53 protein-coding genes and 3 pseudogenes (1 of these 56 only partly in view) are annotated in these 55,224 nt (G+C 72.1%); 19 read left to right on the top strand and 37 right to left on the bottom strand.

Annotation, left to right across the window (positions count from 1 at the left end):
* Positions 1-1,181, top strand: the 3' portion of a protein-coding gene (locus IF54_RS0130455) for a SpoIIE family protein phosphatase (protein ID WP_051735593.1). Its footprint begins 901 nt before the window's first position; the window shows 1,181 of its 2,082 coding nt (coding positions 902-2,082); the start codon falls outside the window, past its left edge; the stop codon is at positions 1,179-1,181.
* Between the two features lie 93 nt (positions 1,182-1,274).
* Here the strand turns inward: IF54_RS0130455 and IF54_RS0130450 are convergent, their stop codons facing one another.
* Positions 1,275-2,525, bottom strand: a complete 1,251-nt coding sequence (locus IF54_RS0130450; RefSeq protein ID WP_030324574.1) for an MFS transporter — start codon at positions 2,523-2,525, stop codon at positions 1,275-1,277.
* A 132-nt stretch (positions 2,526-2,657) separates the two neighbouring features.
* On the opposite strand from IF54_RS0130450, the gene IF54_RS0130445 reads away from it, so the two are divergent.
* Complete coding sequence (locus IF54_RS0130445; RefSeq protein ID WP_030324573.1) at positions 2,658-3,584, top strand: LysR family transcriptional regulator; 927 nt, start codon at positions 2,658-2,660, stop codon at positions 3,582-3,584.
* A gap of 10 nt (positions 3,585-3,594) precedes the next feature.
* On the opposite strand, the gene IF54_RS0130440 is transcribed toward IF54_RS0130445, so the two are convergent.
* Positions 3,595-4,386 carry a putative protein N(5)-glutamine methyltransferase gene (locus tag IF54_RS0130440; RefSeq protein WP_030324570.1) on the bottom strand — a complete coding sequence of 264 codons (792 nt, stop codon included), beginning with the start codon at positions 4,384-4,386 and terminating at the stop codon, positions 3,595-3,597.
* Positions 4,387-4,606: 220 nt separating this feature from the next.
* Here IF54_RS0130440 and IF54_RS0130435 point away from each other — a divergent pair, with 220 nt between their 5' ends.
* Positions 4,607-5,038 (top strand): MarR family winged helix-turn-helix transcriptional regulator, encoded by a 432-nt coding sequence (locus IF54_RS0130435; RefSeq protein ID WP_030324568.1) that lies wholly within the window; start codon positions 4,607-4,609, stop codon positions 5,036-5,038.
* 59 nt (positions 5,039-5,097) lie between these two features.
* On the opposite strand, the gene IF54_RS0130430 is transcribed toward IF54_RS0130435, so the two are convergent.
* Both IF54_RS0130430 and IF54_RS0130425 read right to left on the bottom strand, forming a co-directional pair.
* Complete coding sequence (locus IF54_RS0130430) at positions 5,098-5,910, bottom strand: GNAT family N-acetyltransferase (protein WP_078852168.1); 813 nt, start codon at positions 5,908-5,910, stop codon at positions 5,098-5,100.
* On the bottom strand, positions 5,907-6,824 hold the full coding sequence (locus tag IF54_RS0130425) for an NADP-dependent oxidoreductase (protein ID WP_030324564.1): 918 nt from the start codon (positions 6,822-6,824) through the stop codon (positions 5,907-5,909). The genes IF54_RS0130430 and IF54_RS0130425 overlap by 4 nt, the downstream gene beginning before the upstream one ends.
* A 169-nt stretch (positions 6,825-6,993) precedes the next feature.
* Between IF54_RS0130425 and IF54_RS0130420 the strand changes: the two genes are divergently transcribed.
* The 5 genes from IF54_RS0130420 (at position 6,994) to IF54_RS0130400 (ending at position 11,428) form a co-directional block, all read left to right on the top strand.
* A complete protein-coding gene (locus tag IF54_RS0130420) occupies positions 6,994-7,599 on the top strand; it encodes a sulfite oxidase-like oxidoreductase (protein WP_030324559.1) in 606 nt (201 codons plus the stop codon).
* A complete protein-coding gene (locus IF54_RS0130415; RefSeq protein WP_030324558.1) occupies positions 7,592-8,347 on the top strand; it encodes a ferredoxin reductase in 756 nt (251 codons plus the stop codon). Before IF54_RS0130420 ends, IF54_RS0130415 begins: the two co-directional genes overlap by 8 nt.
* A 118-nt stretch (positions 8,348-8,465) precedes the next feature.
* The gene (locus tag IF54_RS0130410; RefSeq protein WP_030324555.1) at positions 8,466-9,047 is read left to right on the top strand and encodes a hypothetical protein; all 582 of its coding nucleotides are present in this window, start codon (positions 8,466-8,468) and stop codon (positions 9,045-9,047) included.
* A gap of 145 nt (positions 9,048-9,192) precedes the next feature.
* Positions 9,193-10,161, top strand: a complete 969-nt coding sequence (locus IF54_RS0130405) for an acetylxylan esterase (protein WP_030324554.1) — start codon at positions 9,193-9,195, stop codon at positions 10,159-10,161.
* A 100-nt stretch (positions 10,162-10,261) separates the two neighbouring features.
* Entirely contained in the window at positions 10,262-11,428 is a 1,167-nt protein-coding gene (locus tag IF54_RS0130400) for an EstA family serine hydrolase (protein ID WP_030324552.1), read from the top strand.
* A 22-nt stretch (positions 11,429-11,450) separates the two neighbouring features.
* On the opposite strand, the gene IF54_RS0130395 is transcribed toward IF54_RS0130400, so the two are convergent.
* The 3 genes from IF54_RS0130395 to IF54_RS0130385 all read right to left on the bottom strand — a co-directional run bounded on the left by IF54_RS0130395 (position 11,451) and on the right by IF54_RS0130385 (position 13,609).
* Positions 11,451-12,224, bottom strand: coding sequence for an acyl-CoA thioesterase (locus IF54_RS0130395; protein WP_030324545.1), 774 nt, complete (start codon positions 12,222-12,224; stop codon positions 11,451-11,453).
* Positions 12,225-12,298: 74 nt separating this feature from the next.
* Entirely contained in the window at positions 12,299-13,027 is a 729-nt protein-coding gene (locus tag IF54_RS0130390; protein WP_030324543.1) for a class I SAM-dependent methyltransferase, read from the bottom strand.
* Positions 13,028-13,045: 18 nt separating this feature from the next.
* On the bottom strand, positions 13,046-13,609 hold the full coding sequence (locus IF54_RS0130385) for a PadR family transcriptional regulator (protein ID WP_030324541.1): 564 nt from the start codon (positions 13,607-13,609) through the stop codon (positions 13,046-13,048).
* Between the two features lie 71 nt (positions 13,610-13,680).
* Between IF54_RS0130385 and IF54_RS0130380 the strand changes: the two genes are divergently transcribed.
* Positions 13,681-14,085 carry a nuclear transport factor 2 family protein gene (locus IF54_RS0130380; protein WP_030324538.1) on the top strand — a complete coding sequence of 135 codons (405 nt, stop codon included), beginning with the start codon at positions 13,681-13,683 and terminating at the stop codon, positions 14,083-14,085.
* Positions 14,086-14,093: 8 nt separating this feature from the next.
* Here the strand turns inward: IF54_RS0130380 and IF54_RS0130375 are convergent, their stop codons facing one another.
* Genes IF54_RS0130375 through IF54_RS0130365 form a run of 3 tightly spaced genes read right to left on the bottom strand, consistent with a single transcriptional unit; the run spans position 14,094 to position 16,320 of the window.
* Complete coding sequence (locus IF54_RS0130375) at positions 14,094-15,323, bottom strand: RNA polymerase sigma factor (protein ID WP_030324535.1); 1,230 nt, start codon at positions 15,321-15,323, stop codon at positions 14,094-14,096.
* The gene (locus IF54_RS0130370) at positions 15,320-15,661 is read right to left on the bottom strand and encodes a YciI family protein (RefSeq protein ID WP_030324534.1); all 342 of its coding nucleotides are present in this window, start codon (positions 15,659-15,661) and stop codon (positions 15,320-15,322) included. Before IF54_RS0130370 ends, IF54_RS0130375 begins: the two co-directional genes overlap by 4 nt.
* Positions 15,658-16,320 (bottom strand): YciI family protein, encoded by a 663-nt coding sequence (locus tag IF54_RS0130365; protein ID WP_030324531.1) that lies wholly within the window; start codon positions 16,318-16,320, stop codon positions 15,658-15,660. Before IF54_RS0130365 ends, IF54_RS0130370 begins: the two co-directional genes overlap by 4 nt.
* A gap of 154 nt (positions 16,321-16,474) precedes the next feature.
* Here IF54_RS0130365 and IF54_RS0130360 point away from each other — a divergent pair, with 154 nt between their 5' ends.
* The 3 genes and pseudogenes from IF54_RS0130360 to IF54_RS41575 all read left to right on the top strand — a co-directional run.
* On the top strand, positions 16,475-17,302 hold the full coding sequence (locus IF54_RS0130360; protein ID WP_030324529.1) for a class I SAM-dependent methyltransferase: 828 nt from the start codon (positions 16,475-16,477) through the stop codon (positions 17,300-17,302).
* Between the two features lie 229 nt (positions 17,303-17,531).
* Positions 17,532-18,665 carry a transcription termination factor Rho gene (gene rho, locus IF54_RS0130355; RefSeq protein ID WP_030324527.1) on the top strand — a complete coding sequence of 378 codons (1,134 nt, stop codon included), beginning with the start codon at positions 17,532-17,534 and terminating at the stop codon, positions 18,663-18,665.
* 158 nt (positions 18,666-18,823) lie between these two features.
* A pseudogene (locus tag IF54_RS41575) lies at positions 18,824-19,660 on the top strand (D-alanyl-D-alanine carboxypeptidase family protein); the annotation flags it as partial.
* An 83-nt stretch (positions 19,661-19,743) separates the two neighbouring features.
* Here the strand turns inward: IF54_RS41575 and IF54_RS43645 are convergent.
* The 14 genes from IF54_RS43645 to IF54_RS0130275 all read right to left on the bottom strand — a co-directional run bounded on the left by IF54_RS43645 (position 19,744) and on the right by IF54_RS0130275 (position 34,635).
* Positions 19,744-21,099 (bottom strand): glycosyltransferase 87 family protein, encoded by a 1,356-nt coding sequence (locus IF54_RS43645; protein ID WP_030324523.1) that lies wholly within the window; start codon positions 21,097-21,099, stop codon positions 19,744-19,746.
* The gene (gene mptB / locus IF54_RS0130335; RefSeq protein ID WP_051735592.1) at positions 21,096-22,556 is read right to left on the bottom strand and encodes a polyprenol phosphomannose-dependent alpha 1,6 mannosyltransferase MptB; all 1,461 of its coding nucleotides are present in this window, start codon (positions 22,554-22,556) and stop codon (positions 21,096-21,098) included. Before mptB ends, IF54_RS43645 begins: the two co-directional genes overlap by 4 nt.
* A gap of 153 nt (positions 22,557-22,709) precedes the next feature.
* Positions 22,710-23,639 carry a glutaminase gene (locus IF54_RS0130330; protein WP_030324519.1) on the bottom strand — a complete coding sequence of 310 codons (930 nt, stop codon included), beginning with the start codon at positions 23,637-23,639 and terminating at the stop codon, positions 22,710-22,712.
* A 56-nt stretch (positions 23,640-23,695) separates the two neighbouring features.
* Positions 23,696-25,108, bottom strand: a complete 1,413-nt coding sequence (gene aspA, locus IF54_RS0130325; RefSeq protein ID WP_030324517.1) for an aspartate ammonia-lyase — start codon at positions 25,106-25,108, stop codon at positions 23,696-23,698.
* A 116-nt stretch (positions 25,109-25,224) separates the two neighbouring features.
* Positions 25,225-26,241, bottom strand: coding sequence for an asparaginase (locus tag IF54_RS0130320; RefSeq protein ID WP_030324515.1), 1,017 nt, complete (start codon positions 26,239-26,241; stop codon positions 25,225-25,227).
* A 126-nt stretch (positions 26,242-26,367) separates the two neighbouring features.
* Positions 26,368-27,822 carry an amino acid permease gene (locus IF54_RS0130315; protein WP_030324513.1) on the bottom strand — a complete coding sequence of 485 codons (1,455 nt, stop codon included), beginning with the start codon at positions 27,820-27,822 and terminating at the stop codon, positions 26,368-26,370.
* Entirely contained in the window at positions 27,819-28,556 is a 738-nt protein-coding gene (locus tag IF54_RS0130310) for a FadR/GntR family transcriptional regulator (protein WP_078852165.1), read from the bottom strand. Before IF54_RS0130310 ends, IF54_RS0130315 begins: the two co-directional genes overlap by 4 nt.
* 257 nt (positions 28,557-28,813) lie before the next feature.
* On the bottom strand, positions 28,814-29,650 hold the full coding sequence (locus IF54_RS0130305) for an undecaprenyl-diphosphate phosphatase (RefSeq protein ID WP_030324508.1): 837 nt from the start codon (positions 29,648-29,650) through the stop codon (positions 28,814-28,816).
* Positions 29,651-29,724: 74 nt separating this feature from the next.
* Positions 29,725-30,099, bottom strand: a complete 375-nt coding sequence (gene crcB, locus IF54_RS0130300; protein ID WP_030324505.1) for a fluoride efflux transporter CrcB — start codon at positions 30,097-30,099, stop codon at positions 29,725-29,727.
* Positions 30,096-30,488 carry a DUF190 domain-containing protein gene (locus IF54_RS0130295; protein WP_030324502.1) on the bottom strand — a complete coding sequence of 131 codons (393 nt, stop codon included), beginning with the start codon at positions 30,486-30,488 and terminating at the stop codon, positions 30,096-30,098. Before IF54_RS0130295 ends, crcB (IF54_RS0130300) begins: the two co-directional genes overlap by 4 nt.
* Positions 30,485-30,940 carry a fluoride efflux transporter CrcB gene (gene crcB / locus IF54_RS0130290; RefSeq protein WP_030324500.1) on the bottom strand — a complete coding sequence of 152 codons (456 nt, stop codon included), beginning with the start codon at positions 30,938-30,940 and terminating at the stop codon, positions 30,485-30,487. The genes IF54_RS0130295 and crcB (IF54_RS0130290) overlap by 4 nt, the downstream gene beginning before the upstream one ends.
* Positions 30,941-31,107: 167 nt before the next feature.
* Positions 31,108-32,070: an SMP-30/gluconolactonase/LRE family protein gene (locus IF54_RS0130285; protein ID WP_030324499.1), complete on the bottom strand. Its 963-nt coding sequence runs from the start codon at positions 32,068-32,070 to the stop codon at positions 31,108-31,110.
* A gap of 28 nt (positions 32,071-32,098) precedes the next feature.
* Positions 32,099-32,386, bottom strand: coding sequence for a helix-turn-helix domain-containing protein (locus tag IF54_RS0130280; RefSeq protein WP_030324498.1), 288 nt, complete (start codon positions 32,384-32,386; stop codon positions 32,099-32,101).
* Between the two features lie 227 nt (positions 32,387-32,613).
* Positions 32,614-34,635, bottom strand: a complete 2,022-nt coding sequence (locus IF54_RS0130275; protein WP_030324497.1) for a beta-galactosidase — start codon at positions 34,633-34,635, stop codon at positions 32,614-32,616.
* 198 nt (positions 34,636-34,833) lie between these two features.
* Here IF54_RS0130275 and IF54_RS0130270 point away from each other — a divergent pair, with 198 nt between their 5' ends.
* The 4 genes from IF54_RS0130270 (at position 34,834) to IF54_RS0130255 (ending at position 37,965) form a co-directional block, all read left to right on the top strand.
* Entirely contained in the window at positions 34,834-35,865 is a 1,032-nt protein-coding gene (locus IF54_RS0130270; protein ID WP_030324494.1) for a LacI family DNA-binding transcriptional regulator, read from the top strand.
* 131 nt (positions 35,866-35,996) lie between these two features.
* Positions 35,997-36,347 (top strand): VOC family protein, encoded by a 351-nt coding sequence (locus IF54_RS0130265; RefSeq protein WP_030324491.1) that lies wholly within the window; start codon positions 35,997-35,999, stop codon positions 36,345-36,347.
* A gap of 65 nt (positions 36,348-36,412) precedes the next feature.
* Positions 36,413-36,802 (top strand): MarR family winged helix-turn-helix transcriptional regulator, encoded by a 390-nt coding sequence (locus tag IF54_RS0130260; protein WP_030324489.1) that lies wholly within the window; start codon positions 36,413-36,415, stop codon positions 36,800-36,802.
* Positions 36,803-36,978: 176 nt separating this feature from the next.
* Positions 36,979-37,965 carry an AraC family transcriptional regulator gene (locus tag IF54_RS0130255; RefSeq protein ID WP_030324486.1) on the top strand — a complete coding sequence of 329 codons (987 nt, stop codon included), beginning with the start codon at positions 36,979-36,981 and terminating at the stop codon, positions 37,963-37,965.
* Between the two features lie 273 nt (positions 37,966-38,238).
* On the opposite strand, the gene IF54_RS0130250 is transcribed toward IF54_RS0130255, so the two are convergent.
* The 7 genes and pseudogenes from IF54_RS0130250 to IF54_RS0130220 all read right to left on the bottom strand — a co-directional run bounded on the left by IF54_RS0130250 (position 38,239) and on the right by IF54_RS0130220 (position 44,980).
* Entirely contained in the window at positions 38,239-38,634 is a 396-nt protein-coding gene (locus IF54_RS0130250) for an SseB family protein (protein ID WP_020138448.1), read from the bottom strand.
* 126 nt (positions 38,635-38,760) lie between these two features.
* Entirely contained in the window at positions 38,761-39,303 is a 543-nt protein-coding gene (locus IF54_RS0130245) for a cysteine hydrolase family protein (protein WP_030324483.1), read from the bottom strand.
* 67 nt (positions 39,304-39,370) lie between these two features.
* On the bottom strand, positions 39,371-40,840 hold the full coding sequence (locus IF54_RS0130240; protein ID WP_030324479.1) for a purine-cytosine permease family protein: 1,470 nt from the start codon (positions 40,838-40,840) through the stop codon (positions 39,371-39,373).
* A gap of 202 nt (positions 40,841-41,042) precedes the next feature.
* Positions 41,043-41,578: pseudogene (locus tag IF54_RS39870) on the bottom strand (ANTAR domain-containing protein).
* 157 nt (positions 41,579-41,735) lie between these two features.
* Entirely contained in the window at positions 41,736-42,812 is a 1,077-nt protein-coding gene (locus tag IF54_RS0130230; protein WP_078852169.1) for a MerR family transcriptional regulator, read from the bottom strand.
* 129 nt (positions 42,813-42,941) lie between these two features.
* Positions 42,942-43,733, bottom strand: a complete 792-nt coding sequence (locus IF54_RS0130225; protein WP_030324477.1) for a DUF899 family protein — start codon at positions 43,731-43,733, stop codon at positions 42,942-42,944.
* A gap of 248 nt (positions 43,734-43,981) precedes the next feature.
* Positions 43,982-44,980, bottom strand: a complete 999-nt coding sequence (locus tag IF54_RS0130220; protein WP_030324476.1) for an aldo/keto reductase family protein — start codon at positions 44,978-44,980, stop codon at positions 43,982-43,984.
* A gap of 254 nt (positions 44,981-45,234) precedes the next feature.
* On the opposite strand from IF54_RS0130220, the gene IF54_RS0130215 reads away from it, so the two are divergent.
* A complete protein-coding gene (locus tag IF54_RS0130215; RefSeq protein WP_063754974.1) occupies positions 45,235-46,422 on the top strand; it encodes a hypothetical protein in 1,188 nt (395 codons plus the stop codon).
* Here the strand turns inward: IF54_RS0130215 and IF54_RS0130210 are convergent.
* From IF54_RS0130210 to IF54_RS0130195, 4 genes are all read right to left on the bottom strand, one after another.
* Positions 46,403-48,163, bottom strand: coding sequence for a serine/threonine-protein kinase (locus IF54_RS0130210; RefSeq protein WP_030324473.1), 1,761 nt, complete (start codon positions 48,161-48,163; stop codon positions 46,403-46,405). The genes IF54_RS0130215 and IF54_RS0130210 overlap by 20 nt on opposite strands.
* 71 nt (positions 48,164-48,234) lie before the next feature.
* A complete protein-coding gene (gene tatA / locus IF54_RS0130205) occupies positions 48,235-48,519 on the bottom strand; it encodes a Sec-independent protein translocase subunit TatA (protein ID WP_030324471.1) in 285 nt (94 codons plus the stop codon).
* Positions 48,520-48,591: 72 nt separating this feature from the next.
* Entirely contained in the window at positions 48,592-50,298 is a 1,707-nt protein-coding gene (locus IF54_RS0130200) for an LCP family protein (protein WP_234439099.1), read from the bottom strand.
* Positions 50,299-50,793: 495 nt separating this feature from the next.
* The gene (locus tag IF54_RS0130195) at positions 50,794-51,147 is read right to left on the bottom strand and encodes an ArsR/SmtB family transcription factor (RefSeq protein WP_037820805.1); all 354 of its coding nucleotides are present in this window, start codon (positions 51,145-51,147) and stop codon (positions 50,794-50,796) included.
* Positions 51,148-51,415: 268 nt separating this feature from the next.
* Between IF54_RS0130195 and IF54_RS0130190 the strand changes: the two genes are divergently transcribed.
* On the top strand, positions 51,416-51,682 hold the full coding sequence (locus IF54_RS0130190; RefSeq protein WP_030324463.1) for a GlsB/YeaQ/YmgE family stress response membrane protein: 267 nt from the start codon (positions 51,416-51,418) through the stop codon (positions 51,680-51,682).
* On the opposite strand, the gene IF54_RS0130185 is transcribed toward IF54_RS0130190, so the two are convergent.
* Positions 51,649-52,581: a squalene/phytoene synthase family protein gene (locus IF54_RS0130185; RefSeq protein ID WP_063754976.1), complete on the bottom strand. Its 933-nt coding sequence runs from the start codon at positions 52,579-52,581 to the stop codon at positions 51,649-51,651. The genes IF54_RS0130190 and IF54_RS0130185 overlap by 34 nt on opposite strands.
* Positions 52,582-52,695: 114 nt before the next feature.
* Positions 52,696-53,760 carry a LacI family DNA-binding transcriptional regulator gene (locus IF54_RS0130180; RefSeq protein WP_037820804.1) on the bottom strand — a complete coding sequence of 355 codons (1,065 nt, stop codon included), beginning with the start codon at positions 53,758-53,760 and terminating at the stop codon, positions 52,696-52,698.
* A gap of 467 nt (positions 53,761-54,227) precedes the next feature.
* Between IF54_RS0130180 and IF54_RS39865 the strand changes: the two are divergent.
* Positions 54,228-55,224, top strand: a pseudogene (locus IF54_RS39865) (ABC transporter substrate-binding protein); the annotation flags it as partial.

Genomic DNA, 55,224 nt, shown 5'->3' with positions numbered 1-55,224 from the left:
CGGAGCTCGCGGACGTGGCGGCCGTGGACCTCCTGGAGGCGGTCGTGCAGGGCCGGCCGAGCACCCTGCGCCCGGCCGAGCCCGCCGTGATGCGCCCCCTGGCCGTCGAGGCGGCCGGTGTCCCCGAGGCGCTGCGCGCGGCGGACCCGCCCGGTCAGGTGGCCCACTACGCCCCCGAGCGCCTGGTCACCGAGTGCGTGCGCACCGGGAGGCCGGTGCTGGTGTCGCGGGTCGGTCCGGGCGACCTCGCCCGCATCAGCCGGTCCCCGGAGGCGGCCGTACTGCTGGGCAGGGCCGGGGTGCACTCCTACCTGGCCGTACCGCTGATCGCGCGCGGTGAGGTGCTCGGCGCGCTGGACCTCAAGCGGGTCGGCAACCCGGAGCCCTTCGGCGAGGACGACCTGCTGCTGGCCCGTGAGCTCGCGGCCCGCGCGGCCGTGCAGATCGACAACGCGCGCTGGTACCAGGACGCCCGCAACACCGCCCTCACCCTCCAGCGCAGCCTGCTCCCCAGCCACCCCTCGGTGACCGGCGGTCTGGAGGTCGCCTCCCGCTACCAGCCCGCGGGCGCCACCGCCGAGGTCGGCGGCGACTGGTTCGACGTGATCCCGCTGGACGGCGGGAAGACCGCGCTGGTCGTGGGCGACGTGATGGGCAGCGGCATCAACGCGGCCGCGACCATGGGCCGGCTGCGCACCGCCACCAACACCCTGGCCTCCCTGGACCTCGATCCGGCCAGGCTGCTCGAACACCTCGACCGGATCACCCAGGACCTGGACCACTCCATCGCCACCTGCGTGTACGCCGTGCACGATCCGCGGCTCGGCCAGTGCCGGATCGCCAACGCGGGGCATCTGCCTCCGGTACGACTGCGCGCGGGCCGTCCGCCCGAGCTGCTGGAGCTGCCCACAGGGGCACCGCTGGGCGTGGGCGGTGTCGCCTTCTCCACGACCACCGTCGACCTCGGACCCGGCGACCGGCTCGTTCTCTACACGGACGGTCTGGTCGAGACCCGCCAGCACCCCCTCGACGAGCGCCTGGACGCCCTCCTGGACCTCCTCGACTGCCCCGACTGCCCCCTGGAGGAGGCCTGCGACCTCCTGCTGCGCACCCTGCACCAGCCGGACAACTCCGACGACGTGGCCCTGCTGATCGCACGGGTCCAGACCCCCGAGCACTGAGCCGCACCCGAAACTCCGCGGCCCTCCGACGGACCACGCGAAGCACCGGACCAGCCCCCGGAGAGTCCCCGACCACGTTTGCGGCGGTCCGTGTCACGGGGACGGGGCCGACGACGGCAGGGCGGCGTCGCGGCGGGTCTCCCGCGGGGGCGTCTGGCGGCGGGGCAGCAGGAACGGTGTGGCCAGGAGCAGGAGGCCGGCGAGGGCGATGGCCTCGCGGGTTCCGGTGAAGCCGGCCAGCAGGCCCCACAGGGCGGTCAGGGCCGCGGTGAGGAGCTTGCCGGTCACCGACCAGGCGGAGAGGGTGCGGACCACCCGGTCCGTCGGTGTCATCTCCAGGCGGTGGGTGGCGAACACCGGGTTGAAGACGGCACAGGAGGTGATCACGCCCAGCTCGATGACCATGACGAGGAGCAGACCCGCCGCACCTGGACCGACGAAGGCCAGGCCCAGCGGCCAGCAGGCGCGCAGGACTCCCGAGGTGAGCAGGACCCGGTGCCGCCCGAACCGGGTCACCAGGGGGCGGGCGATCCGTGAGCCGAGGAGACCGCCGAGGCAGGGCACCGAGAAGGCGAGGGCGTACTGCCAGGCCGCGAAGCCCAGCGGGCCGAGCATGAGGACCGTGAGCAGCGGCACCGGCACCATGATCAGGGCGTTGACCAGGACCGTGTTGAAGAACAGCGGGCGCAGCGCGGGACTGGCCAGGATGTACCGCCAGCCCTCCAGGAGCGAACCCTTCGGGGCGCCGGTCGGGGCGGGTCGCGCCTCGCCGCCGCCGATCGCGCGAAGGCCCAGTGCCGACAGCAGATAGCTGACCGCGTCGGCCAGGACGGTCGTCACCGGGCCGAGCAGCCCGACGGCGGCACCGCCGAGGGGCGGGCCGACCACGATGGAGGTCCAGTTGGTGGCCTCGAAGCGCCCGTTGGCGACCAGCAGGTCCTCCGGGTCGAGCAGCGACTTGAGGAAGGCCCCGGACGCGGCGGTGAAGGTGATGTCCGCCGCCGCGACGAGCACGGACACGACCAGGAGCTGGACGTAACCGAGCACGCCGAGCGCGAAGGCGACGGGGATGCTCAGCAGGGCGGCGAACCGGGTGAGGTCCATCGTGACCATCACCGGTCTCTTGCGGCGGAACTCCACCCAGGGTCCGAGCGGCACCGCCACCGCCGCCCCCACGGCGAGGCCCGCGGCCGCCAGCAGGGACACCGCGGCCGGTCCGGCGTGCAGCACCAGGACGGCGATCATCGGGAAGGCCCCGAAGGACAGTGAGGTACCGAACGCGCTGACCGCGTAGGCGGCCCACAGCCACCCGAACCGCCGCCCCAGCGACCGCCTCCCGCCCACGCCCCGCCCCTTCGTCGACAACCCCGCGTTGAACCGGCGCCATCCAACCGAGTACGGTCCCGCAGATCAAACAACCGGCCCGGCGCACCGGCACAACCCCGGGTTGTGCCGAGGGCGGCCTAGGCTACCCGTATGGATCTCGACGCCGTACGTACGTTCGTCGCCGTGGCGGACGCGGGCCGCTTCCAGGATGCCGCCGACCGGCTGGCGGTCACCCAGCAGGCCGTGTCCAAGCGGGTCGCCGCGCTGGAGAAGGATCTCGGGGCGCGGTTGTTCACCCGCACCCCGCGCGGCGCCCGGCTGACCATCGACGGCCAGGCGTTCCTGCCGCACGCCCGCGACCTGCTGCGGGCCGCGGAGCGGGCGGCGGCCTCGGTCCGGCCCGGCAGCCGCGCCCTGCGGGTGGACGTGATCGGTCGCCGGCTCGCCCCCGCCGAGCTGCTGCGCGCCTTCCACCGCGCCCATCCCGGCGTCGAGCTCGACGTGGTCACGCTCTTCGACGCCGAGGCGGCCCTGGACGCTCTCCGGTCCGGCACGATCGACGCGTCCTTCCGCGCCGTACCCCAGGCCCAGGGCCTGTCGGCCGACGGCATCGAGTCCGTGCGCGTCTACGACGAACCGGTCCAGCTGCTCACCGGCCCCGACCACCCGCTCGCGACGGCCCGCTCGGTGACACCCGACCGGCTGGCCGGGCACCGGATCTGGATGCCCGGCCTGGTCACCGGGACCGAGTGGGGCACCTACTACGACGATCTGGCGGCCGCTTTCGGACTCACCATCGAGGTCACCGGGCCCGACTTCGGCACCGACCCCCTCCTCGACACGATCGCCGACTCACCGGCCCTGGCCACCCTGGTCGGCGAGCTGACCCGGCTGGTCTGGCCGTCCGACCAGGACCTGCGCCGCATCCCGGTGCACGGGCCCACACCCGTCTACCCGCACTCTCTGCTCTGGCGCGCCGACAACGCCCACCCGGTCCTCGACGCCCTCCGCTCCCACCTCCACCGCACCCGGCCGGACCTGCCGGACACCGGGACGTGGACCCCGAACTGGGCGTGACCGCCCGCCGCTAGGCCCTGATGCCGATCACGACCTGGGCGTAGAACTCCTCGGAGACCGCCAGGCGGGTCGTCAGACCGCTGCGGGTGAAGGCGTCGACGGCGGCGGGGGCCTGGCGGGCGCTGGTCTCGACGAGGAGACAGCCGGCCGGGGAGAGCCAGTCCAGGGCCTCGGCGGCCACCCGGCGCAGGAGGTCCAGGCCGTCCGTGCCGCCGTCCAGGGCGACCAGCGGCTCGTGGTCGCGGGCCTCGGAGGGCAGGAGAGCGACCTCGTCGGTGGGGACGTAGGGGACGTTGGCCGCCAGGATGTCGACGCGGCCGCGCAGCTCGGTGGGAAGGGCCTCGAAGAGGTCGCCCGTGTGGACGTGGCCGCCGGCCTCGGCGGTGTTGCGGCGGGCGCACTCGACGGCGGCCGGGTCGATGTCGGCGCAGTGCAGTTCGACCGGGCCGAGCGCGGCGGCGAGGGCCGCGCCGACGGCACCCGAGCCGCAGCACAGGTCCAGGACCACCGAGGCGGCCGGCGCCTGACCGAGGGCCTGCTCGACGAGGAACTCCGTGCGTCGGCGGGGCACGAACACCCCGGGGGCCACCGAGATCCGCAGTCCGCGGAACTCCGCCCAGCCGACGACGAGTTCGAGAGGGTGGCCGGCGACCCGGCGGTCCACCATGGCGGCCAGTTCGTCAGGGGTACGGGCGGCGGCGAGGATCAACCGGGCCTCGTCCTCGGCGAAGACACAGCCGGCCGTGCGGAGAGCCGCGGAGACCGAGTCGCCGGACGGGAAGCGGGGAGACAGGGAAGGCATGGGAGCCGGGGGCCTTTCGAGAGCCGAAGGGCGCTCCAGCGGTCACCTACCGGCGGTGATCCGCGCCGATGCGAGAGGGGAGCACCCGATCTGACACAGCGTTGATGGGTCTCACCCCCTCGGTACCTCACGGCCGGGACCTCCCGCGGCCGGACGGCCACCCTACCCCAGGGCACGATGAGTTGTACTGTGCAACCAGTGGCACTGTGAGGGAGGTCCGATGCGAGCAGCGGACAGGGCCGTGGAGACGATCCAGCACGAGATGACGGTGTTCGCGCGGCGGGCCCGGGCCTCGGCGAGCCGGTTGCACCCCGAGCTGTCCCTGGTGTCGTACACCCTCCTCGGACATCTGGAGGAGCGCGACGGCTGCCGTGCCACCGACCTGGCCGCCCACTACGCCCTGGACAAGTCCACCGTGAGCCGCCAGGTCGCCGCGCTGGAGCGGGCCGGGCTCATCGAGCGGCGCCCGGACCCGGCCGACCACCGGGTCCAGGTGCTGCATCTGACCGAGGCGGGCCGGAACATCCTCGGCCAGGTCACCGTGAGCCGCCGGGCCGCCGTGGGCGAGCGGCTGGCGGAGTGGTCCGAGGAGGACCTGGAGCGGTTCGCCGGGTATCTCGTGCGGTACAACTCCTGGTCCCGGTCCGGCTGAAGAGTTCTGCTGGAGCGCTCTGCTGACGGGTTCTGCCGGTCCGGTCCGCCTCAAGGGCGCTACGACACCGCCTCCGGCGACCGTTCGGGCACCCGTGCCGCCAGGAAGGCGGTCCGGCGGCGGAGCCGGAAGCCGAGCGACTCGTAGAGCCGGATGGCGTTGGTGTTGCGGGCACCGGTGTGCAGGAAGGGTGTCTCGCCGCGCTCCCGTATGCCGTGCGCCACGGCGAGGATCAGCCGGGTCGCCAGGCCCTGGCCGCGGGCGGCGGGGTCGGTGCAGACCGCGCTGATCTCGGTCCAGCCCGGCGGGTGCAGCCGCTCCCCCGCCATCGCGACCAGGGCGCCTTCCCTGCGGATGCCCAGGTAGGTGCCCATCTCGATGGTGCGGGGCAGGAAGGGGCCCGGCTGGGTGCGGGCGATCAGGTCGAGGATCTCGGGCACGTCGGCGGGGCCCAGGCGGACCGCCTCAGGGTCGGGCGCGGCGGCGACGCCGTCGTCCACGAGCTGTACGCCCTCGACGTGGAAGGTGATCTCCCAGCCCTCCGGCACCGCGCCCGCGTACGCCGTCAGCATCACCTCCGCGCCGGGACCGGCCTGGGCCGCGAGGTCGGCCCAGGCGCCGGCGTCGGGCTGGTCGGGGAGGGCGAGCCACGGCGACACGTCGGCGGGGTAGCGCAGGACCCGGCCGCGCTTCTCGGCGAAGTGGGCGTGCGGACCGGTGAGGGAGGCGAGGGCGGGGTTGTCGAGGACGTGCGGGGCGCTGCCGCTCGCCAGGGCCTGAGCAGAGTCGCCGGCGTGCCGTGTCTGACGGCCTCCGGGAACCTGCGCGGTCTCTCCGCCGTCCAGCTGCGCGTACGGGGTGTCGCTGCTCATCGGGCGACCTCGATCACGGTCTTGCCGCGGGCGTGGCCCTCCTCGACCGTGCGCAGCGCGTCGGCCGCCCGGTCCAGGGGAAACGTTCCGGTGATGTGCGGGTCCAGGTCACCGGCGACCACGAGCCGCGCGACCTCCTCCAGTACGGCCGCGTCGCGGGCCCGGACCACGCGGGCGCCGCCCAGCCGCCGGACGTCCTCATCCGAGGCCCCCGCGGTGATCAGCTTCGTCCGGTCGGTGAGCAACCCGGCGGCCTCGACGAGGACTTCACCACCCACGAGATCGTAGACGGCGTCCGGTGCGGTCGCCCGGGCCCGCTCGGCCCAGCCGGGTCCGGAGGCTACATGGACGGCGCCGAGCGACTGGACGAACTCCCTCTTGGCCTCGCTCGAGACGCCGACGACCTTCATACCGAGGGCCCGCGCGATCTGGACCGCGGCCGCGCCCACTCCTCCGCCCGCGCCCGTGACCAGCAGCGTGGCTCCCTCGGGCAGGTCGAGCTGGCGGACGCCGTCGTAGGCGGTCGCGGCGGCGACGGGCAGCGTGGCCGCGTCCGCGTGGGAGAGCTCGGCCGGCTTGTGCGCGGCGATGGCGACGGGGATCAGGGCGTACTCGGCGTAGCCGCCGGTGAGCGTGGAGCCGAAGACCTCGTCCCCGACCGCGAACCCCTCGACGCCCGCGCCGGTCCCCGCCACCACGCCGGAGACCTCGCTGCCGAACACGGCGGGGAAGACCCGCTCGCCGCTGTCGCCGGGCCGCACGTAGCCGGAGCGGATCTTCCAGTCGACCGGGTTCACGCCCGCCGCCCGGACAGCGACCAGGAGTTCGCCGGGGCCGGGGCTCGGCCGGTCCACGTCCACGAACGCCTCGGTCTCCGGACCGCCGTACCGCGTGAAGACGTACGCCTTGGGCATCTGCTTCCTCACTCTCCTCGTGCTGTCACCGGGGCAGCGACCCGGCACTCCAGCGCCAAGGAGCGGCGCGCGGCGGCTATTCCCGCAGCCGCGCGCTGTTCATACGGCCGCAATGATCGGGGCACTGACCTGGGCCGGAGCACCAGGGGCGAGAGCGTACGGTGGGTGCATGAACGTCACCCGAGGCTTCACGGGACGCCCCCGTGTCCACAACCCCGGACTGCCACCGGGCCAGTACGACGCGGGCGACGACTGGCCCGTGCTCTCCGCCGAGGTCACCCCCGACCTGTCGCCGGCCGACTGGACGTTCCGGGTCGACGGGCTGGTCGAACAACCCCGCACCTGGGACTGGGACGAGGCGCACGCACTGCCGTCGTCGGCCTACGAGGGTGACATCCACTGCGTGACGAGCTGGTCGAAGTTCGGTGTGCGGTTCGCGGGGGTCTCGCTGGACGCGTTCCTCGCCGAGGCGCGGCCCGATGCGTCGGCCACCCACGCCGTCGCCTACGCGCACACCGGGTACACCACGAACCTGCCGCTCGCGGACCTGACGGGCGGGCGGGCCTGGATCGTGTGGGAGTACGACGGCGAGCCCCTGCCCGCCGAACACGGTGGCCCGGCGCGGCTGCTGGTGCCGCACCTGTACTTCTGGAAGAGCGCCAAGTGGATCGCGGGCCTGACCCTGCTCGACCACGACGAACCCGGCTTCTGGGAGCAGAACGGCTATCACGCGCGGGGCAACCCGTGGGAGGAGCAGAGGTACGCCGGTGACTGAGACCTTCGTGCCCGCGACGCGGTTCGCCGTGCCCGGGCGGATCGCCGTCAGCAACCGGTCCGCCGCGCTGTGGCAGACCGCCACACTCACCGAGATCCGCCGGGAGACGCCGTACGCGTCCACGTTCCGCTTCGCGGTGCCCGGCTGGCAGGGGCATCTGCCCGGCCAGCATCTGATGCTGCGGCTCACCGCCCAGGACGGCTACACGGCCCAGCGGCACTACTCGATCGCGTCCCCGCCCGAGGACACCGGGCACATCGAGCTGACCCTGGACCACGTCGAGGACGGTGAGGTGTCCGGCTGGTTCCACACGGAGGCCGCGCCCGGTGACGAGATCGAGGTGCGGGGGCCGCTGAGCGGGTTCTTCGCCTGGCCCGGTGATCGGCCCGCGCTGCTGATCGGGGCCGGGTCCGGGGTCGTACCGCTGATGTCGATGGTGCGGCACCACCGGGCGCGCGGACTGTCCGTGCCGTTGCGACTGCTGGTGTCGGCGCGGGGGCCGGAGGAGCTCATCTACGCCCGGGAGTTCGGCGCCGAGACCACGACCGTGTTCACGCGGAGCGCGCCGGCGGGTGTGCCGGTAGGACGTATGACGGCCGCACATGTGGCGGCACTCCTGGCCGAACAGCCTGATGATGGGTGGGAGGCCTATGTGTGTGGATCCAACGCGTTCGCCGAGCACGCCTCGCGGCTTCTGTTGGCGGCGGGGCAGCCGGTGGACCGTATCCGGATCGAGCGGTTCGGCTGACAGGAGACGCGTGTGTGCACTCCGTGTGCAGGTGCGCTCCCCCACAAGTGAACAACGCCGGTTGAGGGGTACTACATCTTTGTGACCACTCACGGGCGTGCGTGGTGCGGAGGTCGACATGCGAACCCGGGTGCGCGGCTGGCGCTGGCGGCGCAATCCGCTCAGGCGTCGGTCCGACGTCGTCGAGGCGTGGACGGTACTGGCCGTCGCGGTGTTGTTGCTGCTGGCGGCCCCGCTGGCGGGCGCGGTCGTGGGCTGGTGGGCCCATGGTGACGCACAGGCGGTGGCCGACGAGCAGCGCGCGGACCGACATCGGGTGCGCGCGGAGGTGACCGGCGAGGTGCCGGACAGGCCGCCCACGGTCCAGGGCGGGCGCGAGCGCTCGTACCGGGTGGCGGTGCGCTGGACGCAGGCCGGGGCGACGAAGACGGCCACCGCGCGGGTCCCGGCCGGTACCGAACGGGGCGACAAGGTCGACGTGTGGTTCGACTCGCGCGGCCGGAGCGTGGGCCCGCCGCCCGACGAGACCGCGATCTGGCAGCACACCCTGACGATGGGCGCCTGCGGGGCGGGCGGCGCTGTCGCCCTGATCCTGCTCGGCCACTCCGTCGTCCGGGCCGCCGCCCACCGCCACCGCCTCAGCGAGTGGGAACGCGACTGGGCCCTCACCGAGCCCCAGTGGACCCGCCGCCGGGCCTGACCCCGCACCGTCTCTGACCAGCGGATCCACGGGCTGTCGACGGGTTCGGGCCGTGGTCGGACGATCACCGAAGGTCTGGCGATTCGTCCGGCCACGCACGTACGGTGTGATCATCCCGCACGTCCCTTCGCAAAGGCGGTCCTGCATGGCACTGTTCGACCTCCCCCTCGACGAACTGCGCGAGTACCGCAGCGAGTCCGCCGAGCCCGAGGATTTCGACGCGTTCTGGTCCAAGACACTTCAGGAGGCCCGCGAGCACGACCTGGACGCCCGTTTCGAGCTCGTCGACACCGGCCTGTCCACGGTCAAGGTGTACGACGTGACCTTCGCCGGGTTCGGCGGCCAGCCGGTCAGGGGCTGGTTCACCATCCCCACCGAGGTCTCCGCGCCGGTGCCGGTGGTCGTGGAGTTCATCGGGTACGGCGGCGGGCGCGGACTTCCGCACGAGCATCTGCTGTGGGCGTCCTCGGGCCGGGCGCACTTCGTGATGGACACCCGGGGGCAGGGCAGTGCCTGGGGCGGCGGTGGCGGCACCGCGGACCCGCAGGGCGGCGCCCCCGCGTACCCCGGTTTCATGACCCGGGGCATCGACGCTCCCGAGAACTACTACTACCGGCGGGTGTTCACGGACGCGGTGCGCGCGGTGGAGGCGGCCCGCTCGCACCCGCTGACCGACGCCGCGCGCACGGTCGTGCTCGGTGGCAGCCAGGGCGGGGGCATCTCGATCGCGGTCGGCGGTCTGGTGCCGGACCTGGCGGCGGTCGCGCCGGACGTGCCGTTCCTGTGCGACTTCCCGCGCGCGGCGACGCTCACGGACCGGCACCCGTACCGGGAGATCGGCCTCTATCTCAAGACGCACCGCGGCCGCTTCCAGGACGTCCTGGGCACCCTCGCCTACTTCGACGGTGTGCACTTCGCGAGCCGCGGTCGCGCGCCCGCGCTCTTCTCGGCGGCCCTGGAGGACCAGACCTGCCCGCCCTCCACCGTCTTCGCGGCCTTCAACGCCTGGGGCCACCAGGACAAGCAGATCGAGGTCTACGACTTCAACGACCACGAGGGCGGCGGTCCCTTCCAGGAGGCGGCGAAGCTGCGCTGGCTGCGCGCCCTCGCGTGAGTCCCGTCTGAGACCTTCCCTCCGGTCCGACCAGTCGGTATGTTCGGCGGATCCGGGTCGCGGCGTGGCGGCCCGGACGTCCGGCGACGACGGAGGACCCATGTCCGAGCACCAGTCAGTTGTCCACGGCCACTGTGACGCACGTTTCGCGGCGGTGCGGACGGCGTTCGAGGTGAACTTCCGGGACCGTGCCGAGCTGGGCGCCGCGGTGAGCGTCTCGGTCGGCGGCGAAACGGTGGTGGACCTGTGGGGCGGCTGGGCCGACGCGGCCCGCACCCGACCGTGGGAGCGGGACACGCTGGTCAACGTGTGGTCGACGACGAAGGGCCCGACCGCCCTGTGCGCCCACGTCCTCGCCGACCGGGGCCTGCTCGATCTCGACGCTCCGGTGGCCGTGTACTGGCCCGAGTTCGCGGCGGCGGGCAAGGAGAAGGTGCTCGTACGGCACCTGCTCTCGCACCGGGCCGGGCTGTCCGGCCTGCGGGAGCCCCACTCCCTCGCCGAGCTCTGCGACTGGGAGCTGACGACACGGCGACTGGCGGCGACCGAGCCCTGGTGGGAGCCCGGCACGGTGTCCGGCTACCACGCCTTCACCTACGGCTTCCTGGTCGGGGAGGTCGTCCGACGGGTCTCGGGGCTGCTGCCGGGCGCCTTCCTGGAGCAGGAGGTGACGGGGCCGCTCGGCATCGACTTCACGATCGGCCTGCCGGAGAAGGAGGCCGGGCGGGCCGCCGAGCTGGTGCATCCGCCGGTGGTGTCGACCAGCGAACAGGCGGCGGTCTTCGCCCAGTTGGCGCCGGCCGCCATCGCCGCGCTGACCAACCCGGTGGCGGGAGCGGCGGAGGCGAACACGCCCGAGTGGCGGGCCGCCGAGATCCCCGCCGCGAACGGCCACGGCACGGCCCGGGCCGTCGCCGCGCTCTACGGGATCTTCGCGGGCCGGGGCTCCTGGGGCGGTCACCGCGTCCTGTCCCCGGAGGCGGCCGAGCGGGTGCGCGAGAGCCAGGGCCGCTGCCGTGACCTGGTGCTCGGCGCCGGTCTGGGGAACGACACGGAACTCGGGCTCGGGCTGTGGCTCAGCGGGGCCGAGGGCTCGTACGGTCCCAATCCGCGGGCCTTCGGACACGACGGCTTCGGCGGTTCGTGCGGTCTCGCCGACCCGGAGTCCGGGGTGTCCCTGGGGTATGTGATGAACCGGATGGGCCCCCACATCGCCAACGACCCGCGCAAGACGGCCCTGGTCGACGCGTTGTACAGCGCGCTGTGACCGCGGGTTCCGCTCGGCGGCGCTACGGACGCCCGCCGCGCACCACGCGGGACTGACGGCCCAGGGCGAGGAGGCGGCCGTCCGCGGCCCAGACGGCACTGTCGTCAACGGCCCAGCCGGCGCCCGCGTGGTCGGTGCGGATCCGGACCAGGGCCCAGCCCCCGAGGAGGCTTTCGCTGTCGTCCAGGACGTCGGTGAAGTGGACGGTGAGCTCCGCGCTCGGCACCGGGCGCGGGACGTCCCAGACGGCGTACAGCGCGGGCGGCAGCACATCGGTGAGGGTGACGACGGCCGGTGCGTCCAGCGGCCGGCCGTCCAGGAAGCGCACCCAGGCGAGCAGCTCGGCCCGGTCACCGCCGGCCAGGGGCAGGTCGGGGCCGGCGGGCCGTATCTCCAACTGCCGTGCGAAGGGCGCCAGATGGCCGGGCAGTCGCACGGTCCGGCAGCCGTTCGGGCCCGGCACGTCCGGGGCGGACTGTCCGTCGTACGCCACCCCGGGCCGCCCCTCGCCGAACAGGGCCGAGCCGACGACGACCGGCAGGCCGTCCTGGTGGCCGGAGAAGACACAGGCGGCGGTGCGCCGCCCGGAGGCGGGCGCGGTGCCCGAGACGTGCAGCGGGCCGGCGTCCGCCGGGGCCAGGAAGTGCGTGGTCAGGGTGCGGACCGGCCGGGCTCCCCCGGCGAACCGCGAGCGGACGGCTGCCAGGGCGACGGCGGCGACATGGCCGCCGTGCGCCCCTTCCCAGGACCGCCACTGGGGGTCGATCCGGCTCTCGTGCTCGGTGGAGGTGGTCACGCGCCTCACCATAACCTGGTGAGTTGGAAAATCAAACGGATAAGTTGGAAATCCAGACCTACCAGCCTGACCGACTAAGCGGGCCGTCGTGCCACGACCATCCGGACCCGGGGGCTGCCGTCCCGCCGCTCGCCGAACTCGCGCAGGGCGTGCAGCTCCACCTCGAGCCCGGCCCACTCCAGTTCCCGCCGGACGTCCCCGAGCCGGAAGTCGCGGTAGTACATGACGAACGGGGGCCGCCACAGGGCGTTGCGCACCCGCATCACGACGTCGAAGCCGAGCAGCATCCAGTACGCCGGGGACGAGGGGCGCGGCGGGGCGACGATCGGGAAGGCGAAGCAGCCGCCCGGCCGGAGCACCCGCCGGGCCTGGGCGAACAGGCCGGGCAGCTCGGGCGGCAGGAAGTGCCCGAAGGCCCCGAAGCTGACGACCAGGTCGAAGGAGCCGTCGGCGAACGGCAGGGTGCGCGCGTCCCCCCGCACCCAGGACACGCGCGGCCCCCGTGACCTGGTCCGCTCCCGGGCCACGTCGAGCATCCCGGCACTGAAGTCGACGCCGGTGACGCTCTCCTCGCAGACCCGGGCCAGCACACCGACACCGGCACCGGTGCCGCAGCACAGGTCGAGCCCGGTGTCGAAGGAGCCCAGCCGGCGCAGCGCCGACGCCACCGCGTCCAGGACGGAGTCGGGCGTGCGGAAGGGGGTGTGGTCGAACTTGGGGGCGAGCAGGTCGTAGCCGCGCTCGACGGACGACAGCGCCTGGACGGCGAGTTCGCGGAGGCTGGGGCCTTCTGGGCTGAACATCGCGACAGCTTAGGCGAGTCAGGTGTGCGCGGTGCGCGCCTCGAGGATCACGAGAGCGCGTTCACACCAGCGCACGGTCTCGCCCTCCAGGGCGATGCCGCCCAGCAGGGTGAGATAGGGGCCGATGCGCTCGGCGTCCCGCAGGTACTCGTCCTCGGTGCGGCCGTCCAGGAACCGTTCGCGTACGCGCTCGTAGCGGGCGAGCTTTCCGCGCGCCCAGGACAGGCGCTCCTCGAACAGGGCCCGGGTGGCCTCGGGGTCGGTGCCGTCCATGGCCTGGATCTTGATGAGGAACTCGTCGCGGAGGGCGGCCGGCCTGCGGGGCGGTTCACCGGCGAAGGTGCCCAGCTCACGGCGGCCGGTCTCGGTGAGGGTGAACAGCCGCTTGTTGGGCCTGCGTTCCTGCTGGACCACCCGGGCCTCGATCAGCCCGTCCTGGGCCAGGCGCTCCAGTTCCCGGTAGAGCTGCTGCGGGGTCGCCGGCCAGAAGTTCGCCAGGGAGACGTCGAAGACCTTCGACAGTTCGTAGCCCGAGGCCTCGCCCTCCAGCAGGGCCGCCAGGACGGCGTACTTGAGCGACATGTGGACACGCTAACAGCCGAGTGACTAATCTACTCCGCACCTACTCAACAAATTGACTACGGAGGTCGCCGATGCGAGCGTTCCGAGAAGCGGTGGAGGCGGGCGACCTCGACGCCGTCGAGGCGCTGCTGGCCGAGAACGTGGTCTTCACGAGCCCGGTGGTGTTCAAGCCGTACGAGGGCAAGGCCATCACGGCGGCGATCCTGAACACGGTGGTGAAGGTCTTCCAGGACTTCCGCTACGTGAGCGAGCTGAGCAGCGAGGACGGCCGCGACCATGCCCTGGTGTTCTCGACGCGGGTGGGCGAACGGGCGCTGGACGGCTGCGACTTCCTCCATCTCGACGAGAACGGTCTGATCGACCGGTTCATGGTGATGGTCCGCCCGCTGTCGGCCGCGCAGGCCCTGGCGGCGGAGATGGGCGCACGGTTCGAGGAGATCGCGAAAGAGGCGGAGGCGCGGGTCGCCGCCTCCTGAACCCGCCTCTACACCGAGCGGCACTCCGCGAGACGCCTTTCGAGGAAGCCGCGCTCGGCGTCGTTCTCCACCAGGTCCAGCGCCCGCTCGTACGCCCGGGCCGCCTCCTTCGTACGGCCGCTGCGGCGCAGCAGGTCGGCGCGGGTGGCCGGGAGCAGGTGGTAACCGCTCAGTTCACCCTCCCGCTCCAGTTCGGCGACCAACTCCAGCCCCGCGTCGGCTCCTTGGGACATGCCGACGGCCACCGCGCGGTTGAGGCGGACCACCGGCGAGGGCACGAAGCGCTGCAACTCGCCGTAGAGGGCGGCGATGTCGGCCCAGTCGGTGTCCTGCGCGGTGGGTGCCGTGGTGTGACAGGCGGCGATGGCCGCCTGGATCTGGTACGGCCCGGGGCGGCCCCGGCGCAACGCGGTCTCCAGGAGCCCGGCGCCTTCCTCGACCTCGGCGTGGTCCCACGCGCTGCGGTCCTGGTCCTCCAGGGTGACCAGGTCGCCGTCGTCGTCCACGCGGGTGTCCCGGCGGGCGTCGTGCAGCAGGAGCAGCGCGAGCAGGCCGAGGGCCTCGGGCTCGTCGGGCATCAGGCGCGCCAGGACCCGGGCCAGCCGGATCGCCTCCGCGCACAGGCTCCGCCGTACGAGGTCGACACCCGAGGTGGCCGCGTACCCCTCGTTGAAGAGCAGGTAGATCACCCCGAGCACGCCCCTGGTGCGCTCCGGCAGCAGATGGGCGGGCGGCACGCGGTACGGGATGCCCGCGTTGCGGATCTTCTTCTTGGCGCGCACCAGGCGCTGCGCCATCGTCGCCTCCGGGACCAGGAAGGCGCGGGCGATCTCCGGGGTGGTCAGCCCGGCGAGGGTGCGCAGGGTCAGGGCGACCCGGGCCTCGATGTGCAGCGCGGGATGGCAGCAGGTGAAGATCAGGCGCAGTCGGTCGTCCTCGACCCCGCTGTCGTCGTACGGCTCCTCGGGGGCCGTGAGCATCGCCGCCTCCTGTAGTTTCCGCGCTCCGACGGCCTCCCGGCGCAGCACGTCCATGGCCCGGTGGCGGGCGGTCGTGGTGAGCCAGGCGCCGGGGCGGCGCGGGACTCCGTCGCGCCGCCACCGGTCGAGGGCCTGGGTGAAGGCGTCCTGCGCGCACTCCTCGGCGAGGTCCCAGTCGCCGGTCACCCGGATCAGGGTGGCGACGACCTGGCCCCACTCCTCGCGGAAGGCGGCGGCGACGGCTTCCTCCGGGGTCACTCCCACACGGGCCGCACTTCCACCGAGCCGCCCCGGAGCGCCGCCGGGTGCCGGGACGCGAGGGAGATGGCCTCGTCGAGATCGGCGACCTCGATGATGTCGATGCCGGCGATGTACTCCTTGGACTCGACGAACGGGCCGTCGGTGAGCAGGACCTCGTCACCCTGGACGCGCACGGTGGTGGCGTCGGAGGCGGGACGCAGCCGGGCACCGCCCTTGACCAGGTCCCGGGTGCGGACCTCGTGGATGTACGAGGTGAACCGGGGGTCCGCGGCGATCTCGGCGGGGCTGAGCTCCTCGCCGTCGACCGGGGTGCAGATCAGCAGCACGTACTTCATGACGTGGCCTCCGTGACGTGCTCGTGGACGATCAGCCAGCGCGGGCCGACGTTGCGGTAGCCGGTGGTGACGCGCCGGAGCCCGCCGCCGGTGCGGACGAGGGCGTGGCCGAAGGCGATGCTCTCGTCGACGTGGATCGCGAACTCCAGGACCTCGCCGACGACCGGCCCGGTCTCCGACCAGGCCTTGCGGAGTGCCTCGACACCCCGCTCCACGCGACCGTCCGCCACGACCTGCGCGTCGCGCGCGTAGCAGGCGAGGGCCCGCTCGACGTCCCCGGCGCGGGCCGCGTCCGTCAGTTCGGCGTCCAGACGCCGGATCTCGCCCTCGGCGTCCTCGTCCTCCCAGAACGGGCGCACCTCCATGGCGCCGACGGTGGCGACAGGGTGCTTGGCGGCGGCCTCCAGGGCTTCCTCCAGGCTGTCGCACTCCAGGATGTCGAAGCCGGCGACGTACTCCTTGGTCTCCGCGAACGGGCCGTCCGTGCGCAGCACCTCACCGCCGCGCACCCGGACGGTGACCGCGTCGGCGGGCTCGGCGAGCCGGTGCCCGTGCAGCCGTACGCCACGGTCGCCGAGCTCGTCGACCCAGGGTTCGACGGGGGCCATGTCCGAGGCGTCGTTGGTGTCGTCGCCGCAGACGAGCAGCATGTACTTCATGGTTCCTCCCGGTCCTCATGAGCTTCCTACACCCCACCGACGAACGGGACCGAGGCGAATCGACACCGGCCGCGGAAAAAATCGGAGCGGCTGAGATCCGGCCGTGTTTCCGCACGTCGGCGCGGCGCCGCCCGGTTCGCGGTTGGATGGGGCCATGTCCTCCGACGAGCACGCGCGGCTGATGCGGGTCAACCAGGCCAACTGGGACGCCCGCACCCCCGTCCACCTCGCCAGCCGGTTCTACGGCCTCGACCAGGAGCTCGATCCCGAGCGCTGGTTCGCCCCCTTCGAGTGGGAGGACCTCGGCGACCTCACCGGCCGTGACGTGCTCCACCTCCAGTGCCACCTCGGCACCGAGACGGTGGCCCTGGCCCGCCGCGGCGCCCGGGCGGTGGGCCTGGACTTCTCGGAGGCGTCGGTGGCGGCCGCGCGGGACGTCGCGGCGAGGGCGGGCGTCGAGGCCGAGTACGTGCGGGCCAATGTGTACGACGCCGTCGAGGCGCTCGAGGGGCGGCGGTTCGACGTCGTGTACACCGGCAAGGGAGCACTCTGCTATCTGCCGGACCTGGAGCGGTGGGCCGCGGTGGTCGCCGAACTGCTGCGCCCCGGCGGCCTGTTGTACGTCGTCGAGTTCCACCCGCTGCTCAACTCCCTCGGCCCGAAGCCCGGCGAGGGAGAAGGGCCGGAGCTGCTGCTGCGCCACGACTACCTGGGCGGCGACGGACCCGTCCGCCGGAACGCGACCCACACCTACACCGACGGCCCCGCCGTCGAGGGCGCCACGGAAAGCTTCGAGTGGATGCACGGAATAGGGGAGGTCGTGAACGCGTTGACCGGGGCAGGACTGCATGTCCTCCGGCTCCGCGAGAGCGACGAGCTGCCCTGGCCGCGCTGGGAGCGGATGACGCGCACCGCGTCCGGCTGGTGGCGACTGCCCGCACCGCGCATTCCGCTGCTCTACGGACTCCTCGCCACGCGCTGAGCCGTCGTGGTACGGTCCTGTTAGCACTTGTGTACGCCCCGTCAGGGCGCCGGTGCCAGTTCTCCTTTCCTTCGCCGGTCGCTGTACCGGCTTCTCCTCACCACCTCGTAGTTCGCGAGGTGCTGTCTTCCGCCACCCGAAGGCGCCATGTCCGCCTTCCCGTCGTGCGCGGCTCACCCCCCTTCCTTCCGCATGTCCCATGCCCCGTGTCCTCGAAAGGACCACCCTGATGACCACCACACTCGAAAACCCCCCGATCCAGCAGACCCCGGTCCGGACCGTCACCGGCGTGCTCGACATCGACGCGAACGGCAAGGGTCACCTCCGCTCCGCCGGTCTGCTCCCGACACCCTCCGACCTCCAGGTCTCCCCCGCTCTGATCCGCAGGTACGGCCTGCGCAAGGGCGATCTCGTCGAGGGGACCCGCGGCGAGCAGCGCGCCCTCACCGAGATCGCCCGGGTCGACGGCCGCGTCCCCGACCGGAACCGCCGCCACTTCCACGACCTGACCCCGCTGCACCCGCGCGAGCGGATCCGGCTCGAGCACCCGGCGTCCGGCCTCACCGGACGGGTCGCCGATCTGATCGCCCCCGTCGGGAAGGGCCAGCGCGGGCTGATCGTGGCACCGCCCAAGACCGGGAAGACCGTGCTGCTCCAGCAGATCGCGGCCGCGGCCGCCGGCAACCACCCCGAGTGCCGCCTGATGGTGGTGCTCCTCGACGAACGCCCCGAGGAGGTCACCGACATGCGGCGCTCCGTGCGAGGCGAGGTGTACGCCTCGACGTTCGACCGCACGCCCAAGCAGCACATCGCGCTCGCCGAACTGGTCATCGAGCGGGCGAAGCGGCTCGTCGAGGCCGGCGAGGACGTCGTGATCCTGCTCGACTCCCTGACCCGGCTGTGCCGGGCCCACAACAACGCGGCCTCCGGCAACGGCCGCACGCTCAGCGGGGGCGTCGACGCGACCGCGCTGATCGGGCCGAAGAAGTTCTTCGGTGCCGCGCGGCTCGCCGAGGAGGGCGGTTCGCTGACCATCCTCGCCACCGCCCTGGTGGAGACCGGTTCGCGTGCCGACGACTTCTACTTCGAGGAGCTCAAGAGCACCGGCAACATGGAGCTGCGCCTGGACCGCGAACTCGCCTCCCGGCGGGTCTTCCCGGCCGTCGCCGTCAACCCCTCCGGCACCCGCCGCGAGGAACTCCTGCTGCCGTCGGCCGAGTTGGCCACGGTCCACGGTCTGCGCCGGGCGCTCCAGACCCGTGACGGCCAGGCCAGTCTCGAGACGCTCCTGGAGCGGATGCGCGAGACCCCGGACAACGCGACGTTCCTGCGCCGCATCCAGCCGACGCTGCCGACGGGCTGACGGGCAGTCGAGGGACGGGCCCGGTGACTGACGGGCCCGGTGACTGACGGGTCATCACCCCTGCGGGCGCCCGCGGCCCCTCGTCCGTCCGGGTACTCACGCGGGCCGCACGGCCCGGGCAGCGCGGTGTACGGCGGGTCCGTTCCTAGCTTTGCGGTATGACAATCGGATTTCCCTCCCGGTTTGCCGTCCCGGCCTGCGCGCTGTGCATGACGGGTCTGCTGGCGCTCGCCCCCGCCACGGCGGCCGCGCACACGGGCTCCGGACCCGGCGCACCCAGCAGGCCCCGCACCCCGGCCGTGTCACCCGCCCTGCTGTACCAGTCCGGCACACAGGCCCGCCCGCACCCCGGCGCACCCCGCGTCCCTGACGTGTCCGCACTGTCGTGGGTGGTGGCCGACGCCCGCAGCGGGGAGGTGCTCGCGGCCCACGACGCCCACCGCAGGCTGCCGCCGGCCAGCACACTGAAGACCCTGTTCGCCCTGACCGTGCTGCCCGTGCTGCCCGGCGGGCTCCGGCACACCGTCCGGCCGGAGGATCTCGCGGGCATCGGGCCCGGCAGCAGCCTGGTCGGGGTCGCCGAGGGCCAGACCTACCAGGTCGCCGACCTGTGGCGCGGGGTCTTCCTCAACTCCGGCAACGACGCCGTGCACGTCCTGGCCCGGCTGAGCGGCGGCTGGCGCGCGGCGGCCACCCGGATGCAGGCAAAGGCCAAGGCGCTGGGCGCCCGTGACACCCACGTCCGCTCCCCCGACGGCTACGACACCCCCGGCCAGGTCTCCTCCGCGTACGACCTCGCGGTCTTCGGCCGGGCGGGGCTGCGCAACGCGGACTTCGCCCGGTACTGCGGCACCGCCACGGCCAGCTTCCCGGGCCGGGGCGGATGGTCGTACGGGATCCAGAACACCAACCGGCTGCTGACCGGCGCCAACGGCGTGGCGCGCTACGACGGGCTCATCGGCATCAAGAACGGCTACACCAGCCACGCGGGCAACACGCTCGTCGCCGCCGCCCGCCGGGGCGACCGCACCCTCGTCGTGACGGTGATGAACCCCCAGTCCGGCGGCGGCTTCACCGTCTACGAGGAGGCGCGCGCGCTGCTCGACTGGGGGTTCGCCGCGGCCGGGCGGGTCGATCCGGTGGGCTCCTTGGACGCACTGCGGGTACGGCCCAGGCCGGGTCCCGCGGCCGTGCCGGTCGCGGCGGCCGTGTCACCGTCGGCCGCGGGACCCGGCTGGCTGGAGACCTGGGCCATCCTGGGCGCGGCCGGGCTCGGGGCGGGGTCGATGGCCCTGGCGCTCAGGGCCAGGTTCGGGCGGGCGGCCCGGGGCTGACCGACCGGCAGCCACAGCAGCAGGCCCAGGGTGATCCACGCATAGGTGTTGCTGCCGAGGAACCCGTCTACGCCGGAGGCGTCGTCGAACCACAGCCACACCACGCTGGTGCACAGCACGGCGTACAGGGCGCCCGCGATCCGCGGGTGCCCCGCGCGCACCAGGACGGCGAACGAGGGCAGCAGCCACACCAGATGGTGGACCCAGGTGATCGGGCTGACCAGGCAGGCGGTCAGTCCGGTCAGTGCGAAGGCGGCCGTCCAGTCCTGTGCCGCGGCGGCCCGCCGGGCCCGTACGGCCCACACGCACAGGGTCAGCAGCACGGCCACGGCCCATACCGCGCGGTCCGTCTCGCCGAGCCGGGCCAGGATGCCCTGGAGCGACTGGTTGGAGACGTAGTCCAGGCGGCCCACCCGGGTCGTGTCCCACATCGCGTCGGTCCAGTAGAAGCGGGAGGCGTCAGGGGCCACGACGGCCGCGAACCCGGTAGCCGCCAGCGCCACCACGGTGGCGACCGCCGCCGCGCGCCAGCGTCGGGTGACGAGGAGCAGGCCGATGAAGAGGGCCGGCGTGAGCTTCACGGCGGCGGCCAGACCGATCCCGACGCCGGCCAGGCGTCCCCGGCCGGTCGCGAGCAGGCAGGCGTCGACGAGGACGAGGGCCAGCAGCAGCAGATTCACCTGGCCGAAGCTGAAGGTGTCGCGCAGCGGTTCGAACAGCGCGAGCGCGCAGGCGCCCAGGGTGCAGCCGTACCACCCGAAGCGCCGCCATGCGCGGCCGGTGAGCAGGCGTACGACCAGGGCCAGCGCGGCCAGGTTGAGCAGCAGGCCGACGGCGATGGCCGTGCGCAGGCCGAGCAGGGCCATGGGCACCATGGCGACGGCCGCGAACGGCGGGTAGGTGAAGCCGTACGGCGTTCCCGGGACCCGGTAGTCGTAGAGCCGTCCGCCGTGGTGGAGCCAGCTGTCGACGGCTCCGTGGTAGACGCGCAGGTCGAACCAGTCGCGCAGCAGCGGCACGGTCGCCGTGAACGCGGTGACGGCGGCGGCCACGGTCAGGACCAGGAGCAGTCGGCCGCGGTCGGTGCCCGGCGCCCTCATGCCGTGTGTCCCGTCGGCGCGGTCCGGTGGGCCTGCCTCGTCGCGGGCCGGCCGGTCCGGTGGGCCAGTCCCGGGGCGGCCCGCGCGGTCTGGTGGGCCTGGCCGAGCACGACCAGGGCGAGTACTCCGCCCGAGACTGCGAGGACCAGTTGGCCGCCGTCGGCGGGGCCGCCGCTGGGCAGGGTCGCGAGGGCGAGGACCCCCGTCAGGGCGGCCACGCGGTGCCGTACGGAGGCGCTGGGCGCGGCGGCCGCTATCAGGAACAGGCCCCACAGGGCGTACCAGGGGCGGATCGCCGGGCCGAGGGCGGCGACGGTGGCGAGGCTGAGGCCGAGGGCGTAGAGGGGTCGTGGGCGAAGGCGCAGCCATGTCCAGGCGATGAGAGCGACGGCGAGGACCACGCCGAGGGCGTGCCAGGCGGGGACGGCCAGCGGGGCCAGGTCGCTGCCGTACCGATTCAGCAGGGCCGCGGTGGCGCGGCCGAGGAGGCTGGTCAGGGCCCAGTTGCCGGACGACACCGGGGTGTTGAGGGCGCCTATCCAGCCGTAGCCGGTGCCCGCCACGGCCGTCGCGGCGACCGTGGTCGCGGCGGCCGACGCGGCGGCGGTCAGGACGGCTCTCGCCGGACGGTCGCCGGCCCGGATGCGCAGCACGACGATCGCCGCGAGCCCGAGCACGGCGGGCGCCTTCACCAGCGCGGCCAGCGTCACGAGGACGGCCCCCAGGACGGGCCATCTCCCCAGTGCGGCGACCAGTCCGAGGCCGAGCAGTCCCAGCATCACGGCGTCGTTGTGGGCGCCCGCGACCAGGTGGAGCAGGACGAGCGGGTTGAGGGCGCCGAGCCAGAGCGCGGCGGCCGGATCGGCGCCGCTGTGCCGGGCGAGCCGGGGCAGGGCGGCCGCCATGAGGGCCACGCCGAGCAGGGCGACGAGCCGCATCCCGAACAGACCGGCGGGGAGTTCGCCCCGGGACGCCTTCGCGAGGGCGGAGGCCAGACCGAGGAACACGGGCCCGTAAGGGGCGGCCGTGTCGCGCCACATGGGGGCGACCTCGTCGGCGAGGGGGCCGCCGAGAAGAGCCGGGCCGTGGGTGTAGACGTCCATGTGGGCGTCGGCCATGGCGCCCTGGGCGAGGTAGCTGTAGACGTCCCTGCTGAACAGGGGCGGGGCGAGCAGCAGCGGGGCCGACCAGACGACGAGGACGACCATGAGCTCACGGGTGCCGGGCCGGGTCGAGGGGTCGCGCACCAGACGGCCGAGCAGCAGCCAGGCCGCTATCAGGAGCACGACGCCGAAGTAGACGCCCACCAGTCCCAGCGCGGCCTGCGGCGAGGCCGGGGCGAGGAGCTCGCGCACGGGCAGGGCGCCCGCGGTCTCACCCCCTGCGGCGAGAAACGCGGTGCCGACCAGACCGAGGACCTGGCAGCGGCGGAGATCGACGGGGATGTTGGCCAACACGTCGGCAGCATGACAGTCGGGGGTGGCGGGGAGGCGACAGGGTGGCGACCGGAGTGTGACCGGTACGGGCCGGTCGCTCGCACCCCGGGGGCGGCGCTCTTGGACCGTGGCGCGCTCAGAACACCGACAGACCGCTCCAGGACCGTGGCGCGCTCAGAACACCGACAGGCCCGTCAGGGTCGTGAACCTGTCCAGGGCCGCGACGCCCGCCACCGAGTTGCCGCGTTCGTCCAGGCCCGGGCTCCACACGCACAGGGTGCAGCGGCCCGGTACCACCGCGATGATGCCACCGCCCACGCCGCTCTTGCCGGGCAGGCCCACCCGGTAGGCGAAGTCGCCCGCCGCGTCGTACGTGCCGCAGGTCAGCATGATGGCGTTGATCTGCTTGGCCTGGCTGCGGGTGAGGAGGCGGGTGCCGTCGGCCCGGATGCCGTGGCGGGCCAGGAAGCCGGTGGCGAGGGCCAGGTCGGCGCAGGACGCCCGGACCGAGCACTGGCGGAAGTACTGGTCGAGCAGGGCGGGGATGTCGTTGTCGATGTTGCCGTACGCGGCCATGAAGTGGGCCAGGGCCGCGTTGCGGTCGCCGTGCGCCGCCTCGGACGCGGCGACCTCCTCGTCGAAGTCCAGGTCCGGATTGCCGCTCTCCTCGCGCAGGAAGGACAGGAGTTCGCCGGCCGCGTCCGCGGTACGGCTGTGCAGGCGGTCGGTGACGACGAGGGCGCCCGCGTTGATGAACGGGTTGCGCGGGATGCCGTTCTCGTACTCCAGCTGGACCAGGGAGTTGAAGGGGTTGCCGGAGGGCTCGCGGCCCACGTGCTCCCAGAGTTCGTCTCCCTCGCGGGCCAGGTCGAGGGCGAGGGTGAACACCTTGGTGATGGACTGCGTGGAGAACGGCTCGCGCCAGTCCCCGACCCCGTACACCGTGCCGTCCAGCTCGGCCACGGCCATGCCGAAGCTGCGCGGGTCACAGGCGGCAAGCGCCGGGATGTAGTCGGCGGCGCGGCCGCGGCCCGGGGTTCGGGCGATCTCCTCGGCGATGCGCTCCAGGACCGGCTGGAAGGTCAGCGACGACGTCGTTGTCATGATCACTATTGTGCCTCCGGGCCGGTCGTGGGGCGCATCGCGGCAGGTGAGGGTCGTCAGGCCACGGGCGTGCCGCTGCCGGCGAGCACCTCGGGGCGCAGCAGCTCGGCGAGGGTCTCGGCGGGCAACAGACCCTTCTCCAGGACGAGTTCGGCCACCCCGCGGCCCGTGGCGAGGGCCTCCTTGGCGATGTCGGTGGCGGCCGTGTAGCCGATGTGCGGGTTGAGGGCGGTGACCAGGCCGATGGAGTTCTCGACGGTCCGGCGCAGCACCTCGGTGTTGGCGGTGATGCCGTCCACGCAGCGCTCGGCGAGCGTCAGGCAGGCGGCGCGCAGGTGGGTGATCGACTCGGACAGGGAGTGCAGGATGATCGGCTCGAAGGCGTTCAGCTGGAGCTGTCCGGCCTCCGCGGCCATGGTGATGGCGACATCGTTCCCGATGACCTCGAAGGCGACCTGGTTGACGACCTCGGGGATCACCGGGTTGACCTTGCCCGGCATGATCGACGAACCGGCCTGCACGGGCGGCAGGTTGATCTCGCCGAGACCGGCCCGCGGACCCGACGACAGCAGCCGCAGGTCGTTGCAGCTCTTGCTCAGCTTGACCGCGATGCGCTTCAGTACGCCGGACATCTGGACGAACGCCCCGCAGTCCTGGGTCGCCTCGACCAGGTTGGCGGCGGTGACCAGCGGGAGCCCGGTGATCTTGGCGAGGTGACGGCGGGCCGACTCGGCGTACCCGACGGGAGCATTGAGTCCTGTCCCGATGGCCGTGGCGCCCAGGTTGATCTCATGGATCAACTCGACGGCCTCGTCAAGACGGCTGCGGTCCTCGTCCAGCATGACCGCATAGGCCGAGAACTCCTGACCGAGCGTCATGGGCACCGCGTCCTGCAACTGCGTACGGCCCATCTTGAGCACATCACGGAACTCGACGGCCTTACGGGCGAAGGAGTCCTGGAGTACGGCCATCGCCTTGAGCAGCCCATGCACCGCGAAGACCGTCGCTGCCTTGACGGCGGTCGGGTAGACGTCGTTGGTCGACTGCCCCAGGTTGACGTCCTCGTTGGGGTGCAGGAACGAGTACTGCCCCTTCTCGTGCCCCAGCAGCTCCAGCGCCCGGTTCGCGATGACCTCGTTGGCGTTCATGTTGGTGGAGGTACCGGCGCCCCCCTGGATCACGTCCACCACGAACTGGTCGTGCAGCTTCCCGTCCCGGATCTCCCGGCAGGCCTCGACGATCGCGGCCGCCTTGCGGGACTCCAGCAGCCCCAGCTCCTCGTTGGCGAGCGCGGCGGCCTCCTTGACGGCGGCGAGGGCGTCGATCAGATGCGGGTAGGCGGAGATCGGGGTGCCGGTGATGGGAAAGTTCTCGGTGGCCCGCAGAGTGTGCACACCCCAGTAGGCGTCGGCGGGAACGTCCCGATCACCCAACAGGTCGTGCTCGCGGCGGCTGATGAGGGCGGTCATGAGGATGGGGCCTTCTTCCAGGATGGTTCAGGTGAGATTCTTCTTGGGGGCGCGGGGAACTGCGCGACCAGCCACAACCAACCCGCACCCGCCCGACGACCTGCTGACTCGAGCTCTCAGGCGCAGGCAGACACGCAAACGGGGTCCAGCGAACGAACGGGCCGCACAGACCCGACCTCACGGCCGCCCCCGAGCAACGCCTCCCCCTGAAACTCCGTGAGCAGATCCGCCGGAACCCCGGAACGGGCAAGCGCCGCCGCAGCCACCGGAATCCGCGCCCGGTTCGCCCCGTCGGAGATCTTGACGGCGACGGCCCGCCCGTCGGGAAGGGCCGCGACCTCGACCCCCTCGAACCCGTCCTTGGCCAGCAGCCCCGGCACCGCCTTCATCAGCGCGGCCACATCGCGCCCCGCCCCGGACGCCATCTCCGGATGCGCACGCATCGCGTCGGCGACCCGCGCCTCGGGCGTACCGGGAGCCGCGGAGGTGATCCGGGCGGCGGCCCTCGCGAGGCCGTGCAGGGAGACGGAGAACAGCGGCGCACCGCAGCCGTCGACCGTCACGCGCGCGATCCGCTGCCCGGTCAGGTCCTCCACGATCTCGGCGATCGCCTGCTGGAGCGGGTGCGCGGGGTCGAGGTACCCGTCCAGGGGCCAGTCGTTGAGCACGCAGGTGTACAGCATCGCCGCGTGCTTCCCGGAGCAGTTCTGCGCGAGCCGGGACGGTCCGCGTCCGTCCCGGATCCACTCGTCCCGCACCGCCGGACCGAACGGCATGTCCGGGACGTTGCGCAGGGCGTCCTCGGTGATCCCCGCCAGTTCCAGGATGCGGCGTGCCCCGTCGAGGTGGCGTTCCTCGCCGGAGTGGCTGGCGGCGGTCAGCGACAGGAGCTCGCCGTCGAGGGGCAGCCCGGCCCGGACCATGGCGACGGCCTGGACCGGCTTGAGCGCCGAGCGCGGGTAGAACGCGGCCTCGATGTCACCGAGCTGGAAGCGGACCTCCCCGTCCCGGCCGAGGATGACGACGGATCCGTAGTGGATGCCCTCGACCAGGCCACCGCGGATGAGGTGGGCGACGGGAGCGTGGAGGGGCTCACGGACAAGGGGTGCGTCCGCGACGGAACTGCTGAACATCACTGCCTGTTTCTCGGGAGGCGCCACGCGGGTGGCGTGTCGGCGCCGGTGGATGTGGAGTCTCGGTCGCGCGCGAGCATGCCGCGTGGACGCCGGCGGGGTCGGCCCCGGCGTCCACGCGGGCACTCACCCGTCGACGCCGGTGGATTCGTTTGCGGCGGCCGCCCGGGCGACCCGGCCACGGACCGCGAACCAGCCGGCGACCAGGGCCGCGACGATCAGCGGGAGACACAGCACGGTGGTGCGGCCCGCGCCGCCGTCGGCGTACATGAGGACCAGGACGGAGGCGAGGAAGGCCAGCGTCACGAGTTCGGTCCAGGGGGATCCCGGCAGTCGGTAGCCGGGACGGGTCAGGTCGCCCTTCTCCGTCTTCTGCCAGAAGAGCAGGTGACAGACCATGATCATGCCCCAGGTGGCGAGGATGCCGATGGCGGCGAAGTTCAGCACGATCTCGAACGCGTCGGAGGGGACGACGTAGTTGAGGCCGACACCGAGGACGCAGATGCCGCTGGTGAGCAGGATGCCGCCGTAGGGGACCTGGTTGCGGCTCATCACCGCGGTGAACTTCGGGGCGGAGCCGGACATCGCCATGGAGCGCAGGATGCGGCCGGTGGAGTACAGGCCGGAGTTGAGGGAGGACATGGCCGCGGTGAGGACGACGAGGTTCATCACGCCGCCGGCCGCCGGGATGCCGATGTTGGACAGGACGGTCACGAAGGGGCTCTGGCCGGCCGTGTACTTGTTCCAGGGCAGCAGCATCGAGAGCAGGACGACCGAGCCGACGTAGAAGAGGCCGACGCGCCACATGATCGAGTTGATCGCCTTGGGCATGATCTTCTCGGGGTTCTCGGTCTCGCCCGCGGCGACGCCGACCAGTTCGACGGAGGCGTAGGCGAAGACGACGCCCTGGATGATCAGCAACATCGGCAGCATGCCGTTGGGGAAGACGCCGCCGTTGTCGGTGATCAGCGCCGGGCCGGGGTGGTGGCCGTCGATGGGGTGCTGGGTGGCCAGCAGGAAGATGCCGATCAGCATGAACGCCACGAGCGCGCCCACCTTGATGATGGCGAACCAGAACTCCAGTTCGCCGAACATCTTCACGGAGATGAGGTTCACCGTGAGGACGACGGCGAGGGCGATGAGCGCGAGCACCCATTGCGGGATGTCGGCGAACATGCCCCAGTAGTGGGTGTAGAGGGCGACCGCGGTGATGTCGGCGATGCCGGTGGTGGCCCAGTTCAGGAAGTACATCCAGCCTGCGACGTACGCGCCCTTCTCGCCGAGGAACTCCCGGGCGTAGGACACGAAGGCGCCGGAGGAGGGCCGGTAGAGGACGAGTTCGCCGAGCGCGCGGACGACCAGGAAGGCGAAGACGCCGCAGACCGCGTAGGCGATGAACAGGGAGGGGCCGGCGTCGGCGAGGCGGCCGCCGGCGCCGAGGAAGAGGCCGGTGCCGATCGCGCCACCGATGGCGATCATGTTGACGTGCCGGGACTTCAGCGACTTGCTGTAGCCCTCGTCTCCGGCGTCGACATGGCTGGAACGTTTCCGCACATCGTCGTGCAGGCTCTGCTCGCTCACGCCTGGGCTTCGCTTTCCTTGGAGGGGTCCGCATCCGTGCGCGGGGAACGCACGATGTCGGTGAGGGTGGTCTCGACGCGGTCGAGGTGATGGGACATCGCCTCGACCGCGTCGTGCTCGGAACCGTCGATCAGCGCCTCGACGATCGCGCGGTGCTCGCGGTTGGACTGCTCGCGGCGGCCGCCCAGTTCGTTGAGGAACGCCGACTGACGCGCCAGTGCGTCGCGGATCTCCTCGATGACCCGGCGGAAGACCGGGTTCTGGGCGGCCTCGGCCACGGCGAGATGGAAGAGGGTGTCCATCGCGACCCACGCGGTGGTGTCGGTCTCCCGCTCCATCCGGTCCAGGAGGTGGGCCAGGTGGTCGAGGTTCTCCGGGGTGCGGCGGTTGGCCGCGTACCCGGCGACCGGGATCTCGACGTGCCGGCGGACCTCCAGAAGGTCGCTGGCCGCGTAGTCGCCGAAGGTGGGGTCCTCCACCGCGTCGGCGACGACGAAGGTGCCCTTGCCGGTCTTGGAGACGGTCAGCCCCATGGTCTGAAGGGCCCTGAGGGCCTCGCGCAGCACGGGCCGACTGATCTCCAGGGTCCGGCAGAGCTCCGCCTCGGAGGGGAGCTTGTCGCCGATGGCGTACTCCCCGCGCTCGATGGCGCCACGCAGGTGTGCCAGGACGGCCTCCATGGCACTGATGCGCCGAGGGGGCTGACTGGCTGTCCGGCTGTCTGACAGGTTCACGGGAGAGATACTCCGGGCGACCAGAGGGTGCTGTCAAGAGTCCGGGGCGCCCTGGGGTGCGAGCACCTCGCGGCGTCGGGCGGCAGCACCGGCAGGCGGGCGGTACCGGGCGGCACCGGGCGGCACTACGCCGACGCGGGTGGGGGTGCAGGGGTCAAGCGGGCAGAAGCCGCGTGAATCGCCGGAGCCAAGGCGAAGGCCCGGCCGGCCGCTCCAGCCGTGCCCTGCCGAGCGCGACCCCCGCCCCCCGTCCCGGTTCAGCCCGACAGCGTCCCCGTGGCCAGCAGGCCGAAGAGGAGGACGCCGACGACGAGGCGGTAGATCACGAAGGCGTTGAAGGAGTGCTTCGCCACGAACTTCAGCAGCCAGGCGATGGAGGCGTAGGCGACGACGAAGGAGACCGCGGTGCCGACGGCGAGCGGTGCCGCGCCCACGCCCGCGCCCAGGGCGTCCTTGAGCTCGTAGATGCCGGCGCCGGTGAGGGCGGGGATGCCGAGGAAGAAGGAGAGGCGGGTCGCGGCGACGCGGTCCAGGTCGAGGATGAGGGCCGTGGACATGGTGGCGCCCGAGCGGGAGAAGCCGGGGAACAGCAGGGCGAGGATCTGCGAGCTGCCGACCAGCATGGCGTCCTTGAAGGAGGTGTCGTCCTCGCCCCGCTTGTGCCGGCCCATCTGGTCCGCCGCCCACATCACCCCGCTGCCGACGATCAGCGAGCCCGCGACCACCCACAGCGAGGCGAGCGGCCCCTCGATGAGCGGCTTGGCGGCGAGACCGACGACGACGATCGGGACGGTCGCGGCGATCACCCACCACGCGAACTTGTAGTCGTGGTGGTAGCGCTCCTCCTTGTGGACCAGGCCCCTCCCCCACGCGGAGACGATCCGCACGATGTCCTTGAAGAAGTAGACGAGCACGGCGGCGATCGCGCCCACCTGGATGACGGCCGAGAACCCGACCACGGCGTCGTCGTCGACGGGGATGTTCATCAACCCCTCGACGATCTTCAGATGGCCGGTGGAGGAGACGGGGAGGAACTCGGTCACTCCCTCGACGGCTCCGAGGACGACGGCCTGACCGACGCTGATGACGCTCATGGGATCCAGTTCTTCTCAGGGGAAGGCAGGTGCGGAGGGCACAGTCTTACTACACGCGGGCGAGGACGGAACTCCTACGCCCACACCACCTGCCCGAGCGCGACGCCCGCGAAGGCCGCCCCCAGACCTGCCACGACGCTCGCGGTCACGTTCGCGACGGCGTAGAAGCGCGCCCCGGCCTCGGCCAGACGCAGGGTCTCGTACGAGAACGTCGAGTACGTCGTCAGCGCCCCGCACAGGCCGGTGCCCAGCAACAGCTGGGGGTGGGACCCGGCGGCCCCCGCCGCCGCGGCGCCGGTGAGCAGGCCCAGGATCAGGCACCCCGTGACATTGACGGCGAAGGTGCCCCACGGGAAGACCGAGTCGTGCCGCGACTGGATCGCCCGGTCGGTGAGGTAGCGGAGCGGGGCACCGACCACGGCACCCACGACGACCAGCAGCCAGTTCACAACGACTTCTTACCCTTCGTGCCCGTTCTGCCCTGATTCGGCGCCTCGGGGTCGTCGCGGCCGACGTACCGGATCACCTCGCACGGGTCCAAGGTCACCAGTCCCTCGGTGACGAGCTCGTCGAGCTGCGGCAGGAACTCCCGTACGCGCGTCTCGGTGTCGACGATGACGACGGCCACCGGCAGGTCCTCGCTGAGGGACAGCAGCCGGGAGGTGTGGATCAGGGAGGACGCGCCGAAGCCCTCGATGCCGCGGAAGACGCTGGCCCCGGCGAGCCCGGCGGCGTGCGCGCGGTGCACGATCTCGGAGTAGAGGGGCTTGTGGTGCCAGGTGTCGTTCTCGCCGATGTGGACGGTGAGGCGCAGCGCGCTGCCGGTCAGCCTCGTCATGGCTGCCTCCGCTTCAGGACGCGGCGGGCCGCCGTGGACGCGAGCCACACCGCCGTGAGGGCCGCGAGCAGGGTCGCGGCGAGGTAGGCCAGGCCCGTGACGGGCCGGCCGTGGTCGACGAGCTTCTGGATGTCGACGGCGTAGGTGGAGAAGGTGGTGAAGCCGCCGAGGACGCCGGTGCCGAAGAAGGGGCGGACCAGGCGGTGGGCGGCCCACACGTCGGTGATGACGACCATGAAGACGCCGATGACGGCACAGCCGACGACGTTGGTCCAGAAGGTCGCCCAGGGGAACTGGCCCGGGTGCGCGGGCCAGTGCAGCGCGAGGGCGTAGCGGGCCGTCGCGCCCAGCGCGCCGCCGAGGGCGACCACCGCCACCACGGGCGCCTGGCCCTGCCACGGGGACTGGCGTGGGGGCCGCGCGGGGGCGCGGAGGCTTTCCGGGGCTGTCATCGTGGTGTCTCTCCTACTCGCCGGTGCCCGGGCGTGCGGGCGCGCTCCATCGCAAGTAGGGACCGTTGGCGGCACCTTCGCCGCGGTTCGGGTACGGCGGGCCCCACCGCCGCGTCGCGAGGGTGATCGCGACCGAGGACCAGGGTAACGCCGGGGCCCGGCCGGGGTCACTTCGCGGCGGGCGGCTCGCACAGCGCGATGCCGCGCTCCCACAGGCTGCCCAGGACCAGGTGGCCGGAGGCCTCGCACACGCTGGTGACCATGCGGAACCGGGAGCGGTGGCGGGTGAGGTGGTGGACGGTGCGGCCCTCGTCGTCGAGCGCGAGGACGCCGACGAACCCGGTGGGCCGGTACGGGGCGCCCACGGCGACGCGGGCGGCGGCTCGGCGGACCGGTGGCGTGGCGCGGTGCAGCAGGTCGAGCGGGGGGACCCGGGGTCCGGCGAGGGAGACCCAGATCGGGCCGTCGGGCCCACCGCGCCAGATGTTGTCGGGCATGCCGGGCAGGTTCTCGGCGAGGGGTTCGGTGCGGCCCGCACGGGGCCCGTCGAGCCGGTAGCGGGTGAGGCGCCGGGCGCCGGTCTCGGCGACGACGAGGAAGGACTCGTCGGCGCTCGCCGCGAGGCCGTTGGCGAACTGGAGCCCCTCCAGGAGGACTTCGGGGGTGTCGTCACCGGGAGCCAGACGCAGCAGCCGCCCGGTCCCGGTGTGTTCGACGATGTCGCCGATCCACTGGTCGAGGGGGTATCGGCGGCTGGAGACGGTGAAGTACACGCTGCCGTCGGACAGCGCGACCACATTGCTGGTGAACCGCAGCTTCTCCCCCGCCACCTCGTCGGCGACGACACGCACCGAGCCGTCGGTGAGGTCGACGCCCAGCAGTCCGCGTTCGGCGTCGCACACCAACAGGGCGCCGTCCGGGAGGAGTTCGAGGCCGAGCGGCCTGCCGCCGGTGTCGGCGACGACCTCGACACGGGGTGCGACGGGTTCCGTCAGGCCGTCGACGCGCAGGATGCGGCCGTCCGCCACGCCGGTCAGGACCCGGCCCCGGGCGTCGGCGACGACGTCCTCGGGACCGTGGCCGCCGAGGGCGACGTAGTGGCGTGGGGTCAGTTCGGTGGGACGGTCCATGTGCTGTCTGCCCTTCCGGTGCGGGCCGCTACCAGCCCTTCTCGAACATGCGCGCCACCTCGGCGATGCGCATCTCGTCGCGACGGTAGTACGTACGCCACCGGATTCTCTTGGTGCGCACCAGGCCGGTGTTCACGAGGAGGCCGAGATGGGTTTCCGCGACCGAGCGCGACACGCCGAGTTTGACCGCGACGGCGTGCGCGGAGACGCCGTCCTCCACGGGGTCGATGTGCCGCTGAGCGGGGAAGTGCGCGGCCGGGTCCTTCAGCCACTCCAGGATGTCCAGGCGCCGCCGGCCGGTCGGAGTCCTCAGCATCTCGTCTCCTCCGCCCCTCCCTCTGCGTGCCACCACTGTCCCGCAGCGGCGGCTGCCTTGTCCCGGGGTCGCGGAGCTTGTCCGATATCGAACTCCGCTTCGAGAAGGGGCTGTTCGACGCGCGTACGACCCCTGACCGGGGCGGGACGGGGGATGAGGCCCCCTCCGCCCGCGGCTCGTGGTCTCGCGGGCGGAGGGGAGTCGGCGGGGTAGGTGGCCGGACGGGCTCAGGCATCGAGGTGTACGACCCGGACCGCACCGGCCGGAACCGCCAGGCGGTCCGCGGTGCGTTCGCCGGTCAGCAGCTCGGTGCCCGCCCCGTCAACGGGCACCTTGACCTCCGTCGCCGTGTGGTTGACCACGAAGACGAAGGAACCGGACGCACCGTCACGCCGGACGACCTCGACGTCGTGGGGCAGGTCGGCGCGCGAGGGGAGCCCGGCGTCCTCGGCGGCCCAGCCGAGCAGCGCGTCGAGACCCCGGGCGGTCGGACGGGTCGAGACGTACCAGGCGGTGCCCCGGCCATGGCGGTGCCGGGTGACGGCGGGGTGGCCCGCGGTCAGGCCGTCCGCGTACGTCCACACGGTCTCGGCGCCGCGCGGCACCACGAACTCGGTCCACACGTCCCCGGTGAGCTCGGAGCCGTCGGGGCCGGTGACCCGGACCAGCTGCTCCGGGAGCAGGGGCGAGAACTCCTCGACGGTGAGCCCGAGGACGTCGCGCAGCGCGCCGGGGTAGGCACCCTCGTGGACGGCGTCGTGCTCGTCGACGATGCCGGAGAAGTACGACACGACGAGGGTGCCGCCGTTCTCGACGTACCGCGTGAGGTTGCGCCCGGCCTCCTTGGTCATCAGGTACGACGCCGGTACGACGACAAGGGGATAGGCCGACAAGTCGGCTTCCGGGTGGGCGAAGTCGACCGTGAGGTGGCGGTCGTAGAGCGCCTCGTAGAAGGCGTCGGCGCGCTCGCGGGCGTCGTGGTCGACGCTCGGCCGCCAGTCGAGGTTCTGCGCCCACCAGGAGTGCCAGTCCCACAGGACCGCCACGTCGGCCCGCGTGCGGGTGCCGCGGACGGTGCTCAACGAGTCGAGGGCGGCGCCCAGTTCGACGACCTCGCGCCACACGCGGGTGTCGGTGCCGCCGTGCGGGACCATCGCCGAGTGGAACTTCTCGGCGCCGCGCCTGGACTGGCGCCACTGGAAGAACATGGCGCCCTCGGAGCCGCGGGCCACGTGCGCGAGGGAGTTGCGGGCCATCTGGCCGGGCGCCTTGGCGGGGTTGCGGGACTGCCAGTTGACGCCGGAGGTGGAGTGCTCCAGCAGGATCCAGGGGGCGCCGCCGGCGACGGAGCGGGTGAGGTCCGCCGCCATGGCGAGGTTGACGTGGGTGCGGCGGCCGTCGGTGATGAGGTAGTGGTCGTTGGTGACGATGTCGACCTCGCGGCCCCACGCCCAGTAGTCGACGGAGTCGCACTGGCTGAGCGCGGTCATGAAGTTGGTGGTGACCGGGACGCCCGGGGAGAGGCGGTGCAGGATGTCCCGCTCGGCGCAGAAGTTCTCGCGCATGGTCGCGTCGGCGAACCGCTTGTAGTCCAGCGCCTGGCCCGGGTTGCCGACGGTGGCGGCGGTGCGCGGCGGGTCGATCTGCTCCAGGCTCGTGTAGTGCTGGCCCCAGAAGGCGGTGCCCCAGGCCTCGTTGACCCCGTCGACCCCGCCGTACCTCGTCTCCAGCCAGCGGCGGAAGTGGGCGGCGCAGGAGTCGCACCAGCAGGCGGAGACGGGGACGCCGTACTCGTTGTGCACGTGCCACATCGCGAGGCCCGGGTGGTCGGCGTAGCGCTCGGCGAGCCGGGTCGTGATGGCGGCGGCGGCCGCTCGGTAGGCGCTGTTGCTGTGGCAGATGGCGCCGCGTGAGCCGAAGGCGAGACGGGTGCCGTCGGCGGTGACCGGCAGCGCGTCCGGGTGGGCGCGGTAGAACCACTTGGGCGGGGCGACCGTGGGGGTGCCGAGGTCGACGCGGATGCCGTTCTCGTGGAGCAGGTCGACGACCCGGTCCAGCCAGCCGAAGTCGTGCACGCCGGGCTCGGGCTCCAGGAGCGCCCAGGAGAAGATCCCGACGCTGACCATGGTGACCCCGGCCTCCCGCATCAGCCGGACGTCCTCGTCCCAGACGCTCTCCGGCCACTGCTCGGGGTTGTAGTCCCCGCCGAAGGCGAGCCTGCTGAGGCCCCTGGGGGTGGTCTCCGGCATGGGTCTCTCCCGAGTCAATTGGTTGGGAACGTGCACACACAGCGCTGGAAGCCTGCGGCCCAAGATAACCGCACAGGGTCAACCCTTGCCAAGTGCCTATCCTTGAACTTTTCTGTGCACGATCCCAGCCGGGGCGCCCGCTGCCCGAGGTGTCCCGCCGATCAGGACCCCCGCGCCGTCCGCACGGGGCTTAGAGTCTTGACCATGAACAATGCGGGGGGCCGGCGCAAAGCGCCGACGATCCACGACGTGGCACGCGAGGCGGGGGTCTCGCGGGGCACGGTCTCGCGTGTGCTCAACGGCGGACACTACGTCTCCCCCGCCGCGCAGGAGGCGGTCAACTCCGCGATCCGCAAGACGGGTTACGTCGTCAACCGGCACGCCCGCTCGCTGATCACCGGACGCTCCGACTCGGTCGGCTTCCTCCTCACCGAGCCCCAGGAGCGGTTCTTCGAGGACCCCAACTTCAACGTCCTGCTGCGCGGCTGCACCCAGGCGCTCGCCGCGCACGACATCCCGCTGCTGCTGATGCTGGCGGGCACCGAGGACGAGCGGCGCCGGATCAAGCGGTTCATCACGGCAGGCCACCTCGACGGGGTGCTCCTGGTGACCAGCCATTCCGCCGACCCGGTGGCCGAGGAGCTGCACAAGGCGGGCGTGCCCGTCGTGCAGTGCGGCAAGCCCATGAGGTCCGGCTCCAAGGTGAGTTACGTGGCCGCGGACGACCGGGACGGCGCCCGTGACATGGTGCGCCATCTGCTGTCACGAGGCCGCCGCCGTATCGGCATCGTGACGGGTCCGCCGGACTCACCGGGCGGAGTCGACCGCCTCGCCGGTTACAAGGAGGTGCTCGCGGAGGCGGGCATCGGCATCGACGAGCGGCTCGTGATCTCCGGCGACTACAGCCGGGGCAGCGGGGAGGCGGCCACCGAGTCCCTGCTGGCCCGGGCGCCGGACATGGACGCCGTGTTCGTCGCTTCCGACCTGATGGCCCTGGGTGCCCTGACCGCACTGCGCCGCGCGGGCCGCCGGGTCCCGGAGGACGTGTCGGTGGGCGGCTTCGACGACTCCGTCGCGGCGACCGAGGCCGTCCCCGCCCTCACCACGATCCGCCAGCCCTACGACCGCATCAGCGCCGAGATGGTCCGCGTCCTGCTGGCCCAGCTCGGCGGCGAGGACCCGGCGGCGGTGATCCTGCCGACGGAACTGGTGCGACGGGAGTCGACGTGACGCCTGCCGCAGCGGTGGCGGAGCGGGGGCGCCGCCGACCGGTCAGGATCGGAGAAGCGGTCCCCGCTCCCCCGGCCTAGCGTGAGACCACCGACGGAAAACGTCGGGAACACCTCACGGAGGAGCACACCATGACCGCAGGCCTCAAGACGATCATCTACCCCGTCAAGGACCTCGCCGCCGCGAAGGCGCTGTTCAGCGCACTGCTGGGGGTGGAGCCCTACGCGGACGAGCCGTACTACGTCGGCTTCAAGGACGCGGGGCAGGACGTCGGCCTCGACCCGAACGGGCACGCCCGCGGCATGACCGGGCCGGTTCCCTACTGGCACGTCGACGACATCCGGGCCACGCTCGCGGCGCTGGTGGCGGCGGGCGCGGAGACCCTTCAGGACGTCCAGGACGTCGGTGGCGGCAAGCTGATCGCCTTCGTCAAGGACGCGGACGGCAACCTGGTGGGGATCACCCAGGACCCCCAGACCTGAGACCTCCTTGCGCATGCACTAGTTGCACGCTCAACGACTGGTCCGTTCGGTGTTACCGTTCACTTATGGCGCTGAACACGGCCGGAACCGGTCTTGAGGAGCGGTGGCGGGACATCCTGTCGGTGCACGCGCGCACGATCTGCGAGATCGACCGCGTGCTGCACCCGCACGGGCTGGGCGCGAGCGATTTCGAGGTGCTCGACATCCTCGCCACCGAGTCGCCCCGGGAGGGCGACCAGTGCCGGGTGCAGAACCTCGTCGGCCGGGTGCACCTGAGCCAGAGCGCGCTGTCCCGGCTGATCGGCCGCCTGGAAAAGGACGGCCTGGTGGAGCGGTCAGTGTGCGTGGAGGACCGGCGGGGCGTGTGGGTCTCCCTCACCCGCAAGGGCCGTGACCTGCACTCGGAGGTACTCCCCCTGCAACGCGAGGTGCTCGCCCGCACGCTGGCCGACTAGGTTCCGGGGCACGGCGGCAGATCGAGAGGGACGGGCTTCCCGCTCGGCGAAAGCCGTACCGGCCGCCCTCCGTGACGGCCCCTGTGAAACCCGGCCCCCTCCCGCCCGGCATGAGTTCTCGCCCCCGGGGCCATGCTGAACAGCAGACGCCGAGCGGGGAAGGGGCTGACGACGCCTTGGCCGGGGACGGGGAGCGTGCCGCCGAGTTCAGCAGCTACGCGACGACCTCCCTGGAGGAGGCGCACGACGCGATCGCGGCCCACTATTACGACCTGCGGCTCGAAGTCGCCGGACCGGCCGCGCGGTTCGCCACCCGGCTCGAGGTCGTGGAGCTCGGCGCGCTCACCGTGGGGGACGTGCGGTTCGGCACCGAGATGCGGATGAGCTTCGGCGAACCGGGCGTCTACCACGTCGCCGTGCCCTTCAGCGGCTGCTTCAGCGTCCAGGAGGGGCGCGGCAGGGTGGAGTTCTCCACCCAGGGGCGGGCGCTGGTCTTCGATCCGGGGCGGGACATCCGGATCGACACCTGGTCCGCCGACTGCCAGGCCCTCACGGTGAAGATCGACAAGGTGGCCCTGCTACGGCAGTTGGAGGTGCTCCTGGGCCGCTCGGTGAGCCGCCCGCCGCGCTTCGGGCCGTACCTGGACGTCTCCCGCGGGCCGGGGCTGAGCTGGATGCGGCTCGCGATGTGGAACCTGCTGGAGCGGGACGTGGCGCATGGACTGCTGAGCCGTCCCATGATCCGTGGCCGTCTCGAACAGACGCTCCTGGAGGGGATGCTGTTCGCCACGGACCACACCTTCCGCGCGGCCCTGGAGGCCCCTCCCCCGCCGATGCGGCCGGCGTCCGTGAAGCGGGTCATGGACGCCGTGCAGGAACTGCCTGCCGAGCCGTACGACGCCAACCGGCTCGCGGCCATCGGCCAGGTCGGCCTGCGCACCCTCCAGGAAGCTTTTCGCAGGCATGTCGGCATGTCGCCGATGGCCTACGTCCACGAGGTGCGGCTCCAGCGGGTGCACCGGCAGTTGCGGGCGGCGGCGCCGGGGACGACGACCGTGACGGACGTGGCCCACGCGTGGGGGTTCGTGCATCTGGGACGTTTCGCCCGCCGGTACCGGGAGCGCTTCGGGGAGTCGCCCTCGCAGACCCTGCGCTCCGTGTGAGCCGTCGCGCCCGCCGATCCGCCGCGTTTTGCGGACACGCGCCTCGTATTCCGGAGCGACGGCCTCTCGGATCGGTCCTATGGTCGGGACACGGCGATCGCACGGCGCGCCGGGGATGAGCAGAGTCGGCGCCGCTCATCCTCTGTTCCGCGGGCGGGAGCCGGGGTGCGGTGGCGGGAGCAGGTCCGCACCTACTGCGGGCCCGGCCGCTCCCCCTCCGTCGTATGTGGTGGCCGGGCCCCCACCGTGTGGTCGGCCCTGGGTCCTGTGGGGTCAGCCCTGCGGTCGCGCCAGCAGCGTGCGCACGCCCTCGGAGGTGAGCGTGAGCGGATGCGTGGAGCTGGCGTCGATCGAGAGCGACAGGTCGCCGTCGGGCCACTGCGCGGCGAGCGCACCGAGCGGCACCAGGCGGTAGCGGGAGACGAACGGCAGCAGTTCGGCCATCTCCGTCTCGGAGGTGAACACGGGCACCACGGGAGCTCCGTCCTGCTGCTCCAGGACGGGCAGCGCCACGGTGGTGTCCTCGTCGGCGGCATCGTCCGGCACCGGGATGAGCACCTCGCTGGTGGCGAGGGTGTCCAGCGCCGTCGTGTCCTCGGTGTTCTGCGTCAGCGCGTCCAGCGCCCGCTGGGCCGGTGTTGCGGTGTGGTCATTGGCGGGTGTGTCCATGGCAGATCCCCTGGTAGCGGCTGTCGTGCAGGCCCGCCCGCGGACATGATCGCCCGGGGCGCGGTCCTGCTCGCGTACCCGAGCGTGCCGAGAGCATGCGTACGAGAGGCCGGGGAATCAGCGAGCTCAGGACGAGAGGACTTCGTCCACCGTGACGATCCGGATGAGCGGGCCGTACATCCCCATCACGTCGAGCGACTTGCGGTGCGCGTCGTCGTCCACGCCGGCGCACGCGTCGGACACCACCCATGTCTCGACTCCGGCGTCGGCGGCGGCGAGGGCCGTGGACAGGACACAGCAGTCGGTGCTGACCCCGGTCAGGACCAGCCGGCCCTCGGGGGCGACCAGGGCGGCGAGCTCGGAGGTCCATTTGCCGAAGGTGGTGGCGTCCAGGACGTGGGGTGCCCGGTCGGCGAAGTCGTCGGTGAGCCGCCACAGCGGGGCGTCCGCGGGCTGGAGGGCGAAGGACCACCGCGCGTAGTAGGCCCGCCAGGCGCCGGTGGGCTCCGCGGGGGCGACGAAGCGGGTGAAGGTGACCCGGTCGGCGAAGGCCGGCAGCAGCCGTCGTACCCCTGCCGCCGCCTCGGCGTAGCGCGGGGCCGCCCAGGGGCTGTCGGGCTCGGCGAAGACACGCTGCATGTCGATGGCGGCGAGCCGTCCCTTGGTCATACGGCTTCCCCCGTCATACGGCCTCCCGTAGTCACCTGCCTTCCGGCCGTCACCCGGTTTCCCCTGGTCATACGGACTCCTCCTGGGCACGGACCCGGCCGCGGCCGAGGGCCAGGGTGCCGAGGAAACCGGTCGCGAGCGCGGCCAGCACGCCCAGGTTGGCGTAGGCCCACGCGCCGGACTTGCCGCCCATGCCGAAGGGGTCGAGGAGATAGCCCTGCCAGTCCAGCCAGCCGGCGGCCGAGTTGGTGACCAGGCCCCAGCCGAGGGCGGTGGCGAGGACGGTGAGGAGCAGAGGAACGGGCGGTACGTCGCCGTAGCGGCCGCCGGGGCGGTACAGGTCGGCCTCGTCGTAGTCGCGGCGGCGCAGCGCGAGGTCGGCGAGCATGATCCCGCACCAGGCGGCGATGGGGACGCCGAGGGTGGTGAGGAAGCCCATGAACTGACCGAGGAAGTCGTCGGCGAAGAACACGATGTACACGGAACCGGCGATCATCAGCACGCCGTCGACGAGCGCGGCCAGCGGCCGTGGGATCCGCAGGCCCGCGGACAGCAGGGCGAGGCCGGACGAGTAGATGTCGAGGACCGCGCCGCCGACCAGGCCGAGGACGGCGACGACGGCGAAGGGCACCAGGAACCAGGTCGGCAGGAGGGTGGTGAGGGCACCGATCGGGTCGGCGGCGACGGCGGCGCCGAGCTTGGTGGAGGAGCCGGCCAGGAGCAGTCCGAAGACCAGCAGGAGCAGGGGGGCCACGGAGGCGCCGAACGTGGTCCAGCCGATCACGCCCCGGCTCGACGAGGTGCGGGGCAGATAGCGGGAGTAGTCGGCGGCGGCGTTGACCCAGCCGAGGCCGAAGCCGGTCATCATGAAGACCAGCGCGCCGATGAACTCCTGCGCGGAGCCCGCGGGGAGGGCGCTGACGGTGCTCCAGTGGATGTGGTCGGCGACGAGACCGACGTAGACGACGGTCAGCACGCCCGTGACCACGGTGATCACGGTCTGGAGCCGCATGATCAGGTCGAAGCCCATCACCCCGCCGACGACGGTGAGCCCCGCGACCACGATCAGTGCGAGCACCTGGGTCCCGGTGCCGCCGCCCCAGCCCAGCTCCCTGAAGACGGTCGCCGTGGCCAGGGTGGCGAGCGCGCACAGCACGGTCTCCCAGCCGACGGTGAGCACCCAGGAGACGACCGACGGCAGCCGGTTGCCGCGCACTCCGTAGGCGGCACGGCTGAGCACCATCGTCGGGGCCGAACCGCGTTTGCCGGCGACCGCCACGAAGCCGCACAGCAGGAACGAGAAGACGATCCCGATCACCCCGGCGGCCAGTGCCTGCCAGAAGGAGATCCCGAAACCGAGCGCGAAGGAGCCGTAACTCAGGCCCAGGACGGACACGTTGGCGCCGAACCACGGCCAGAACAGGGTGCGGGGGGTGCCTTTGCGTTCGGCGTCGCCGATCACGTCCAGCCCGTGCGTCTCCACCTGGAGCTGCCGGGCGGTGGATCTGCTGTCGGGATGCCCCGTGGTGTCTGTCATCGTCGATCCGCCTGTTCGGATGTGTTGGGGCGACGGTAGGCAGGGGGCGGCGGGTCGTCAATCAGGAGTAGCTCTCGCCTGGGTGGGGACTTGAAGCGAAGGCCGGATGATCGGTGAGCCCATGGGAGCCGCCCGGCCAGGCTTCTCCGGTTCAGCCACGAGCCGGGGAGGCCGCAGTGAGTCGGCCCCGGATGCCGACCGGTCAGTCCAGGGTGCCCTTCTCGCAGACCTGGCGGGCGACCTCGCGCAGTTTGACGTTGTTGTCCTGCGAATAGCGCTTCAGCACGTCGAAGGCCTGGTCCTCGGTGAGGTGGTGGCTGCCCATGAGGATGCCCATGAGGATGCCCATGAGGATGCCCATCGCTCGCCGATCACATGGCGGGTGGCGACGGCCTGCAGGAACCCCATCATGCTGCCCACGCCGAGGGCACGGGCCCGCGGGGCGAACACCGGCCACTGCTCGCTCTCGGCGTCTAGGTCGGCGATCCGGTAGGTCCGTTCGCCCTGCGAGGTGCGGGCGGCGTCGTAGCAGGGCCCTTCCGCCAGCTGCTCCTGCAACCGGTCACTGTCGACGACCAGCTGGTCCGTGGCGGTGAATGTCTCCACCTTGCGGTCGTGCAGCACCAGGACGCCGGCCGAGGTGCAGCCCTCCACGAGTTCCGTGGCGGAGGCGCTGATCCGGTCGAGTGTCCCGGCCACCGAATCCTGCGCCAGGAGATCCCGGGCCATCCCCGCCATCCGCTCGGCGAACCCGCTCCAGTTGCCGACGTTCTCCACTGCCGCTCTTTTCGACAGAGGGCCCCTACCCGCACCTGCGGGATTCACGGTGCGGGGTACGTCCGTCGGCCGCGAGCCCGCACCCCCGGGGGGTGCGGTGCCCGGCACCGGCGGAGGGTCAGTCGTCGAGGCGGACCGGCATCAGCAACGAGAAGGTCTCCTCGTCGTCGGGGCGGCGGATCGTGATCGGGGCCGTGGGGGTGACGAGCTCGAGGGCCAGTCGGTCGTCGGATCCGGCGGCCAGAGCGGCCACGGCGTCGAGCAGGAAGTCACGGTTGACCGCCACCCGGCCCTGGTCACCGTCGGCGTCGGCATGGAGGGTCACCGTGCCGTCGTCCTGAGCTGCGAGCACGCTGAGGGGCTGACCTCCGTCCTCGCCGGAGCGCACCGGGCCGGTCTTGAGGGCCTGCCGGAAGGCGGCCGCGTCGACGAGTACGCGGCGTCCCGCGGTCGGCGGGATCAGACGGCGGTAGTCGGGGAAGTCGTGGTCGAGGCGCGGACCGGCCGCCTGCCGGTCCCCGGCCTCCAGCGTCACACGGTCGCCTTCCACGGTCAGCCCGACCGCCCCCACGCCGTCCAGCAGCGCCCGCATCGCGTCGGCGAGCGGGGTGGGCACCACGACCTGCACCCGGCCGCCCTCGTGCCCGGCGACACCGGTCCGCGCGACCGCCATGCGGTAGCGGTCGGTGGCCACGACATGGAGGCTCTCGCCCTCGATGTCGAACAGGATCCCGCCGAGCATCGGCAGGTCCCGGTCGGTGCTCACCGCGAACCGGACGGTGTCCAGCGCGGCTGCCAGTTCGGGTGCGGCGAGGGACAGCCGGACGGCGGCGGTACGGAGCGAGGTCATGGCGTTCTCCCGGTGATCGAGTACGGCGCGGAGCGCGGAGAACTCCTCGCGGGCGGCGGACAGTCCCCGTTCGAGACGGCCCAGGTGTGCCTCCAGCAGCATGCGGACCAGTTCGGCGTCCGCGCCGGACCAGCCGGCCAGCACCAGCCTGATGTCCGCCAGCGGCATCCCGGCCCGGCGCAGACGGCCCAGCAGCCGGGCCTCCTCCACCTGGCCCGGCTCGTACCAGCGGTATCCGCTGACCGGATCGACCCAGGCCGGCACCAGCACGCCGGCCCGGTCGTAGAACCGCAGGGCGCTCACCCCCAGTCCGCTGTCCCGGGCCGTCTCGCCGATGCTGCGCATGTCGTTCTCCACACCCGGAACTCTGGGCCCTGCACAAGGTCGAGGGTCAAGCGCGGGGTGCGAGCACGCGGCTTCGCTGTCGGCCTCCCCGCGAGCACATGCCTTCCCTGCCGGCCTCGCCTCACGGCCTCAGTGGTGGTGGCCCCGGCGGCCGAGGGTGTGCACGGGGGCGGCGCCGGGGCGGGTCCACTGAGGTACGGGACGGCTGGTGGGGCCCCAGGTGGGTGTCCCGTCCGCGTCCGAGCGCCAGCTCCAGCACGCGGCGAGGCCCTCGGGCCAGTCCTCCGGCTTGTCCTCCCACGCCTCGCCGCGACCGTAGGGCGTCATGTCCAGCAGGCCCATGGATCCGTTGACCCGCTCGTTGCCCCGGCCCGTCGTGGAGTAGGTGAGGAACGTGCGGTCGCCGTCGCGGAGGTAACAGGTGAGGTGGCCCATGTCGCCGCCGACCGGCGGAGCCACGTCACGCACCGAGTACCAGGGCTGCGTGTAGCCCATGAACGCGACGTACGCGGCCACCTCGTCCGCCGGTCCCGAGGTCAGGACGGCGAAGGAGACACCGCGGGCGTTGAGGTAGACGGCGTCCTTGAGATGCCACGCCGTCGTGGTGCAGCCCTCGCACTGGCCCTGGTGCGGCGCGCCGTCGTACCACATGTGCTTGTAGACCACGAGCTCGTCGCGGCCCTCGAACAGGTCCAGGAACGGCACGGGTCCGTCGGGCCCGGCGACCTCGACCGCGCCGTCGAACTCCACCATCGGCAGTCTCCGGCGGGCCGCGGCGATGGCGTCGCCCTCGCGCGTGTGGGCCTTCTCGCGGACCAGCAGTTCGTCGCGGGCGCGCTGCCAGGTGGCCAGGTCGGTCACGGGCGGACGGCCGGGGCGGGTGGGGGTCCGGGGCGCGAAGTCGTCCGGGGTGGTCGTCATAAGTCCTCCGTGGGTCGGGGCGCGGTGCACGGGTGAGTACGGCGGCCGCGGGCAGGGCGCGGCGTACAGCACCGGGGACCGGTCACCGGGACAGACTGCGGCTCCGGCCCGAACTCATCGCGCTCGCGCGGGGGACTTTCGGCGCTGCGTCGGTTCCTGCACCGTGGGCGCTTGTCCGGGCCCTGGCGCCGTCGAGTCGGCAGCACCGCGGGCGTGGCTTCTCACCCGCTTGGTGCGCACGACCCCGCTCACCGGTGTTTGACGCCCGCCTCCGCCCCCGGAGCGAGGGTCGGTTCGGTGATCGGGGTGTCGCCGAGGGCCCGGTCGACGGCGGTGAGGACGTCCTCGGTCAGTTCGATCCCCGACGCCGCCGCGTTCGCGTGAACCTGTTCCGGGCGGGAGGCACCGGTGATCGCGGAGGCGAGTTCCCTGCGGCGCAGGACCCAGGCGAGGGCCAGGGTCGGCAGATCGAGGCCCGCCTCCTCGGCGATCGGGACGAGGCGCTGGACCGCTGCGAGGGTGGCTTCGCTGTAGACGAGGTCCTGGGAGACCGCCATGTCCGCGGAGGCGAAGCGACTGCCCTCCGGCACCGGCTGCCCGGGCTTGTACTTGCCGGTGAGGACACCCTGGGCGAGCGGGGACCACACGATCTGGGAGATGTCGTGCGCGGCGCAGAGGTCGAACACCTCGGCCTCGGGCGCCTGCCACAGCAGGGAGTACTGCGGTTGCGAGGAGACGAACAGGTCGGGCCCCGCGAGGTCGATCGCCGCCTGGATCTGCTCGGGGGTCCACTCGCTGAAGCCGATGTAGCGGGCCTTGCCCTGAGCGACGACCTTCTGGAAGGCCTCGACGGTGTCCTCGATCGGCACGGTGGTGTCGAAGCGGTGTGCCTGGTAAAGGTCGACGTGGTCGGTCCTGAGGCGGGTGAGGGAGGCGTCGATCTGCTTCGCGATCTGCTGTGCGGAAAGACCCCGGTCGGCCGGGTCGTCCGACATCGGGAAGTAGACCTTGGTGGCCAGGACGTAGGAGTCACGCGGGTGGGCCGAGAGGATCTCGCCCCAGGCGGTCTCCGCCGCTCCCCTGCCGTACGCGTTGGCCGTGTCGAAGAAGTTGATGCCCGCCTCGAAGGCCGCTTCGGTGCAGGCGCGGGTCGCGTCGGCCTCGACGCCGCCGGAGTAGGTGAGCCACGAGCCGAGGGAGATCTCCGAGACCTCAAGGTCCGAGCTGCCGAGTGTGCGGTACCGCATGAGGGCTCCTTCTGGACGGCGGTGGCCGGGGTCCGTTCCGGTGTGGGCGCCCGGCGACCATGCCCGTACCCCGAACCGCGGTCTTCATCGGCCGGCGAGGTGAGGGCCGCTGTCGAACCGCCCGACGCACCGCGTTCAGGGTTGTCGACAAAGGGAGCGGTGAGCCGACCCTGCGGTTCGGCCGAAGGTCCGCTTGGCCTACCCTTCGGCTGATCGAAGCGCCCATGACCAGGGGCCGAGGCGGGGGAAGACACATGACCTATCGACGTGCGGTGATACCGGCGGTGTTCGGAGGACTGCTCATCACGCTGCTGATGTGGTGGGCGGGCGCGAGCGCCGAGGCGCTCCAACTGCGCGGCAGCACCGGAGTGTTGGGCATCGACTCCGTCAACGAGCTGCGGAGCTGGCTGGCACCCTGGTCGTACGGGGCCTCGACGGCGTCCGTGGACCCCGGCGCGGTCGGCGCCACCCGGTACGCCGACCTGTACAGGACCGCGATGCAGATCCGGTTCGTGGCGCTCTTCGGGGTGTTCACGGCCGGTGCGCTGCTGCTGATCCGCGGGCTGCCGCCGACGCGGCGCCGTACACCGGCCCTCCTGCTCGCGCTGTGGGCCTGGGGCCCGGTGGCCTGCACGCTCGCCGTGACACTCTCCGCGCCCTGGCTGCTCGCCTCCCGGGAGCACGGCAGCTTCCGGATCCTGCCCCAGCTGGCCTCGGTGATCTCGTCGAGCGGGCCGGTCGCGGTGTTCGCGGGGCTGTTGACCGCTGGGCTCACGGTGCTCGTGGCGCGCGTCACGGTCAAGGGCGAGGCTCCGCTGCCCCGGCGGGCCGTACCGCCGCGCGCCGCGCGTCTCGCAGCGAGCGTGGGGACCGCGATGGTCGCGCTGTCGCTGGTGGTCCTTTCGTACGTGTCGGTCGCGGGCTGGATCCAGACCTCGTTCAGCGGCCGGGGGCTGCTGTCCGAGCCCGGCGATCTGCTGCGCGAGTGGCTGCTGCTGGGCAGCTGGGCGGGCCCGTCGACCGCCCCGCTCGGCGACTGGCTGCTCTACAGGGCCGCGGATCTGCTGACCCTGGCCGTGGTGTGGTGGTCGCTGCGACTGCTGCCCGGCCTGCTCACCCGGATCACGGTCCCGGCGATGGCGGTCGGGGCGGTGTGCGCCATCCTGCTCGGGCTGCTGGCGAGCGAGCTCCTGCGCACGGTGGCCGACGACACCGTCACCGTGTGGGGCCCGGTGCACCTGTTCTCGGGTCTCGGCTCGAACGTGCCCGCGGCTCTGACCTTCGGCGTCCTCGCGGGCACGGCGGCGTGCGCGGCACTGCGGCTGACCGGCGGCGGGGACGGAGACGGCAGGGACGGAGGCGGCGCGGACGGGGACGGGGACGCCGTGAAGTCGCCCGAGCCGCAGCCGCAGATCTCGCCCGTCAGTCCTCCGCAGGCATGACCCGGGTCACCTTGCCCTTGGGGGTCGCCTCCAGATAACCGGCCTGGCTGTACTCGTTGCTGAGGTAGACGGCCATGCCGAGCGGGGTGTCGAAGGTGTCGTTGGGCGGTCTCACCACCACGTAACTGCTGTTGGGGTTGTCGACGTTGAGCTTCTTGCGCGCCTCCGCGAGCAGCACGGGCACCTTGTCCCAGTCGAAGCCGTCGAGCCGGAAGGGCTGGTTGCCGCCGGCGAGGCTGCCCTTGATGATGCCCTTCTCCACGCCCCGCCCCGCACGGTAGGTGTAGGTGTCGTACTTGCTGTCGCTGCCCTTGACCATGACCTCGACGGACACGAAGTCGTCGTAGGCGGTGAAGTCACCGAACCGGTCCCTGCCGGTCTCCTTCTCGATCGCCGCGACGGCGGTGCGGATGCCGTCCGGAGTGAGCAGGCTGGTGCCGGCCGAGCCCCTGGACTGCCGACCGGCGGGGGCGGCGGTCGGGGAGCCGGCCGATTCCCGCGCCGAGACGACGGCCGAGGTTCCGGGGTCCGCCGAGGCGCCCGAGCCGCCGGAGTCGTTCCCCAACGGCAGCAGCCACCACATCAGGACCAACGCACCGGCGAGCGACGTCCCCGCGACACCGAGCACCACCCTCAGTGCGGGGCGGCTCCCACGGCCCACCCGCACGGGTGAGGTCAGCGGCTGGGGCATGACCGGGCCGGGCCCGGGGTGGACCGGCGGCGGCCCGAACCCGGTGGGGACGGTCGAACTCCCGGGGGCGGCACCGCCGTAGGGGGTCGTCGGGGCGGCGAAGGCCCCCGGGCCTGTGTACGTCGGGGCAGGCGTGTGGGGGCCGATCTGCTGGTTCGGCAGGTAGGGGGCGGGCTGGTGCCAGGCGGTCGCCGGGACGCTCTGCCCCGACTCGATCCCGGCCAGCATCCGGTCCAGTTCGGCGGACGACGGCCGCGCCGCCGGATCGCGGACGAGCACGCTCATCAGTACGTCACCCAGGGCCCCGGCCCGGACAGGTTTCGGCACGTCGTCGTTGAGGACGGCGGCGAGGGTGGCCAGGGTGTTGGCCCGGCGCAGCGGGTGGTGGCCCTCCACGGCGGCGTACAGCATCATCGCCAGCGACCACAGGTCGGAGGCGGAACCGCCCTCGTGACCCGAGATCCGCTCGGGCGCCATGAAGTCGGGGGTACCGATGATGGAGCCGGTCACGGTGAGGCTGGTCGTCTCGCGGATCGCGGCGATGCCGAAGTCGGTGAGGAGGGGGCGGCCGTCGGGTCGCAGCAGGACGTTGGCCGGCTTGACGTCCCGGTGCTGGATGTCGGCCTCGTGCGCGGCGATGAGCGCGGCCAGCACTCCCCGGCCGATCCGGGCCGCCTCGGCGGGCGGCATCGGTCCCTGGGCCAGCCGGTCGGCCAGCGAGCCGCCGGTGACCAGTTCCATGACGATCCAGGGGTAGGTGCCCTCGCCGCCGTCGACGATGTGATGGATGGTCACGACGTTCGGATGGTCGATCCGGGCGAGGGCCCGCGCCTCGCGCAGCACCCGCTCCCGCAGGGTGCGCGCACCGTCCGGGTCGTACTCGGCGAGGTCCGGGTCCGGCGGACGGACCTCCTTGACCGCGACCATCCGGTGCAGAGCCAGATCCCTGGCCCGCCAGACCGTGCCCATCCCGCCGCCGCCGAGGCGGGCCTCCAACTCGAAGCGCCCGTCGACGACTCGTCTGCCGGGGCCTTCGCCTGCCTCACTCATGGACGGGAGCATAGTTGTCGTCACCGACAGCCTTCGCCGCCCCCTGGGCCGGGACGCCGGCCCTCCTGGCGTCAGTGAGCCGGGGTGCCCTCCGCCGTGCGGTGGGCCGTGGCGGTCTCACCGGACGCGGACTGGATGACGTGCTGCGTGGACTCGGCAGGGGCCGCACCCTCGGCCGGGGCGGCGGTGGACTGCGTGGTGCCGTCCTCCTTCATCGCCTTGGCCTCGCTCTTGAGGATGCGCATCGACTTGCCCAGCCCGCGTGCGGCGTCCGGCAGCTTCTTGGACCCGAACAGCAGAAGGAAGAGGATCACGACGACCAACAGGTGCCAGGGTTCCAGTCCGTTGCGGAGCATTCCGTACGTCCCTTCTCAACGCTCATTGTTGCCAGCTTGCGCAACTGTACAACCCCCGGCCTCGATCCGGTGTCACTCGTCGGAGTCCTTCTTGCCGGTCGCCGCCGCGTAGGCCTGCGCCGGTGTCATGGGGACCCCGTTGAGCTCCACCGTCCGGTAGGGGCTGACCTTGGCGCAGGTCTTGGCCTGGTCGGCGGTCTGGGCGTGGGCGTTGGAGACCGCGGCCTTGGTGTCGGCGGGCGCGTGGGAGGAAGCGCCGCCCGGGTAGGTGCTGCCGCTCGTCCAGTCCGCGCCGATCACCAGGGTCAGGCCGGTGCCCGAGCCCTGTTCGAGATGGGAGGCGGACAGCCCGAGCGCCTTGGCGGCCGTCTGCGCCGCCCCTTTCTGACCGGTGCCGTAGGTGAGCGTGGTGGTCGTCGCGGGGCTGGGGGCGTTGGCCGTGGTCGTGGCCGAGCTGAAGCCCTGCTGGGTGAGCGCGCTCGCCACCTCGGAGGCCCGGCCGGTGATCGTGGTGCCGTTCTCCACGGTCACAGCGACCTGGGAGGCCGGCACCGCCGCGGCCGTGGGCTTCGCGCCGGCCGCCGCCGACTTCTTCCCGGAACCGGTGGTCAGGGACTGGTCGTCGACGATGCTGGAGAACAGGTCCTTGGCGCCCGATCCCACCACCACACGGTTGCTGTTGGTCGGGTCGGGGGCGGTCTGCATCGTCGTGAAGGTCATCCGCTTGGTGGGGACCTTGTTCACGTCGTCCGCGAGCGAGATCAGCTTCTTGACGCTGCCGAGGCCGTCGTCGACGGTCAGCGCCTTGGTGGCGGCGTCGGCGAGGTCGTAGACCGCGGTGGGGTCGGTGAGGGTGCCCGCGCTCTTGAACTTCCGGATCATCGCGCTGAGGAAGATGTGCTGCGAGACGGTACGACCGAGATCGCTGCCGTCCCCGAATCCGTGCCGGGAGCGGACGAACTCCAGGGCCGCCTGGCCCTTGAGGGTGTGGGTGCCCTTGGACAGCTTCAGGTGCGAGTAGGTGTCGTACACGTTGTCGCTGACGCACACCGAGACACCGCCGACCGCGTCGGACATCTTCACCACTCCGGAGAAGTCGAGCTTGACGAAGTGGTCGATGGGGATGCCGGTGAGCTGGTGGATGGTGGCCACCTGGCAGGCGGGGCCGTACTGGAGGGCGCTGTTGATCTGGCCGAAGTAGCCAGGCGTGGACTCGCCGCTCTCGCTGTCCTTGCAGGCCGGGACGTTCACCATGGTGTCGCGCGGGATGCTCATGACGGTGGCGTTGGAGCGGTCCGCGGATATGTGCACCACCATCTGCACGTCCGCGTTGCCGTTGCCGGTCTGCACACCGGTCCGGGAGCAGCCGCCGCCGAGCTTGCAGTCCGCCTTGCTCGTGCGGCCGTCGGAGCCCATCACCAGGATGTTGATCGGGGTGCGGCCGAAGGCGTCGGCCTTCTCCGAGCCGCCCTTGCCGTCGAGCGCAACGCTGTTGATGTTGCCGTTGAGGTGCTCGTAGAACCACCACCCCACGCCGGCGGTGCCCAGCACCAGGATCGCCAGACACAGCCCTGCGATCTTCAGGATCCGCCTGCCGCGACGCGCCGGGCGTGCGCGGCGGCGCGAGCTCCTGCCGCCCTGCGAACGGGTCGCCGCCCGGGCCGCGGCCCGGCCTCCGGGCCGGTGTGCTCCGCCGGATCCACCCGCGCGCTGTCCGGGCACCTGGTCGGTGCGGCTGCGCGTGGCCTGACCGCCCGGGACGTCCCACCGGTCGCTCATCTACCACTCCCACGAAACGGTCGGGCCCGTCGGGCCGGGCCGAGGGGTGGGCGGCCGGGCGTGGGCGACGGTGTACGGGCAGGCCGGGCGCGAGCTCGACCTAGGTTGCGTAGTTGCGCAATCTAACAAATCCGTGGCCCGGCCAGCACGGAGCCCGCGGGATTTCACAGGTGAGGCATCTCATGGAGGAACGCGGCAACCCCGTACACATCTCAGCCCTCCCCCACGGCCCTCCCCGCCCAGGTCCAGTTCGCGTGCAGCTTGTCCGGGTACGCCCGGGCCTGACTGCCCGGCGTCACAGCGCGGGCGAAGGCCGTCAGGTTGCCGCCTGATGGGCACGCGCGCACGGAGGGGTCGTACTGCGCGGGGCCGTACGACGACGTACAGGGCCAGGGCGAGGACGACCGCGGGCAGCAGGCGCCGACGCCAGACGCCCGGACCTCGGACATGCCTCTCCCCCTACTTCCGTCCGGCGTCCTTCGTACCGGACGGGGACTAAGAGCGGCGTGAGGCGATGCCGTGGGCGGCCGGGACGGTACGGGCGGTCAGCTGGCCGACCATCACGCGGACCACGGTCACGATGTCGGGGTCGTCGACGTAGTAGACCTGCCTGCGGCCCTCGCGGCGGGAGCGGACCAGACCGGCGAGTTTCAGTTTCGCCAGGTGCTGGCTGACGGCGGGGAGCGCGCCGCCCACCCGGTCGGCGAGGTGGGTGACATCGCTCTCGCCCTGGGCCAGCGCCCACATGATGTGCAGTCGGGCGGAGGAGGCGAGCAGTCCGAACACCTCGGCCGCCTCGGCCAGTACCTCGGCGGACGGATCCTCGAAGCCACCTGCGAGTGTCGCCACAGTCCTCTCCTGCCCCGCCCCGGTCACGGTGAACACACGTGTGCTGTCTCAGTGTAAGGGCCGGGGGCGGGGACCCGGCGGGCGCACTGTCAGTTCATCACTTGCGCAATGTAATAAGTCCGTGAAGGAACGTCGACGACTTGCCGCCATTCTCCGGCCGACCCCACCGCGACCGCACATCAGTCCATAGGCTTGCGCAAACAGGCAACTTGAAGCATCGGGGCCGGGCGGAGTCCGCCCGGCCCCGACCCGACCGGAGGACTACGACGTGGGCATCATCGGCTGGATCATCCTGGGCCTGCTCGCCGGAGCCATCGCCAAGATCCTGCTGCCCGGCCGCGACCCGGGCGGCCTCATCGGCACCACTCTCATCGGCATCGCGGGCGCGTTCGTCGGCGGCTGGCTCTCCTCCCGCCTCCTGGACCGCCCGGTGGAGAACCACTTCTTCGACCTCTACACCTGGGGCTCGGCGATCGCCGGCTCCCTGGTCCTGCTGATCGGCTATCGCCTGCTGTTCGGCAACTCACGCGACTGACCGGACAGTTGGCGCCGCTCACGGAACAGAACGGCGAGCGGCACGCGGACGCCGTATCCCACGCCTCGCCGGGTGACGGCGGCGCCGGCGCTCTCGACGCGGGAGAGCTGGTGCTCGGCGAGGTCGAGCAGGGCACGCTGCAACGGCCGGAACCCCGGCACCGTGACGTCCGCCAGGGCCCGCGAGTCGCTCAGGGACTTCCTGGTCCTGCGACAGGTCAGGGCCACCAGCTCCCTCACGGCCGGGGTGTCCTGCCCCTGCTCGAGGTCGGCGCGGGTGACGCCCAGGCGGTCCAGGTCCTCCTGCGGGAGGTAGAGGCGCCCTTCCTTCAGGTCGTCGGTGAGATCGGTCAGGAAGTCCAGGCGCTGGAGTCCCTCGGCGAAGGACCGGCAGCGGGACCGGAAGACCTCGTCACCGCCGCCCTCGTGCTGGAGATCCTCGATCAGCATCAGGGCGGGCAGGGCGAGATGGTCGACGTACCGCTGGAAGTCGGTCTCGGTGGCGTGGCCCGCGAAGTGCAGTTCCTCGGTCGTGGCCTTGAGGTAGGTGTGCACCCAGTGGTGGGGCAGCCGCCGCACGGCGACGGTGTGCAGGAAGGCCCGCAGCACCGGGTCGTCGGCGTGGCCGGAGCCCAGGCCGTCGGTGACCTGCTCGGCCCAGGCGTGCCAGCGCGGCAGGCGTTGCTCCAACGGCCCTTGGTCGGCGAGGTCGTCGGTGCGGGCGAGGAAGGCGTAGGAGGCGACCACGTGCGGGTGCAGGGCCGGGGTCACCAGCAGGCGTACGGCCGCGTAGTGGGCGAGGATGCGACGGGCGAAGACCCGGGCGGCGGTCGAGTAGTCCGCGCGCAGAGCGGGGTCCCCCACCCCGGCGGCCGTCAGTCTGCGGTCCCAACTCGGCACGTGTTCCCACCCCTTGCTCGCCCACGGCATCTCCGGGCGACCTTAGTCGTCGCCGGGCCGGCCGTCCGACGGTCCGGTCACGGGGCGGAGACCGTGCGCACCGGAGAGGGGCGATCAGGTCGTGCGGAGTGGAGGCCGGCGGCGGTCGGGCGGCGGGGGTGCGCTCGAGCCGCGGACGACGAGTTCGACCGGGGGTTCTCCGGCCAACGCCGGCTCGGCATCGGGGTGCTCGACGGCGTGCACGAGCACCCTGACGCCTTCCCGCGCGGCCGCCTCGAAGGGCTGACGCACGGTGGTCAGCGGCGGGGAGACGTAGGCGAACACGGGCTGGCCGTCGAATCCGACGACACTGATGTCCGCCGGCACCCGCCGACCCGCTTCCCGCAGGGCATGGACGAGACCGATGGCCATCTCGTCGCCCGCGGCGAACACCGCGGTCACCGACGCGTCCGAGGCCAGCTCACGCCCGGCCGCGTATCCGGACTCCGCCGACCAGTCGCCGTTGAGCAGCGGCGGCTCGTGCGCACCCCGGGCGGCCAGCGCGTCCCGCCAGCCCTCGATCCGGTCCTTGGTGACGTACCACTTCCGGGGACCGGCGAGATGGTGGACCGTCTCGTGCCCCAGCTCCAGCAGGTGCTCGGTGGCGGCCCGTGCCAGCTCCCGCGTGCCCAGGCTCGCCGTCAGCGTCCGGGAGCCCGTGAAGGAAGGCGGTGCGCCGAGGAAGAGGACGGGGACGTCGACGCGGAGCGGCACCTGTCCCTTGACGAAGGGTTCGGAGACGATGACCCCGTCCACGCCCTGCTCGAGCAGTGACCCCAGCGCGTCAGCGATGCCCTCCGGGGCACCGTCGGGCGTGTTGATCACACGGAGCGCGTACCCGGAGTCCCGTACGGCGTGCTCGATGTGCACCAGAAGGGAAGCGGTTCCATAGCCCGCGGTGCCCAGGGCGACGACGCCGAGGGAGCGGGTGCGCCCGGAGGCCAGGGCCCGGGCCGCGTGGTTCAGGCGGTAGCCGAGTTCTTCCGCGGCCGCGAGCACACGACGTCGCGCCTCGTCGGAGACGTACGGCTCGTCGTTGAGCACCCGGGAGACCGTCTTGCGCGACACCCCGGCCAGCCGTGCGACGTCCGCACTGCGTGGCACGGGCGCCTGCGGGTCGCGCCCTGCTTCCGGTGTCATGAACTCTCCTGTGGATCTGTCCCTCGGTGCAGGTCAGCGGGGATGACCGCGCGGTCTGACCGCGCGGTCATGTCTACGGCGCCCACGACGGACGCGTCAAGGGTTCGGACCGGACGTACTCAGCGGCTCAATGTCCGAAGTTTCCCGGAAAGCGCTTTCCCAAAGTCCGGGCGGAAGGGCATCAGGCCTGTTCAGCCCGCAGGCACCGGGACGGTCCGACCCGTGGCAGCCGACGCCGGAACCGGTCGCGAACCGTGCGGGTGCTCGCTCTCGCCGCATCCCGCCTCAGCAGATATTCGGACACATGGTCTTGACATCAGCCCTGTCCAACGCCCAATCTTCGTGGCATCGCGATCGCCTCTGTGCGATCACGTTTGATTCTGATCAGTTGGTGAAGTCCTCCTCACCACCGTCACATCGGGTCGCCGTACCGAAGCCCGGGTACGACCGCCCTGTCAGGAGCCGCAATGCGTGACATCTCCCCCTCGGGTCCCTCTCTTCCTTCGCCGAGCCGCCGCAGTCTGTTGCGGGGTGCGGGTGGTGCCGTGCTGCTCGCGGGTGCGGGTGTGCCGTTGCTGAGTGCGTGTGGCAGCAGTGGTGGTTCGTCGGATCCGAAGACGGTGACGTTGGGGTCGAACGCGTCGGATGCCGTGCCGAAGAAGGGACCACAACACGTTCCAGGAGCAGATCAACTCCTACCTTCAGGGCACGCCGGACGACGTGTTCAACTGGTTCGCCGGGTACCGGATGCAGTTCTTCGCGCAGAAGGGACTGGCCTCCCCGATCGACGACGTGTGGGAGAAGATCGGCGGCAACTTCCCGGACGCGATGAAGAAGCTGTCCAAGGGGGCTGACGGCAAGTACTACTTCGTGCCGCTGACGACGTATCCGTGGGCGGTGTTCTACCGCAAGTCCGTCTTCGCCCAGCACGGTTACCAGGTCCCCACCACGTGGGACGGCGACAAGGACGCCTGGCCGGCGATGGGCACGTTCGACCAGATCAACTTCCGCCTCAACGGCTACGACTTCCACGTCGAGCTACCACCAGGACGGTTTCATGGGCCGCACCTGGCAGGACGCCGCCCAGACGCTGGTGTCCAAGAAGGCGGGCATGTATCTGCTGGGCACGTTCGTGGCGCAGCAGTTCAGCAACAAGGCGGACCTGGACGACCTGGACTTCTTCGCCTTCCCGGAGATCAATCCGACCTACGGGCAGGACACGGTCGAGGCGCCGACCGACGGGTTCATGGTGAGCAAGTCGCCGAAGAACCACGACGGCATGGTGAAGCTCCTGGAGTTCCTGGGGACGCCGGCGGCGGAGGAGATCTATTTGAAGTCGGACCCGAGTGTGGTGGCGGCTTCGAACAAGGCGTCGACGGCGTCGTATTCGCCGTTGCAGAAGAAGGCGTACGAGATGATCTCGGGGGCGAAGAGTCTGACGCAGTTCATGGACCGTGACTCGCG

Origin of the sequence: Streptomyces sp. NRRL B-3229, assembly GCF_000719505.1 — a bacterium.
GTDB classification, from domain to species: Bacteria; Actinomycetota; Actinomycetes; order Streptomycetales; family Streptomycetaceae; genus Streptomyces; species Streptomyces griseorubiginosus.
Note: the sequence above shows the minus strand (reverse complement) of the source record. Positions and strands in the feature narration are given on the sequence as shown.

Bases quoted from the DNA above. Each gene is read 5' to 3' on its own strand.
- IF54_RS0130390 (WP_030324543.1), bottom strand. From the start codon at position 13,027: ATGTTCAGCCCAGAAGGCCCCAGCCTCCGCGAACTCGCCGTCCAGGCG.
- IF54_RS0130410 (WP_030324555.1), top strand. From the start codon at position 8,466: ATGCGAACCCGGGTGCGCGGCTGGCGCTGGCGGCGCAATCCGCTCAGG.
- IF54_RS0130380 (WP_030324538.1), top strand. From the start codon at position 13,681: ATGCGAGCGTTCCGAGAAGCGGTGGAGGCGGGCGACCTCGACGCCGTC.
- IF54_RS0130265 (WP_030324491.1), top strand. From the start codon at position 35,997: ATGACCGCAGGCCTCAAGACGATCATCTACCCCGTCAAGGACCTCGCC.
- IF54_RS0130280 (WP_030324498.1), bottom strand. From the start codon at position 32,386: ATGCTGAGGACTCCGACCGGCCGGCGGCGCCTGGACATCCTGGAGTGG.
- IF54_RS0130220 (WP_030324476.1), bottom strand. From the start codon at position 44,980: ATGCGGTACCGCACACTCGGCAGCTCGGACCTTGAGGTCTCGGAGATC.
- IF54_RS0130370 (WP_030324534.1), bottom strand. From the start codon at position 15,661: ATGAAGTACGTGCTGCTGATCTGCACCCCGGTCGACGGCGAGGAGCTC.
- IF54_RS0130240 (WP_030324479.1), bottom strand. From the start codon at position 40,840: ATGACAGACACCACGGGGCATCCCGACAGCAGATCCACCGCCCGGCAG.
- IF54_RS0130180 (WP_037820804.1), bottom strand. From the start codon at position 53,760: ATGACACCGGAAGCAGGGCGCGACCCGCAGGCGCCCGTGCCACGCAGT.
- IF54_RS0130385 (WP_030324541.1), bottom strand. From the start codon at position 13,609: ATGTCGCTCAAGTACGCCGTCCTGGCGGCCCTGCTGGAGGGCGAGGCC.
- IF54_RS0130400 (WP_030324552.1), top strand. From the start codon at position 10,262: ATGTCCGAGCACCAGTCAGTTGTCCACGGCCACTGTGACGCACGTTTC.
- IF54_RS0130320 (WP_030324515.1), bottom strand. From the start codon at position 26,241: ATGTTCAGCAGTTCCGTCGCGGACGCACCCCTTGTCCGTGAGCCCCTC.
- crcB (WP_030324500.1), bottom strand. From the start codon at position 30,940: ATGACAGCCCCGGAAAGCCTCCGCGCCCCCGCGCGGCCCCCACGCCAG.
- rho (WP_030324527.1), top strand. From the start codon at position 17,532: ATGACCACCACACTCGAAAACCCCCCGATCCAGCAGACCCCGGTCCGG.
- IF54_RS43645 (WP_030324523.1), bottom strand. From the start codon at position 21,099: ATGAGGGCGCCGGGCACCGACCGCGGCCGACTGCTCCTGGTCCTGACC.
- IF54_RS0130420 (WP_030324559.1), top strand. From the start codon at position 6,994: ATGAACGTCACCCGAGGCTTCACGGGACGCCCCCGTGTCCACAACCCC.
- IF54_RS0130440 (WP_030324570.1), bottom strand. From the start codon at position 4,386: ATGCCTTCCCTGTCTCCCCGCTTCCCGTCCGGCGACTCGGTCTCCGCG.
- IF54_RS0130405 (WP_030324554.1), top strand. From the start codon at position 9,193: ATGGCACTGTTCGACCTCCCCCTCGACGAACTGCGCGAGTACCGCAGC.
- IF54_RS0130215 (WP_063754974.1), top strand. From the start codon at position 45,235: ATGACCTATCGACGTGCGGTGATACCGGCGGTGTTCGGAGGACTGCTC.
- IF54_RS0130245 (WP_030324483.1), bottom strand. From the start codon at position 39,303: ATGACCAAGGGACGGCTCGCCGCCATCGACATGCAGCGTGTCTTCGCC.
- IF54_RS0130295 (WP_030324502.1), bottom strand. From the start codon at position 30,488: ATGACGAGGCTGACCGGCAGCGCGCTGCGCCTCACCGTCCACATCGGC.
- IF54_RS0130210 (WP_030324473.1), bottom strand. From the start codon at position 48,163: ATGAGTGAGGCAGGCGAAGGCCCCGGCAGACGAGTCGTCGACGGGCGC.
- IF54_RS0130330 (WP_030324519.1), bottom strand. From the start codon at position 23,639: ATGACAACGACGTCGTCGCTGACCTTCCAGCCGGTCCTGGAGCGCATC.
- IF54_RS0130435 (WP_030324568.1), top strand. From the start codon at position 4,607: ATGCGAGCAGCGGACAGGGCCGTGGAGACGATCCAGCACGAGATGACG.
- tatA (WP_030324471.1), bottom strand. From the start codon at position 48,519: ATGCTCCGCAACGGACTGGAACCCTGGCACCTGTTGGTCGTCGTGATC.
- IF54_RS0130275 (WP_030324497.1), bottom strand. From the start codon at position 34,635: ATGCCGGAGACCACCCCCAGGGGCCTCAGCAGGCTCGCCTTCGGCGGG.
- IF54_RS0130225 (WP_030324477.1), bottom strand. From the start codon at position 43,733: ATGACGACCACCCCGGACGACTTCGCGCCCCGGACCCCCACCCGCCCC.
- aspA (WP_030324517.1), bottom strand. From the start codon at position 25,108: ATGACCGCCCTCATCAGCCGCCGCGAGCACGACCTGTTGGGTGATCGG.
- IF54_RS0130365 (WP_030324531.1), bottom strand. From the start codon at position 16,320: ATGAAGTACATGCTGCTCGTCTGCGGCGACGACACCAACGACGCCTCG.
- IF54_RS0130250 (WP_020138448.1), bottom strand. From the start codon at position 38,634: ATGGACACACCCGCCAATGACCACACCGCAACACCGGCCCAGCGGGCG.
- IF54_RS0130430 (WP_078852168.1), bottom strand. From the start codon at position 5,910: ATGAGCAGCGACACCCCGTACGCGCAGCTGGACGGCGGAGAGACCGCG.
- IF54_RS0130305 (WP_030324508.1), bottom strand. From the start codon at position 29,650: ATGAGCGTCATCAGCGTCGGTCAGGCCGTCGTCCTCGGAGCCGTCGAG.
- IF54_RS0130445 (WP_030324573.1), top strand. From the start codon at position 2,658: ATGGATCTCGACGCCGTACGTACGTTCGTCGCCGTGGCGGACGCGGGC.
- IF54_RS0130260 (WP_030324489.1), top strand. From the start codon at position 36,413: ATGGCGCTGAACACGGCCGGAACCGGTCTTGAGGAGCGGTGGCGGGAC.
- IF54_RS0130285 (WP_030324499.1), bottom strand. From the start codon at position 32,070: ATGGACCGTCCCACCGAACTGACCCCACGCCACTACGTCGCCCTCGGC.
- IF54_RS0130425 (WP_030324564.1), bottom strand. From the start codon at position 6,824: ATGCCCAAGGCGTACGTCTTCACGCGGTACGGCGGTCCGGAGACCGAG.
- IF54_RS0130360 (WP_030324529.1), top strand. From the start codon at position 16,475: ATGTCCTCCGACGAGCACGCGCGGCTGATGCGGGTCAACCAGGCCAAC.
- IF54_RS0130230 (WP_078852169.1), bottom strand. From the start codon at position 42,812: ATGCGCAGCATCGGCGAGACGGCCCGGGACAGCGGACTGGGGGTGAGC.
- IF54_RS0130200 (WP_234439099.1), bottom strand. From the start codon at position 50,298: ATGAGCGACCGGTGGGACGTCCCGGGCGGTCAGGCCACGCGCAGCCGC.